59 protein-coding genes and 1 tRNA gene (1 of these 60 only partly in view) are annotated in these 56175 nt (G+C 54.9%); 31 read left to right on the top strand and 29 right to left on the bottom strand.

The window, feature by feature from the left end; genetic code table 11:
- The 3 genes in view from H5P17_RS21955 to H5P17_RS21945 are tightly spaced (at most 3 nt apart) and all read right to left on the bottom strand, a layout consistent with a single transcriptional unit that may run on beyond the window.
- Positions 1 to 955, bottom strand: the 5' portion of a protein-coding gene (locus H5P17_RS21955; protein WP_182825198.1) for a TolC family protein. Its footprint begins 410 nt before the window's first position; only the first 955 of its 1365 coding nucleotides appear in the window; the start codon lies at positions 953 to 955; its stop codon lies beyond the left edge, outside the window.
- Between the two features lie 3 nt (positions 956 to 958).
- A complete protein-coding gene (locus tag H5P17_RS21950; protein WP_182825196.1) occupies positions 959 to 2905 on the bottom strand; it encodes a MacB family efflux pump subunit in 1947 nt (648 codons plus the stop codon).
- A complete protein-coding gene (locus H5P17_RS21945; protein WP_182825194.1) occupies positions 2902 to 4089 on the bottom strand; it encodes an efflux RND transporter periplasmic adaptor subunit in 1188 nt (395 codons plus the stop codon). The genes H5P17_RS21950 and H5P17_RS21945 overlap by 4 nt, the downstream gene beginning before the upstream one ends.
- 252 nt (positions 4090 to 4341) lie before the next feature.
- Here H5P17_RS21945 and H5P17_RS21940 point away from each other — a divergent pair.
- The 4 genes from H5P17_RS21940 (at position 4342) to H5P17_RS26720 (ending at position 5755) form a co-directional block, all read left to right on the top strand.
- Positions 4342 to 4436, top strand: a tRNA-OTHER gene (locus tag H5P17_RS21940).
- A gap of 186 nt (positions 4437 to 4622) precedes the next feature.
- Entirely contained in the window at positions 4623 to 4922 is a 300-nt protein-coding gene (locus H5P17_RS21935) for a hypothetical protein (RefSeq protein WP_020826297.1), read from the top strand.
- A 129-nt stretch (positions 4923 to 5051) separates the two neighbouring features.
- Positions 5052 to 5555 carry a YlaC family protein gene (locus H5P17_RS21930; protein ID WP_044549743.1) on the top strand — a complete coding sequence of 168 codons (504 nt, stop codon included), beginning with the start codon at positions 5052 to 5054 and terminating at the stop codon, positions 5553 to 5555.
- Between the two features lie 68 nt (positions 5556 to 5623).
- On the top strand, positions 5624 to 5755 hold the full coding sequence (locus tag H5P17_RS26720) for a hypothetical protein (protein ID WP_012006291.1): 132 nt from the start codon (positions 5624 to 5626) through the stop codon (positions 5753 to 5755).
- Between the two features lie 237 nt (positions 5756 to 5992).
- Here H5P17_RS26720 and H5P17_RS26715 read toward each other — a convergent pair whose 3' ends face one another.
- The 5 genes from H5P17_RS26715 to mdoC all read right to left on the bottom strand — a co-directional run bounded on the left by H5P17_RS26715 (position 5993) and on the right by mdoC (position 11310).
- Complete coding sequence (locus H5P17_RS26715) at positions 5993 to 6118, bottom strand: hypothetical protein (protein WP_044549744.1); 126 nt, start codon at positions 6116 to 6118, stop codon at positions 5993 to 5995.
- Between the two features lie 274 nt (positions 6119 to 6392).
- Positions 6393 to 8114 (bottom strand): potassium/proton antiporter, encoded by a 1722-nt coding sequence (locus tag H5P17_RS21925; protein WP_044549746.1) that lies wholly within the window; start codon positions 8112 to 8114, stop codon positions 6393 to 6395.
- A gap of 299 nt (positions 8115 to 8413) precedes the next feature.
- The gene (locus H5P17_RS21920; protein ID WP_020826300.1) at positions 8414 to 8641 is read right to left on the bottom strand and encodes a hypothetical protein; all 228 of its coding nucleotides are present in this window, start codon (positions 8639 to 8641) and stop codon (positions 8414 to 8416) included.
- 303 nt (positions 8642 to 8944) lie between these two features.
- Positions 8945 to 9961, bottom strand: coding sequence for an acyltransferase (locus H5P17_RS21915; protein ID WP_182825192.1), 1017 nt, complete (start codon positions 9959 to 9961; stop codon positions 8945 to 8947).
- 218 nt (positions 9962 to 10179) lie between these two features.
- Positions 10180 to 11310 (bottom strand): glucans biosynthesis protein MdoC, encoded by a 1131-nt coding sequence (gene mdoC / locus H5P17_RS21910; protein WP_182825191.1) that lies wholly within the window; start codon positions 11308 to 11310, stop codon positions 10180 to 10182.
- A gap of 258 nt (positions 11311 to 11568) precedes the next feature.
- Here mdoC and H5P17_RS21905 point away from each other — a divergent pair, with 258 nt between their 5' ends.
- The 3 genes from H5P17_RS21905 to H5P17_RS21895 all read left to right on the top strand — a co-directional run bounded on the left by H5P17_RS21905 (position 11569) and on the right by H5P17_RS21895 (position 16099).
- Positions 11569 to 13137 carry a glucan biosynthesis protein G gene (locus H5P17_RS21905; protein ID WP_182825189.1) on the top strand — a complete coding sequence of 523 codons (1569 nt, stop codon included), beginning with the start codon at positions 11569 to 11571 and terminating at the stop codon, positions 13135 to 13137.
- Entirely contained in the window at positions 13130 to 15691 is a 2562-nt protein-coding gene (gene mdoH / locus H5P17_RS21900) for a glucans biosynthesis glucosyltransferase MdoH (RefSeq protein ID WP_182825187.1), read from the top strand. Before H5P17_RS21905 ends, mdoH begins: the two co-directional genes overlap by 8 nt.
- A gap of 162 nt (positions 15692 to 15853) precedes the next feature.
- Positions 15854 to 16099: a YceK/YidQ family lipoprotein gene (locus tag H5P17_RS21895; protein WP_156033798.1), complete on the top strand. Its 246-nt coding sequence runs from the start codon at positions 15854 to 15856 to the stop codon at positions 16097 to 16099.
- A 1-nt stretch (position 16100) separates the two neighbouring features.
- On the opposite strand, the gene H5P17_RS21890 is transcribed toward H5P17_RS21895, so the two are convergent.
- Both H5P17_RS21890 and H5P17_RS21885 read right to left on the bottom strand, forming a co-directional pair.
- Positions 16101 to 16649 carry a GNAT family N-acetyltransferase gene (locus H5P17_RS21890; RefSeq protein ID WP_182825185.1) on the bottom strand — a complete coding sequence of 183 codons (549 nt, stop codon included), beginning with the start codon at positions 16647 to 16649 and terminating at the stop codon, positions 16101 to 16103.
- Between the two features lie 62 nt (positions 16650 to 16711).
- Positions 16712 to 17089, bottom strand: a complete 378-nt coding sequence (locus H5P17_RS21885) for a MysB family protein (RefSeq protein WP_020826306.1) — start codon at positions 17087 to 17089, stop codon at positions 16712 to 16714.
- Between the two features lie 207 nt (positions 17090 to 17296).
- Between H5P17_RS21885 and leuA the strand changes: the two genes are divergently transcribed.
- Positions 17297 to 18967, top strand: a complete 1671-nt coding sequence (gene leuA / locus H5P17_RS21880) for a 2-isopropylmalate synthase (protein WP_182825183.1) — start codon at positions 17297 to 17299, stop codon at positions 18965 to 18967.
- Here leuA and H5P17_RS21875 read toward each other — a convergent pair.
- Entirely contained in the window at positions 18952 to 19713 is a 762-nt protein-coding gene (locus H5P17_RS21875) for a helix-turn-helix transcriptional regulator (RefSeq protein ID WP_182825182.1), read from the bottom strand. The two genes, leuA and H5P17_RS21875, sit on opposite strands and share 16 nt — an antisense overlap.
- 140 nt (positions 19714 to 19853) lie before the next feature.
- Here H5P17_RS21875 and H5P17_RS21870 point away from each other — a divergent pair, with 140 nt between their 5' ends.
- Genes H5P17_RS21870 through H5P17_RS21855 form a run of 4 tightly spaced genes read left to right on the top strand, consistent with a single transcriptional unit; the run spans position 19854 to position 21418 of the window.
- Positions 19854 to 20165 (top strand): helix-turn-helix transcriptional regulator, encoded by a 312-nt coding sequence (locus tag H5P17_RS21870; RefSeq protein WP_182825180.1) that lies wholly within the window; start codon positions 19854 to 19856, stop codon positions 20163 to 20165.
- Positions 20162 to 20596 carry a YeeE/YedE family protein gene (locus tag H5P17_RS21865; protein ID WP_182825178.1) on the top strand — a complete coding sequence of 145 codons (435 nt, stop codon included), beginning with the start codon at positions 20162 to 20164 and terminating at the stop codon, positions 20594 to 20596. The genes H5P17_RS21870 and H5P17_RS21865 overlap by 4 nt, the downstream gene beginning before the upstream one ends.
- A gap of 4 nt (positions 20597 to 20600) precedes the next feature.
- Positions 20601 to 21020, top strand: coding sequence for a YeeE/YedE family protein (locus H5P17_RS21860; RefSeq protein WP_182825176.1), 420 nt, complete (start codon positions 20601 to 20603; stop codon positions 21018 to 21020).
- Positions 21020 to 21418: a VOC family protein gene (locus H5P17_RS21855; RefSeq protein ID WP_182825174.1), complete on the top strand. Its 399-nt coding sequence runs from the start codon at positions 21020 to 21022 to the stop codon at positions 21416 to 21418. Before H5P17_RS21860 ends, H5P17_RS21855 begins: the two co-directional genes overlap by 1 nt.
- A gap of 49 nt (positions 21419 to 21467) precedes the next feature.
- Here the strand turns inward: H5P17_RS21855 and H5P17_RS21850 are convergent, their stop codons facing one another.
- From H5P17_RS21850 to H5P17_RS21830, 5 genes are all read right to left on the bottom strand, one after another.
- Positions 21468 to 23021: a peptide MFS transporter gene (locus tag H5P17_RS21850; RefSeq protein WP_182825172.1), complete on the bottom strand. Its 1554-nt coding sequence runs from the start codon at positions 23019 to 23021 to the stop codon at positions 21468 to 21470.
- Between the two features lie 61 nt (positions 23022 to 23082).
- Positions 23083 to 23283: a hypothetical protein gene (locus H5P17_RS21845; protein ID WP_182825170.1), complete on the bottom strand. Its 201-nt coding sequence runs from the start codon at positions 23281 to 23283 to the stop codon at positions 23083 to 23085.
- A 211-nt stretch (positions 23284 to 23494) separates the two neighbouring features.
- Positions 23495 to 24733, bottom strand: a complete 1239-nt coding sequence (mdtG, locus tag H5P17_RS21840) for a multidrug efflux MFS transporter MdtG (RefSeq protein ID WP_044549765.1) — start codon at positions 24731 to 24733, stop codon at positions 23495 to 23497.
- Positions 24734 to 24932: 199 nt separating this feature from the next.
- Positions 24933 to 25217: a YciI family protein gene (locus H5P17_RS21835; protein WP_182825168.1), complete on the bottom strand. Its 285-nt coding sequence runs from the start codon at positions 25215 to 25217 to the stop codon at positions 24933 to 24935.
- Positions 25218 to 25468: 251 nt separating this feature from the next.
- Positions 25469 to 26389 (bottom strand): Kdo(2)-lipid IV(A) acyltransferase, encoded by a 921-nt coding sequence (locus H5P17_RS21830; RefSeq protein ID WP_044549768.1) that lies wholly within the window; start codon positions 26387 to 26389, stop codon positions 25469 to 25471.
- Between the two features lie 275 nt (positions 26390 to 26664).
- On the opposite strand from H5P17_RS21830, the gene H5P17_RS26710 reads away from it, so the two are divergent.
- The gene (locus H5P17_RS26710; protein ID WP_071827010.1) at positions 26665 to 26826 is read left to right on the top strand and encodes a histidine kinase; all 162 of its coding nucleotides are present in this window, start codon (positions 26665 to 26667) and stop codon (positions 26824 to 26826) included.
- Positions 26827 to 26844: 18 nt separating this feature from the next.
- On the opposite strand, the gene H5P17_RS21825 is transcribed toward H5P17_RS26710, so the two are convergent.
- Positions 26845 to 27942 (bottom strand): NADH:flavin oxidoreductase/NADH oxidase, encoded by a 1098-nt coding sequence (locus tag H5P17_RS21825; protein WP_182825166.1) that lies wholly within the window; start codon positions 27940 to 27942, stop codon positions 26845 to 26847.
- A gap of 207 nt (positions 27943 to 28149) precedes the next feature.
- On the opposite strand from H5P17_RS21825, the gene H5P17_RS21820 reads away from it, so the two are divergent.
- Positions 28150 to 29220, top strand: a complete 1071-nt coding sequence (locus H5P17_RS21820) for a rhodanese-related sulfurtransferase (protein ID WP_044549770.1) — start codon at positions 28150 to 28152, stop codon at positions 29218 to 29220.
- Between the two features lie 39 nt (positions 29221 to 29259).
- Here H5P17_RS21820 and H5P17_RS21815 read toward each other — a convergent pair whose 3' ends face one another.
- Together H5P17_RS21815 and H5P17_RS21810 are read right to left on the bottom strand one after the other, a co-directional pair.
- Positions 29260 to 29838 (bottom strand): YceI family protein, encoded by a 579-nt coding sequence (locus H5P17_RS21815; protein ID WP_020826320.1) that lies wholly within the window; start codon positions 29836 to 29838, stop codon positions 29260 to 29262.
- Between the two features lie 23 nt (positions 29839 to 29861).
- On the bottom strand, positions 29862 to 30416 hold the full coding sequence (locus H5P17_RS21810; protein WP_182825164.1) for a cytochrome b: 555 nt from the start codon (positions 30414 to 30416) through the stop codon (positions 29862 to 29864).
- A 426-nt stretch (positions 30417 to 30842) separates the two neighbouring features.
- Between H5P17_RS21810 and H5P17_RS21805 the strand changes: the two genes are divergently transcribed.
- Complete coding sequence (locus H5P17_RS21805) at positions 30843 to 31895, top strand: AI-2E family transporter (RefSeq protein ID WP_182825162.1); 1053 nt, start codon at positions 30843 to 30845, stop codon at positions 31893 to 31895.
- On the opposite strand, the gene H5P17_RS21800 is transcribed toward H5P17_RS21805, so the two are convergent.
- The 8 genes from H5P17_RS21800 to pyrC all read right to left on the bottom strand — a co-directional run bounded on the left by H5P17_RS21800 (position 31882) and on the right by pyrC (position 37459).
- Complete coding sequence (locus H5P17_RS21800) at positions 31882 to 32859, bottom strand: zinc-dependent alcohol dehydrogenase family protein (RefSeq protein ID WP_182825160.1); 978 nt, start codon at positions 32857 to 32859, stop codon at positions 31882 to 31884. The two genes, H5P17_RS21805 and H5P17_RS21800, sit on opposite strands and share 14 nt — an antisense overlap.
- Positions 32860 to 32863: 4 nt before the next feature.
- A complete protein-coding gene (locus H5P17_RS21795; protein WP_012006315.1) occupies positions 32864 to 32980 on the bottom strand; it encodes a DUF2770 family protein in 117 nt (38 codons plus the stop codon).
- Positions 32981 to 33113: 133 nt separating this feature from the next.
- The gene (locus tag H5P17_RS21790; protein WP_044549783.1) at positions 33114 to 33740 is read right to left on the bottom strand and encodes a LuxR C-terminal-related transcriptional regulator; all 627 of its coding nucleotides are present in this window, start codon (positions 33738 to 33740) and stop codon (positions 33114 to 33116) included.
- A gap of 225 nt (positions 33741 to 33965) precedes the next feature.
- Positions 33966 to 35081 (bottom strand): N-methyl-L-tryptophan oxidase, encoded by a 1116-nt coding sequence (gene solA / locus H5P17_RS21785; protein WP_182825158.1) that lies wholly within the window; start codon positions 35079 to 35081, stop codon positions 33966 to 33968.
- 143 nt (positions 35082 to 35224) lie between these two features.
- On the bottom strand, positions 35225 to 35479 hold the full coding sequence (gene bssS / locus H5P17_RS21780; RefSeq protein ID WP_044549787.1) for a biofilm formation regulator BssS: 255 nt from the start codon (positions 35477 to 35479) through the stop codon (positions 35225 to 35227).
- Between the two features lie 200 nt (positions 35480 to 35679).
- Positions 35680 to 35958: a hypothetical protein gene (locus tag H5P17_RS21775; RefSeq protein WP_044549789.1), complete on the bottom strand. Its 279-nt coding sequence runs from the start codon at positions 35956 to 35958 to the stop codon at positions 35680 to 35682.
- Between the two features lie 134 nt (positions 35959 to 36092).
- The gene (dinI, locus tag H5P17_RS21770; RefSeq protein WP_020826328.1) at positions 36093 to 36332 is read right to left on the bottom strand and encodes a DNA damage-inducible protein I; all 240 of its coding nucleotides are present in this window, start codon (positions 36330 to 36332) and stop codon (positions 36093 to 36095) included.
- An 80-nt stretch (positions 36333 to 36412) separates the two neighbouring features.
- Positions 36413 to 37459, bottom strand: a complete 1047-nt coding sequence (pyrC, locus tag H5P17_RS21765; protein WP_182825156.1) for a dihydroorotase — start codon at positions 37457 to 37459, stop codon at positions 36413 to 36415.
- Positions 37460 to 37685: 226 nt separating this feature from the next.
- Here pyrC and H5P17_RS21760 point away from each other — a divergent pair, with 226 nt between their 5' ends.
- Positions 37686 to 37973, top strand: coding sequence for a putative quinol monooxygenase (locus H5P17_RS21760; RefSeq protein WP_044549792.1), 288 nt, complete (start codon positions 37686 to 37688; stop codon positions 37971 to 37973).
- Between the two features lie 62 nt (positions 37974 to 38035).
- Here the strand turns inward: H5P17_RS21760 and rne are convergent, their stop codons facing one another.
- Positions 38036 to 41455: a ribonuclease E gene (rne, locus tag H5P17_RS21755; RefSeq protein WP_182825154.1), complete on the bottom strand. Its 3420-nt coding sequence runs from the start codon at positions 41453 to 41455 to the stop codon at positions 38036 to 38038.
- Positions 41456 to 42007: 552 nt separating this feature from the next.
- On the opposite strand from rne, the gene rluC reads away from it, so the two are divergent.
- Complete coding sequence (rluC, locus tag H5P17_RS21750; protein WP_182825152.1) at positions 42008 to 42970, top strand: 23S rRNA pseudouridine(955/2504/2580) synthase RluC; 963 nt, start codon at positions 42008 to 42010, stop codon at positions 42968 to 42970.
- A gap of 11 nt (positions 42971 to 42981) precedes the next feature.
- Here the strand turns inward: rluC and H5P17_RS21745 are convergent, their stop codons facing one another.
- A complete protein-coding gene (locus H5P17_RS21745; RefSeq protein WP_156033799.1) occupies positions 42982 to 43563 on the bottom strand; it encodes a nucleoside triphosphate pyrophosphatase in 582 nt (193 codons plus the stop codon).
- Positions 43564 to 43704: 141 nt separating this feature from the next.
- On the opposite strand from H5P17_RS21745, the gene yceD reads away from it, so the two are divergent.
- From yceD to ptsG, 14 genes are all read left to right on the top strand, one after another.
- The gene (gene yceD, locus H5P17_RS21740) at positions 43705 to 44226 is read left to right on the top strand and encodes a 23S rRNA accumulation protein YceD (protein ID WP_020826334.1); all 522 of its coding nucleotides are present in this window, start codon (positions 43705 to 43707) and stop codon (positions 44224 to 44226) included.
- A gap of 16 nt (positions 44227 to 44242) precedes the next feature.
- The gene (gene rpmF / locus H5P17_RS21735; RefSeq protein WP_004943042.1) at positions 44243 to 44410 is read left to right on the top strand and encodes a 50S ribosomal protein L32; all 168 of its coding nucleotides are present in this window, start codon (positions 44243 to 44245) and stop codon (positions 44408 to 44410) included.
- A gap of 11 nt (positions 44411 to 44421) precedes the next feature.
- Complete coding sequence (gene plsX, locus H5P17_RS21730; protein ID WP_071827011.1) at positions 44422 to 45456, top strand: phosphate acyltransferase PlsX; 1035 nt, start codon at positions 44422 to 44424, stop codon at positions 45454 to 45456.
- Between the two features lie 6 nt (positions 45457 to 45462).
- On the top strand, positions 45463 to 46416 hold the full coding sequence (locus tag H5P17_RS21725) for a beta-ketoacyl-ACP synthase III (protein ID WP_044549810.1): 954 nt from the start codon (positions 45463 to 45465) through the stop codon (positions 46414 to 46416).
- Between the two features lie 16 nt (positions 46417 to 46432).
- A complete protein-coding gene (gene fabD / locus H5P17_RS21720) occupies positions 46433 to 47362 on the top strand; it encodes an ACP S-malonyltransferase (RefSeq protein WP_182825150.1) in 930 nt (309 codons plus the stop codon).
- A gap of 11 nt (positions 47363 to 47373) precedes the next feature.
- Positions 47374 to 48108: a 3-oxoacyl-ACP reductase FabG gene (gene fabG, locus H5P17_RS21715; RefSeq protein ID WP_020826338.1), complete on the top strand. Its 735-nt coding sequence runs from the start codon at positions 47374 to 47376 to the stop codon at positions 48106 to 48108.
- Between the two features lie 154 nt (positions 48109 to 48262).
- A complete protein-coding gene (gene acpP, locus H5P17_RS21710) occupies positions 48263 to 48499 on the top strand; it encodes an acyl carrier protein (RefSeq protein WP_004719003.1) in 237 nt (78 codons plus the stop codon).
- Positions 48500 to 48581: 82 nt separating this feature from the next.
- A complete protein-coding gene (gene fabF, locus H5P17_RS21705) occupies positions 48582 to 49823 on the top strand; it encodes a beta-ketoacyl-ACP synthase II (RefSeq protein ID WP_041414447.1) in 1242 nt (413 codons plus the stop codon).
- A 171-nt stretch (positions 49824 to 49994) separates the two neighbouring features.
- Entirely contained in the window at positions 49995 to 50792 is a 798-nt protein-coding gene (pabC, locus tag H5P17_RS21700; RefSeq protein WP_044549822.1) for an aminodeoxychorismate lyase, read from the top strand.
- 13 nt (positions 50793 to 50805) lie between these two features.
- Complete coding sequence (mltG, locus tag H5P17_RS21695; RefSeq protein ID WP_044549824.1) at positions 50806 to 51831, top strand: endolytic transglycosylase MltG; 1026 nt, start codon at positions 50806 to 50808, stop codon at positions 51829 to 51831.
- Complete coding sequence (gene tmk, locus H5P17_RS21690; RefSeq protein ID WP_044549826.1) at positions 51821 to 52456, top strand: dTMP kinase; 636 nt, start codon at positions 51821 to 51823, stop codon at positions 52454 to 52456. Before mltG ends, tmk begins: the two co-directional genes overlap by 11 nt.
- A complete protein-coding gene (gene holB, locus H5P17_RS21685; protein WP_182825148.1) occupies positions 52456 to 53463 on the top strand; it encodes a DNA polymerase III subunit delta' in 1008 nt (335 codons plus the stop codon). Before tmk ends, holB begins: the two co-directional genes overlap by 1 nt.
- A 14-nt stretch (positions 53464 to 53477) precedes the next feature.
- Positions 53478 to 54254 (top strand): metal-dependent hydrolase, encoded by a 777-nt coding sequence (locus tag H5P17_RS21680; RefSeq protein ID WP_044549831.1) that lies wholly within the window; start codon positions 53478 to 53480, stop codon positions 54252 to 54254.
- Positions 54255 to 54592: 338 nt separating this feature from the next.
- Positions 54593 to 56026, top strand: coding sequence for a PTS glucose transporter subunit IIBC (gene ptsG / locus H5P17_RS21675; protein WP_020826345.1), 1434 nt, complete (start codon positions 54593 to 54595; stop codon positions 56024 to 56026).
- Positions 56027 to 56175 lie beyond the last annotated feature (149 nt).

The raw sequence follows: 56175 nt of genomic DNA, 5'->3' as shown, positions 1-56175 counted from the left end.
GCAATGCGGTGCTGCTGGCACCCAATGAGCCCGTCAGGCTGAAGGCCGGGTAGTACTGGGTGCGTTTGATGTCCACGTTAGCCAGAGTTTCACGCAGTCGCCACTCTTTGGCGCTGATATCCGGCCGATGGCTTAGCACGCTGGCCGGAATGCCGGCATTGATTTGCGGCAGTGGGCCGGTCGGCAGGCGATCGGGCTCAACCAAGGTGTTCCCCGGTGGCGCCCCCAGCAGTACCGTCTGTTCGTTCAGTGCCTGCTGACGTTCACGCAGCAGTGCCAGATGGCTGCTTTCCTGATTTATCAGGTTTTGTTCGGCATCAACCACGTCCAATGAAGAGACGCTGCCCGCGCGGTAGCGTGCCTTGACCAGCCCCAGGGTTTGTTGGGAATAGTCGATGCTTTGCTGACTGACGCGGATGCGCTGATTGATAAAGCCGATACGCCAGTAATTCTTGCTGGCGCTGGCGAGCAAAGCCAGACGCGCACTTTGCAAATCCTGTTGCGTGGCCTGGCTGGCCCATTCCGCGGCGTCACGTTGCCGTGCCATTTTGCCCCACAGATCGACTTCATAGCTGACGCCGAGATTGGCGCCGCTGTTTTTGTTCCAGGCTGAGGAGCCTGAAAGGGCGGTATTGGCTCCGCTGCTGAGCGTTGCGTTCACACTTGGCGCGGTGCCGATGTCGGCCCGCTGTGCCGCCAGTTGGGCACGGTAGACGCGCAGCGCGGCGGCGGCCAGATCGTTGTTGGCTGCCATCACCTGCTGCAGCCATAGGTCCAACTGAGGATCGTGGAAATCACGCCAGTTAAAGGGCACTGGCGTGGTGGCTTCGGCGCTTTGCTGCCAGTGGGCCGGATACTGCACCTTTGGGGACTGATACTCGCTTTTCAGCGCATTCCCGCAGCCGGTACTGAGCAAGGCCGCGAGGCATAATGCGAGAGGGGATAAGGTTTTCATAAGTTACTCGCTGGCCAGAGAAATGACCGGATCCATCCGCGCCGCTTTGCGGGCCGGGAGATAACCGAAGATCATGCCAATCAGGGTGGAGCAGCAAAAGGCCACGGCGGCGGCCTGCCAGGAATAGATGGCGGTGAGCATGCCCCCCGCCAGCAGGGTAAACAGCGAGCCGGCAGCGAACGAAAGCAAAATGCCCAATGCGCCACCGATCAGGCAAACCAGCACTGCCTCGATCATAAACTGCTGCATAATATCGCTGCGACGTGCGCCAACGGCCATGCGTACGCCGATTTCGTGCGTGCGTTCGGTCACTGACACCAGCATGATATTCATCACGCCCAGACTGCCAATAATCAGGGAGATCGAGGCGACCATCAGGATCAGCAAGGTCAGCGTCATCGAGGTGTGTTCAATCGATTTTCGGTATTTGTCGAGATTGAACAGCATAAAATCCTTCACGCCATGACGTTGAGTCAGTAACTGTTTAATGGCGGCGACGGCGGCTTCGTTGGAGACGTCCTCTTTCAATCGGACATTAATGCTGCTAAGCGTCGATTTACCCACCATGCGATACATCACCGTGGAATAGGGCATCCATACTTTGATGCGATTGGGGGCCGAGTCCTGGTTACTTTGGACTACGCCGACCACCCGGGCCGGTACCGCTCCGAGGAACACGATCTGGCCCAGAGGCTCAACGCCGAAATCGCCGAATAACGCCTGCCGCGCGTTTTCGTCAATGATCACTTCCTGCAGCGCATTGCGGTCATCCAGGAAGTTTCGACCCTGTATCAGCTTGAGGCCGCTAACGCGCAGGTTATCGCGGCCCACGCCGCTGATTGTCGCATTGGCCGATTTGCTGCGATAGCGAATGCTCTCCGAGGCGCTAACTTCAGGGCTGACGCTGTCGACAAAGCTCTGGCTGGCCAGCGCATCGGCATCCGCCGGCACCAGAGTGCGGATGCTGTCGGTGCTGTCGTCAAAGAAATCGCGCCCGGGATAAATGCTGACGACGTTAGTGCCCAGATCTTTAATGCTTTCCAGCGTGCGCTGTTTGGCGCCTTCGCCCAGGGCGACCACCGTGACCACCGCGGCGATGCCGAAAATGATGCCGGTCATGGTCAGCGCTGTGCGCAAGCGGTGGGCGTTCATCGCTTTCAACGCCATCTGCAGAGACTCTCGGGTGCGGTCGAGCAAGCTTTGCCAATAGCCTTGTGCAACCGGCGCGCTCTTTTTCATTTTCATTACCGGGGGAGGAACCGGCGATTGACGGCCGCTGTCGGCAACGATTTCACCATCCTGCAGTTCGATGATGCGCTGCGCGTGTTGGGCGACTTTCATATCGTGGGTGACGATCACCACCGTATGACCGCGTTGGTTGAGTTCGCTGAGGATCGCCAACACTTCCTGGCCGGATTTGGAGTCCAACGCGCCGGTCGGTTCGTCCGCCAGGATGATTTCACCGCCGTTGATTAACGAACGAGCAATGCTGACGCGTTGCTGCTGGCCACCGGACAGTTGACCGGGCTTGTGGTGTTCACGGCCTTCCAACCCCAGGCGCGCCAACAATTGTGCCGCACGCAGGCGACGTTGGTCGCGTTTGCTGTTGGCGTAAATCGCCGGGATTTCGACGTTGCCCAGCGCGCTGATGTCCGGCATCAGGTGATAGCGCTGGAAGATAAAACCAATGTGTTCGCGGCGCAGTCTGGCCAATTCGTCCGGCGATAGGTGTGCGGCGTTATGGCCGCTGATGAAATAGTCCCCCTGATCCGGCACGTCCAGACAACCGATGATGTTCATCAGCGTTGATTTGCCCGAGCCTGAGGCACCGATAATGGCGACCAACTCCCCGGCGGCAATCTTCAGATTGATGTTTTTCAGTACGGTTAATGGCTCGCTGCTGTTGGTATAGGTGCGGCCAATCCCTTTCAGTTCAATAATGGCGTTCACAGTACCAGGCCTTCTTCGCCTGGCTTGGCGCTTTCCTGCACCAGCACTACGTTTTCACCCGCTTTTAATCCGGACAGGATTTGTATATCGACGTTGTTGGTAATACCGGTTGTCACCTCACGCATTTCCACCCGGTTCTCCCCGGTCAGCACTTGTACCTGCTGTTTTTTGTCCGCGTTTTTATGCACTGCCTGAATCGGAACCAATAGCGTATTTTTTGCCTCACCCAACAGCAATGAAACCTGAGCCGTCATGGCAATGCGCAGCCGGTTTTCCGGATTGGGCACGTCGAGCAGCGCGTTGTAATACACCGAAGCGTTGGCGCTGCCGGAGCCTGAGGCGGAACCGCCGCCGCTGCTGAGGGAGTCGTCTTTCATGACGGACTCAGGCGCCAATTCGACGGTGCGCAGCGTGGCGTCGTACTTTTTGTCCGGTTCGGAGAAAATGGTGAAGTAGGCTTTTTGTCCTTGCGTCACGCGGGTAATGTCGGCTTCGGAAATCTGCGCCTTGATGGTCATCACATCCAGCTGCGCCAGTTTGACGATGGTAGGGGCGCTCTGATTGGCGTTTACCGTTTGGCCTTGCTGGGTAATGACGGCAATCACAATGCCGTCCATCGGTGCCAGGATGCGGGTGTAACTCAGATCGACCTTCTTCTTGTCCACCTCAATTTGCGCCTGAACAATACGTGCATTCAGCGCGATCAGTTCGGCGCGGGTGGCGGCAAGCGTGGCCTCCGCCGTTTCAAAATCTTCGCGCGAGCTGGCTTCATCGTTCAACATGCGTTTCTGGCGTTTAAAGCGGGACTCTGCCTGCTTCAACAGTGCCTGTTTGGCCTGCAAATCCGCTTTGGCCGCGTTCAGCGCCGCTTCGGCGTTACGCAGGTCGTTACGTTGCGGCAGGTCGTCGATGTCGGCAATCGGCTGGCCTTTGGTGACCCGGTCGCCAAGTTTGACCTTCAGGGATTTCACCTGACCGGAAACCTGAGCACCGACGTTGACCCGTTCGAAAGCATCCAGCTTACCGGTGGCCAATACCGCGTTTTCGATATCGCCAAGGCGAACCGGCGCGGTGACATAGGGGGCCTGCGAGGGGCTTTGCAGTGAGATCAGTGTAACGACGGCAGTAATGACCAGCAGGACGCCGGCCAGAGTAAACGCCAAACGGCGCGGAGTGACTTTCATAATGTTATCCGTAACAGCAACGTTGATCCCAGAAGCCGCTATAGTGGCATCCAGCGCTTTAACTAACAATAAACATGCCGCAGACGGCGAGAGAAAAGTGCCGGTGTTTAACTATCGCGGAATGAAAGTAATTGGTGGCTGAGGGAGGAATAGACGAAAAAACAAGATTTCTCTTAAAATTCAGTTGTTCATAGCTACTTGTGTTGAATCCATAGCATCAATATGGATAATAACGCTCCGAAGCAATGGAATGCGCTATTAACTCAGTTGGCAGAGTGGTTGGTTTTATAATGCTTTTTTGGCTACAAAATTGATAGACGCGGGTTCGAGTCCTGCATAGCGCGCCAGCTTCCTTTTCGGACCAGTTATCATAAAGCGCACCCGGGTTGATTTGCACTATCGGCTCCTTGTTGGGATTTTCGGGTGTGCTTTACCCTAACCGGTTCTCTTCTTTTGTTAATCTTCCTCTGTTGCAATCGATCTTTGCTAGACTCTAATCAGGCAGGTTCGCTGCCCGGCAACAGGAGATCGCCATGTCCGAGTCCGATCAACTGCAGGAGTTATTGCAACGTGTGGCGGCGCTCGAAGCCAGAGAGAAGTCGCTGACCGCCGCCTCCAACGCCTATCAGGCAATCATCACCACCATGCTGGGTAACCTGGCTCAACAGGAGCGTGACAAGATTATTGCGATGATCGATCAGGCGCATGAACTTGCTTATGCACGCGCTATTCAGCGCTGTAACGAACCGCAAAAGCAAAAAATCAAACAGGCCGACGATATCGCCCAGCGGATGTTTATGTTTGCCCAAGGCAAAAACTCGCTGCAGCGCTAGCCGCTGAAAGTATAACAGTTACCGATATTAAATTGCATAACTGATCTACCTGGGCAAACTGTACCTGTGTTAGTTTGAGGAATGATTATTGATAGCAATAATGTCCCCCCAAGGCATAAGGTTGTAGCTATGGACGCGATTAAAAGCATCTTGGTAAAAGAAATTGAACGGATCAATCGGCAGGAAGGACGTGACGGCAAGCTGCGCTTCAATAGCGAGTTTGCCCGCGATCACCGTTATCTGTGTCTCGCCATGTTTGCTGGTTATTTTGCCGTGATCGCCGTGATGTATCAGGTTCCTTACATGGGCTTTATCTCGTTTTTGGCATTCACCGCCTTCGTTCTGTTCATGTTCGCCATGCTGCTGATTGAAATCAAACCGGTCTATCGTTTTGAAGATATTGGCGTGCTGGATCTGCGCGTTTGTTATAACGGCGAGTGGTATTTCACCCGAGCGCTGTCGCCGCAGTCGGTGAAGGCACTGCTGGATGAACCGACGATCGGTGCCGCGACGAAAACTCGCATGCAGGAAATCATCGCCAATAAAGGCGAGATCGATTTCTATGACGTCTACGATTTGGCGTACTCAAAGAAGCCGCAGGATGAGCAGCCTCAGGTGGCCGTGCTTAACTGAGGGTTTCCGCTCGCGCGGTTGTCGATTATACTCACGCATTGAAGTCAGATAAGCCTGAGGAATTTACGATGAGTGATGATATTTTCGATTTTGATATCGATGCCGAATTGGCGCAAGCAGAAGAAAAAGCGGCGCAGAAAGTGAAAGAACTCCCCGAAATCCTTGAGGACGAGGCGGACTGCGAAGGCTGTAAAATCTGATTGCCATCGCTTTTAAAGAACCGCTTCGGCGGTTTTTTTATGCCCCGAATTCGGGGGGGAGGGGGGGCTGAAGGCAAAAAAAAGCCCGTTTCAGGCGGGCCAACACTTAATAGGTATCAGGTGCATTTTTATCACCCTTTGCGTTTAGCATACGCGCAATGACCGGTGAGTGATGTCGGCTTTTTGTAACAAAATGGTTGTTGTGGTGTTGTAATGTTACTGCGTCAGATCGGTGGGTTAATCCAGTACAAAGCCCCAAATCAGCAACGCCGCCACGATAATCAGGCAGAGTGCGGAAACGGTAACCAGTATTTTTCCGAGAATGTCTTTGTCTTGCTGCTGTGCCACGTTAACGTTATCCAATTAAGAGTCTATGGACCAAATCGGCGACGCCCAGGTCCAACACTATGACCGTCAGTGCAATCCCCAGCATGGCCGATAGAAATCGAGTTTTACTGTTCAAATCGATACCCATCACCGCAATGCGATGTTCCCAGAGTAAAGGTTAAAACGCCGGAGCTGAATGCCCGGTTCGGGTTATTCCAGAGTTTAAGAACCTTCCCAGACGTATAAGTTCCGTCTGTTTGAAAGGTCCGCTGCGGGCATGGCCGCACAGCAGACCTGTTTTGCGCAGGGATCAGTCAGTCACAATTCTTACGCCGACCTTACTGATTGCATTGCCATCCATTTCGGCGATGGTCCAGGTCAGGCCATCCCATTCGATCTGATCGCCCACCACCGGCTCACCGCCAATCAGTTGAATGACGAATTGGCCGAGCGTTTGCTGTTCATCCACGCCTTCGTGCAGATTCAGGCCATAAACCTGTGAAATATCGCTCAGGCGCGCGTCCGACTGCAGAATAAAATCACCGAAGAAGCGTTCATCCAGCGTAACCACCGGCGCCTGGCTGAACAGCTTGCCCAGCACCGGCAGGTCATGCTCATGACCGATAACGCACAGAATGTCGTCTTCGCGTAGTCGCGTGCTGCCGCTGGGGTGCAACAGTTCTTTTCCTCGGAACAATGCGGCAATGCGCGTACCCGGCGGCATTTTCAGTTCACGCAATGCGGCACCGACGCACCAGTTTTCTGACGAAAGCTGATAAACAAACTGCTCCCACTGGTTTTCCGGATGAACATCCAGCCCCACCCGTGAAATCGGCGCCAGTGCCGGCGGGACGATCACCTTGGCTTTTTTCGCGGCGAACGACAGGGTGGTCCCCTGCAGCAACAGGGAAACCAACACCACAAAGAAAGCCACATTGAAGAACAGCTGGGCATTGGGGAGCCCGGCCATCATTGGGAAGACGGCCAGAATGACCGGTACGGCGCCGCGCAGGCCGACCCAGGAAATAAAGCTGCGTTCGCGCAGGGTAAAACTGCGAAACGGCAGCAAGCCGATAAATACCGACAGTGGACGGGCAAACAGGATCATCCACAGCGACAGCAGCAGGGCAGGGATGGCGATAGGCAGCAGCTCATGCGGGTTCAGCAACAGCCCCAGCACCAGGAACATGCCGATCTGGCTCAGCCAGGCCAGCCCGTCGAAGGTTTGGACAATGCCATGCCGGTTGCGGATCGGGCGATTGCCCAGCATCAGGCCGCACAGGTACACCGCCAGAATGCCGCTGCCGTCCAGTGCGGTGGTGAGGGCAAAAATCAGAATGCCGCCGCTGACGGCCAGCAGCGGATACAGGCCTTCGGCCAGCTTAATGTGGTTGATCAACGTCAACAGCAGCCAACCGCCACCGAGACCAAAGACAATCCCCATCCCGAACTGCTGCAGCAGATGAACAGGGAACATCCAGCTCAGCGTGGTTTCGCCCGCGGAGATCATCGCAATCAGCGTAATGGTAAGGAACACCGCCATGGGGTCGTTGCTGCCGGATTCGATTTCCAGCGTGGCGCTGACGCGCTCATTAAGCCCTTTGCCGCCTAACAGCGAGAAGACGGCTGCGGCGTCGGTAGAACCGATAATGGCGCCAATCAGCATGCCCTGCAGCAGATCGAGGTTGAACAGCCAGGCTGCGGCCAGCCCGGTGAGCCCAGCGGTGATCACCACGCCGATGGTGGCGAGGGAAAGTGCCGGCCATAACGCGACGCGGAATGAGCTGACGCGGGTACGCATGCCGCCGTCCAGCAGGATCACCGCCAGCGCCAGGTTACTGACCAGATAGGCTACCGGATAGTTGCTGAAAACGATCCCACCCGGTCCATCGACCCCCGCCAGCATGCCAATGGCCAGGAAGATCACCAGAATAGGAATACCCAGACGTGATGAAAATGAACTGAGAAGAATACTTGCTCCCACCAACACGGCACCGATGATGAACAAACTGTTAATGGTGCTGGCATCCAAAATGACGTTCTCCTGCAGGCTGGGGGGAAGGGCGTTGCGCGCTAGCGCAGATACTCCCTGATGATAGCCTGTTTTTCAGGTAAAACGCCAAGGCTGATTCAAAACAGTTTGGCATTTATTGTCATTTAAGCGGAGAAGCATGTGGAAGTGGGGGGAAACCGATGAACTTCTTTCTTTTATCTATATTTATCAGCTTGCTGTGGTTACGCTTAGGCAATAAATGGTGGGCGTTGCCGAGCCCGGAGAAGGAAAAACCATTAAACCCCCTCCAGGAGGCTTAATGGTTTGCAGGCGAGGCGTTATAAATGGTCGAGTGACTGCAGGGCCCGTCTGATCAGCTCGGCAGCCAGTTTTCTTTCTGACTCTGAAATACCGTCAAGATTAAGGCTGGAAAGCTCGGCGACCAGAATGCTGCGATCCTTACCGCTGATCGACGAGTCCAGTGCGGAAAGCAACCGGCCAAGAATCTTCAGCAGGGTGGCGTTTTCTGGCACGGCTTCCTGAGCCGAAGTGTCTTTATCAGTCATTAAAAATCCTCTCTGTCGTGACGGAAGGGAGATGCTGCAGGCCTTGTCGCGATGATGACAAAGCCGTCCCTTAGGGTTCATTGAGCCCAATCGCTACCGTAAGGCAGGGATGTGGATTTCCACTTATGCATTGTCGTTATAACAACTAGCGGCAATATGCTCCAGCATAACTTTGCCTTAACTTTCGCCACGGGGGTGAGCAATCTGTGCTCCAGACAGACATTGGTGGCAAGAACTTGATAGCAATTATCACGGTAAAATAGAGGATGAGGGCGTTGGTATCGCCCTCATATATTCAGTTATTCAGAGGGTTTTTTCTTTACGCTGTACGTTATGAAAACGCGGTCGCTCCAGTAGAAAATTGAGATGCATTTTTTGAATAAAGTAATAAGCAACCATCGGGACAATAAGACCAAATAAGGTGCCAGCGAGAACATGTGCTGACCAGTTGTTAACATGTAAAAACTTAGCCAGTACAATACGTAGGCCACTGGCGGCAAGAATGTGCATGAGGTAAATAACCATGCTCAGCTCACCCAATCGCCGTAACCAGGCAATATCTGCCTTTGCCAGCAAAACGGACAGGCTAATGATAAAGATAATTGCCGCTATGGCCAGGATCATGGAGTACAGACCCGTATCGGTATACGTTAGGCCTAAGTAGCCATGAAATACCCATTCAAGCAAAACAAAGACGAGCGCGGCGATAAGACTGGTTGTGATGTTGATTCTTGCAATGGCGGCGGAATAGTGAATTGCCAACGCCCCGAGAAGGAAGAAGACCATGAAACTGGTTATATAACCGAAATGATAGGATTTGCTGAGGCTGTCTTGGCACACATACAATCCTGCACTGACAACAATCAAAATAGGAAGGATGTAGTTGAATTTATTCTTATTATACAATAGTGTGGCGATGAAAAACACCATAAATAAGGCATATAAAAACCAAAATTGTGCCCGAGGGTGTGTAAACAATCCTATCAGATCCTTTAGGCTGGCTGCATTGTTGGTATAGCGCGACAGGACAACTTCGACAGTACCTTGTAGCAATGACCAAATGATATAGGGATACACAATGGTATCAATTTTACTGATAATGAATCGACTTTTGCCCTTTCGGTCTAATGATTGAACAAAAAACAAACCGGATAGAAAAAAGAACAGCGGCATGTGGAAACTGTAAATAACGCTGTCAGTCAGTTGGTAGAATGATTCTGAAAGGTGGATACCAGCACTGTATAAACCGCGGTTTACGTGGCCAAAGACCACCAAAATGATACCAATTCCTTTCGCATAGTCGACCCATGCTTCTCTCATATGAATACCCAGCCCTAAAAAGAACAAAAAATAACTTATAAGTATGCTTAATGAGCGTAACAGGTGATCGTCATTTTGCAATGTGATGAGAGGGTTAGGATGATTATTAGGAAAATACTCATTTTGAAAAGATGGGTAACATATTCAAAAGGTTAGCAAGTTGGCGTTTGCAGGCCTCAGGGCGATGAAGATTCGCTCTGAGAGTACTTCTTGATGGATTATTGCGGTTTACCGGAGAACAGGAAACGGAACAGCGGGATACGTTTGTGCAGTTCATATAACAGGAAGGCGCAAGAGAAGACAAACACCAATCCGGCCAGAAAACCCAGCAGGTTATTGTTGATATGCGGCGTCACAAAAGCGCCATATATCAGGGTCAGCGGATGGTGCACCAGATATATAAACAGCGATGCATTCACCAGATAAGTGATGCGCGGCGAGTGATAGTTCAGCAGATTATGTCCGAATGAGAAAATCACGTTGGCCATCAGGATCCCCAGCAGGGTTTTGATCAGCACTTCCAGCTCAAACATATAGCTGCTGTGGGCCAAAAACTTCTGATTCAGCATATAGGCAATGAACAGCAACAGCGAACCGAGCAGTGCGCCGAGGGACGGCTTGAGGAAAATCTCTTTCAGCCACACGTACTTAAAGGCATAAGCGCCCAGGATGAAGAACGGAAGATAGAACATCGTCTCCATCACCACGAAATTGAACAGGCCGTTGGAAAGTAAACCAGGAGCTGCAATTAGGATAATACGGTGCGCGGCCGAATAGCATAAAGCATAAATAAGAAAGAGCAGTGAGATGTTTCTTAATCCGGTCATTTTATTTATCGGGTAAGGAACAGTATTATTTTTGCGTGCCTTGATTTTTTTGAACAGATAAAAACACAGGGTGGTCAGCAATGACAGGGTTAATAAAAACCACAGGTGAGAAACCAGCTCCCAAACTGTTACATTTATTTTCTGATAGAGCGAAAAATTTTCCCAACCGTTTAATTTGTCCGTGAAGTATTTCAGCATGAAAAACTGCGGCACCGTTATTAAGGGAATTGAGCTCAGCAGGGGGATCGCCACCCGCTCAAGCCTGACCTTCAGCCACTGGTGGCGTTCGTAGCGCTCATAGAGCATGTAAGAGAAGTAGCCGGAAATCACGAAGAACACCTGCATGCGAAAAGCATGGATGAAGTCGTTCAGCACCGTCAGCGAGAAGGAGGGGCTGGCGCTGTTCACCGCCCAGACATGGCTTGAGTAAATCAGAGAAAGATGAAAAGGGATGCCGAGCAACATCAAATAAGCCCGGATTGAATCGAGGAAAAACTCGCGTTGGTTGCTGCCTTTAGTCATAGGTTACCGCTGGTGATTTTATCGAATGGTCATTAACACGCTTAATAAGTCGGCAATGGTTAAATCGAATCTCAAACCCTACTATACCGTTTCACATTTTTCCATAGCGTCTTGTTGCGCGGCTTGCTACGCTGGTGTTTAGTCAGCTGCTTAAACTATGAGCCATAAACATGAACCATCCATTTATCATGTTGTCGGAAAGCTGAATAATCCATTAATATGGATTTAAATGATTTGAGCACACGAATAGGGGGGGATGTGCTAGTTAATATATTATCCAAAAAACCACGCGCCGCGAGCGTACGTTGGTTAGGTGCGACCGTATTGTTCACGCTGTTTACTTCGCAGGCATGGGCTTTTTCTATAGATGATGTGGCCAAGCAGGCGCAGGATCTGGCAGGAAAAGGCTTCGAAGCCCCGAAGAGCAACCTTCCTTCTCAATTCCGCGAGATGAAATTCGCGGACTATCAGCAGATTCAGTTCAATCACGATAAAGCCTACTGGAGCAAACTGAAAACCCCTTTCAAGCTTGAGTTTTATCATCAGGGGATGTACTTCGACACGCCGGTGAAAATCAATGAAGTCACCGCCACCAGCGTAAAACAGATCAAGTACAGCCCGGACTACTTCAACTTCGGTTCGGTAAAACACGACCCGGAGTCGGTAAAAAACCTCGGTTTCGCCGGGTTCAAGGTGATTTATCCGATCAACAGTGCGGATAAAAACGACGAAATTATGAGCCTGCTGGGCGCGAGCTATTTCCGCGTGGTGGGTAAAGGACAGGTGTACGGGCTTTCCGCTCGTGGCCTGGCGATTGATACTGCGCTGCCGTCCGGCGAAGAGTTCCCGCGTTTCCGCGAATTCTGGGTTGAACGTCCGAAGCAGGGCGACAAGCATCTGGTGATTTACGCACTGCTGGATTCACCGCGTGCTACCGGGGCTTACCGTTTTGTGGTTTATCCGGGCCGCGACACCACCGTGGACGTCGAGTCTAAAGTGTTCTTGCGCGACAAAGTCGGCAAACTGGGCATGGCACCGCTGACCAGCATGTACCTGTTCGGGCCGAGCCAACCATCGCCAACCCTGAACTACCGTCCGGCGCTGCATGACTCCAACGGCCTGTCTATCCATGCCGGTAACGGCGAGTGGATCTGGCGTCCGTTGAATAATCCGAAGCACCTGTCCGTCAGCACTTACCAGGTCGAAAACCCGAAAGGTTTCGGTCTGCTGCAGCGCGGCCGTAACTTCAAGGATTACGAAGATCTGGACGATCGCTACGATCTGCGCCCAAGCGCCTGGATCGAGCCGCGTGGCGACTGGGGCAAGGGCAAGGTTGAGCTGGTGGAGATCCCGACGGCGGATGAAACCAATGACAACATCGTTGCCTTCTGGACGCCAGACGTTCTGCCGGATGCCAAAACTCCGCTGGCGCTGAGCTATCGCCTGCATTTCACCCGTGACGAAGACAAACTGCATTCGCAGGACATTGCCTACGTCAGCCAGACCATGCGTTCAACCGGTGACGTGAAGCAGTCCAACCTGATCCGCGAGCCAGACGGCAGCGTGGCATTCCTGGTCGACTTCGTGGGCCCGGTTCTGAAAGGTCTGGACGGCGCTACGCCGGTCGCCTCTCAGGTGAGCATCGGCGATAACGGTGAAATGGTAGAAAACAATGTCCGCTATAATCCAGTGACCAAAGGCTGGCGCCTGACGCTGCGTCTGAAAGTGAAAGACGACAAGAAGCCGGTAGAAATGCGCGCTGCGCTGGTCAATGGTGATAAGACCCTGTCGGAAACCTGGAGCTATCAGCTACCTGCCAATGAATAAGCCTACTCAACTTGCCCAGGATTATCTTGCGGCAATGCCTCTGACCGCTGAGCGGTCAGAGGCGCTTAAACTACAGCCGGGCGCGGATGACGCCCAGGCTTTTGAGGCGCTGCATCGCAAGATGGGCGCTGACGATGCCAACGTCGATACGCTGTCTGCCGATGACGTCACGCTGGCCTCGGTCAAAACACGAATCGAAGACGCCTGGCCGGATGCGGTCAGCGACAAAGATTTCGATACCGACGTGGAAGGGCGCAGCATTCTCAAGGCTACGCCGCCAATCAAACGCACCAGCATGTTCCCGGAAGCCTGGCGCACCAACCCGGTGGCGCGCTTCTGGGATTCTCTGCTGGGGCGTACACCACACAACCGTCACGCCTCCAAAGAGGAGGCCGCGGCGGAAAATCGCTGGCGTGTGGTCGGCTCAATGCGTCGTTATGTGCTGTTGGTGCTGATGTTGGTGCAGACCGGCATCGCCACCTGGTACATGAAAACCATTTTGCCGTACCAGGGCTGGGCGCTGATCGATCCGATGGCCATGCTGGATCAGGATCTGATGCAGTCGGTGCTGCAACTGCTGCCTTATGTGTTGCAAACCGGCATTTTGATCCTGTTCGCGATCCTGTTCTGTTGGGTCTCGGCCGGTTTCTGGACTGCGCTGATGGGCTTCCTGCAGTTGCTGATCGGCAAAGACAAATACAGTATTTCTTCCACCATCAAGGGCGATGAGCCGATCGATCCGACGCACCGTACCGCGTTGATCATGCCAATCTGTAACGAAGACGTCGAACGCGTGTTCGCCGGCCTGCGCGCGACCTATGAGTCCGTCGCGGCCACCGGCCAGCTCGAGCATTTCGATATCTACGTGCTGAGCGACAGCTACGACCCGGATATCTGCATGGCGGAACAGAAGGCCTGGATGGAGCTGTGTCGCGACGTAGATGGCCATGGCCGTATCTTCTACCGTCGCCGTCGTCGTCGCGTTAAACGCAAAAGCGGCAACATCGACGACTTCTGCCGTCGCTGGGGCGGCGAGTACAGCTACATGGTGATCCTGGATGCCGACAGCGTGATGAGCGGTGAGTGTCTCACCGGTCTGGTGCGCCTGATGGAAGCCAACCCGAACGCCGGTATCATTCAGTCTGCGCCGAAAGCCTCGGGCATGGACACGCTGTATGCCCGCGTGCAGCAGTTTGCCACCCGGGTTTACGGGCCGCTGTTTACTGCCGGCCTGCATTTCTGGCAACTGGGCGAATCGCACTATTGGGGCCATAACGCGATTATCCGCGTGAAGCCGTTTATCGAGCACTGTGCGCTGGCACCGCTGCCGGGCGAAGGGTCTTTTGCCGGTTCCATCTTGTCCCATGACTTTGTGGAAGCCGCGCTGATGCGCCGTGCCGGTTGGGGCGTGTGGATTGCTTACGATCTGCCGGGCAGCTATGAAGAACTGCCACCGAACCTGCTGGATGAGTTGAAGCGTGACCGTCGCTGGTGCCACGGTAACCTGATGAACTTCCGCCTGTTCCTGGTCAAGGGCATGCACCCGGTGCACCGTGCGGTGTTCCTGACCGGCGTGATGTCCTACCTGTCGGCGCCGCTGTGGTTTATGTTCCTGGCGCTGTCTACCGCGCTGCAGGTGGTGCATACCCTGATGGAGCCGCAGTACTTCCTGCAGCCGCGTCAGCTGTTCCCGGTGTGGCCACAGTGGCGTCCTGAACTGGCGATAGCGCTGTTCTCTACCACGCTGGTGCTGCTGTTCCTGCCTAAACTGTTGAGCATTGTGCTTATCTGGGCGAAGGGGGCCAAGGAATACGGCGGCGGCGTGCGCCTGTTCCTGTCGATGCTGATGGAAATGCTGTTCTCGGTGCTGCTGGCGCCGGTGCGCATGCTGTTCCACACGGTATTCGTGGTCAGTGCCTTCCTGGGTTGGGAAGTGGTATGGAACTCGCCACAGCGTGACGATGATGATACCCCCTGGGGCGAAGCCTTTAAACGTCATGGCTCACAGATGCTGCTGGGTCTGGTGTGGGCTGGCGGTATGGCCTGGCTGGATCTGCGCTTCCTGTGGTGGTTGTCGCCTATCGTCTTCTCGTTGATCCTGTCGCCGTTCGTTTCGGTCTTGTCGAGCCGTGCGACGCTGGGTATCAAGAGCAAGCGCGCCAAGCTGTTCCTGATCCCGGAAGAGTATTCTCCTCCTCGCGAACTGCTGGCTACGGAAGAATATCTGCAGCTAAACCGTGAACGCGCACTGAGCAATGGCTTTATGCACGCGGTGGTCAATCCGTCGTTCAACGCACTGGCGACGGCGCTGGCTACCGCGCGTCACCACCTGCGCGGTGCCATCGAGCGTAATCGTGAACAGCGAGTGAACGAGGCGTTGGAGCTGGGGCCGGAGAAGCTGGTAAAAGGCAAACGTCTTGAGCTGCTGAGCGATCCTGTCGCGCTGTCGCGTCTGCATCAGCGCGTTTGGTTATTGCCGCAGGGCGCCGCCTGGCGGGAGTTCTACCAGCAATTGCCACACAATGAACGGGCTCATCCGGTGGGTCAGCGTTAAAAGCTGATCGGGTGACTCAAACGGGGAATGCGCAAGGCGTGTTCCCCGTTTTTTTTGGCTTTTAGCTTACGCAATGCTGACAAACTGGCAGGCAAAAACTGTGTTAAAATTCGCGCCGGGCGTTGTGGCCCCTCAAAACAACCCGGGGCAAAAGTCATTTTGGTGAATCTCTCTTCTCTTCTTCGTCTGGTAGTGGTGGTGGCAGGAGTCACGGCGTTAACCGGCTGCGGCAGCATTATCAGTCGCACGGTGCCGGGGGCCGGGCACGGCCATCAATATTATCCGGGCGTTCAGTGGGATCTGCGCGACAGCCCCTGGCGGTATATCACTGTCATTGATGTGCCGCTGTCGATGGTGGTAGATACCTTTATGCTGCCGTTTGACGCCCAGCACGGCCCCTACGAGTAAGTTAATCCCCGGTGGCAAATACCACCAGTTGGTAACCCTGATCGCCACAGCGGAACGGGGCCAGCGCCGTCATCTGCAATCCCTGCACATGAGCCGCCAACGAATGCGGGTTACTGTCGTCGATAAAGAGTGCACCCACGTCGAAGTCCTTGCGGGTACGCGCCTTGACGGCGGCGTAGAGCTGCTTCAGTACGCCTTTGCCACGCCAGGCGCTGTCAAGGCACACCGGACCATACAGAAACACCCGCTGCTCACTCAGTGGCCGTCCATTGAATGATTGGCCGGCCAGCGTGTCCAGCATCGCATCCACCACCGGCGGGTGCGGTTGCGCATTCGTCGGCATCAGGCAGACAAACCCGGCCAGGGCTTCACCTTCAACCGCTACCAAAATGCCCAGCCCCTGGTTAATGCTTGTGAGCTGCGCCTCATTCATGCGTGAGACGATAAACCCCTGGCGCTTTTGGCTGTCGCTCAAGTTTGCCGGGATGTTTTGTGTTTGCAGTTGCAAAATTGCGGGGAAATCTTCGGGACGTGCCTGGCGGATAATCATGCAGCCTCTCAGAAAATCATAGGGTGAAGGGCGGGGGATTGTCTGCTCCCGCCCGTTATCATTCAACGCTCATCCCACTCGTCGGCGGCTGTTTGGCCCTCTTCGGTATCCAACGGTGGATCGAGCTGGAAGTCTCCTTCTTCCCACTCGTGCAGCGTATTTTCTTCAATCCATTCGGCGCTGATTTCGACTTCGTCATAATCTCCGTCGAAAATAGCCTGAGCGGCGGCGCCGCTGCGTAACGTCAGGCACTCGACCGATTCGCCTTCTTGCTCAAAGAATTCGGCCTGCCACATGATATCACCATCCAGCATCACGTATTTTTGCAGATTGAATTGTTGCGGCACCGGCGGTTCGTCGTCGTTACCGCCTTCGGCAGACTCGATAAATTCCTCGCGCGCCGCTTCAACGGCTTCTTCCAGGGTTGCATACAGGCTCATATTTTTCTCCAGTCGGGGAAAGCTTTGCTCAGGGGCTGGGGGCGCTGAAGCGCCATGGCAAACGTCAAAATTAATTGTTGCCGCACTGGCGCAGGATGCAAATTTTTTTGTTGTCCGTTTCGCGACGATGGTTGTCCGTTAAGCGGGAGCAGGGGGGATCGCGGCAGGAAATAATAGGGCATTGCTTATTACCGCCAGGAGAGTGCCATGTTAACCGACCCTTCCATCAAATACCGTCCGTTCCCGCCCGTGACCTTGCCGGATCGCCAGTGGCCCGGTCGCACTTTGCAGCAGGCACCGCGCTGGTGCTCCAGCGATCTGCGTGACGGCAATCAGGCGCTGGCAGAACCTATGGATAACGTCCGCAAGCGCCAGTTTTACCAGATGCTCCTGGCGTGCGGGTTCAAAGAGATTGAGGTGGCGTTTCCTTCCGCCTCGCAAACGGACTTCGATTTTGTCCGCTCGCTGATTGATGAGCAGTTGATCCCGGACGACGTCAGCATTCAGGTGCTGACCCAATCGCGAGACGATTTGATCGACCGTACCTTTGAAGCTTTGCGTGGCGCACCGCGCGCTATCGTGCACCTGTATAACGCTACCGCACCGATGTTCCGGGAAATCGTCTTCAAACAGGACAAGGCGGCGACGGTAGCGCTGGCGGTTAACGGCGCGCTGCGGATTCGGCAGCAGTGCGAGCAGCGGCCGGAAACGGCCTGGACCTTCGAATATTCGCCGGAGACTTTCTGTTTTACCGAGCTCGAGTTTGCGCTGGAAATCTGCGAGGCCGTTGCCGATGTCTGGCAGCCCGGGCCGGGGCGCCCGATGATCATTAACCTGCCGGCCACGGTGGAGGTCAGTACGCCGAACGTCTATGCCGACCAGATTGAGTGGTTCTGCCGCCGTTTCAGTCAGCGTAACCGGGTGACCATCAGCGTGCATCCGCACAACGATCGTGGCACCGGAGTGGCCTGTGCCGAGCTGGCGATGCTGGCCGGTGCCGATCGGGTCGAGGGCTGTCTGTTCGGCAACGGTGAACGTACCGGTAACGTTGATCTGGTGACGCTGGCGCTCAACCTGTATACCCAGGGCGTTGCCCCGGGGCTGGATTTCAGCCAACTGAAGCAGGTGGTGGAGGTGGTTGAGCAGTGCAACCAACTGCCTGTGCATCCCCGTCATCCTTACGCCGGTGAGTTGGTGTTCACCGCCTTTTCCGGCTCTCATCAGGATGCGATCAAAAAAGGCTTTGCCGCCCAACAGCAGAGGCAGGGCGGCCTGTGGCAGGTGCCTTATTTACCGCTCGATCCGGCGGACGTCGGCTGCAGCTATGAGGCGGTGATCCGGGTTAACAGCCAGTCGGGCAAAAGCGGCGCCGCCTGGCTGCTGGAGCAGAACCACGGGCTGTCGTTGCCGCGTGGGCTGCAAATTGATTTCAGCAAGGTGGTGCAGCAGGCGACCGACGGCAGCGGCAAAGAGATGACCACCGCCGAGCTGTGGCGGCTGTTTAGAATCAGCTATGGTTTGGTTGAGCAACCGCGGCTGCAGTTGCTGAGCTATCAGACCGAAAGCCACAGCATCGAGGCTTATAGTTTCAGTGCCAGGGTGTTGTTCGAAGGGCAACAGCAACGGCTGCTGGGGGTAGGGAACGGTTTGTTGTCCAGCGCGGTGGATGCGCTGCGCCAGCGCTTTGGCTTGAATTTGGCGATAGAGGACTACCACGAACACACGTTGGGGCATCAGAGCCAAAGCCGTGCCGTGGCCTATATTCGCTGTACGCTGGCGCACGGTGAGGCGGCTTACGGGGTCGGCATCGACGTCGATTCTGCCAGCGCTTCCCTGCAGGCGTTGTTCAACGTGGCTGCGCGTTATTTGGCGAAATAAGTGCTGGGTGCAACGCCCAGCTGGCGGCGGAACATGGCGCTGAAAGCACTGGGGCTGTCATAGCCCAAGTCCAGCGCCACTTCCAGCACCGAATGTCCGGCGGCCAGGGCATTCAATGCCGCCAGCAAACGGGCGCGGCGCACCCAGTCGCCAAAACGCAGCCCGGTTTCTCGTTGAAAACGTCGTGACAGCGTGCGGCCGCTGACGTTGATGTAGCGGGCCGCCTGCTCCAATTCCCAGGGGTGGGCCAGCGATTGCTGAATATGTCGGCACAGCGTCAACAAAGCATCGCTGCGTGGCTCAGGCAAATTCAGCGGCAAAATAGGCAGTACGCGCAGTTCATCCAGGATCAACTCCATGATCCGCTCTTCACGGCCTCCTGCGGGGTAATCCGCAGGAATGTCCATCGCGCAGATAATCAATTCACGCAGCAACGGTGATATCTGCACCACTTCGCAGCTTGCCGGCAGATCGGCACGCGCCAGCGGATCCACCAGCAGCGCTCTCGCCGCCACTTTACCGGTGATCTGTAGGCTGTGTTCTACCCGAGCGGGCAGCCAGACGCCGCGACCGGGGGGCACCACCCAACTGCCCAGACGAGTATTCACCTGGACTACGCCGCTCAGGCTATGAATCAACTGTGCGCAATCGTGGTAATGCGGCGGCTCGAACTCGCCGTGCTGATAATCTTTGGCGACCGGCACAATCGAGCGGTTCGCGGGCACAGCGTCATGAAAAAGCAGCATTTATTGGGGCATCCCCGGTCCTCGGAAAATCATAATGGCAGCATGCCACGCCGATACCTTTCGCACCAGCCTCTGGTGCGGCGAGGCGTTATAGTCTATAAATAAACAATATATAATTTAGTAAATTGTTTGGGGGGACGATGGATATCGACAGTATGCGGCAGGCGGCAACGCAGGCCGGGGCGTTGCTGCGGACGCTGGGCAATGAAGATCGTTTGCTGCTGCTGTGTCAACTCAGCCAGGGCGAGATGTCGGTGGGGGAGCTGTCACAGGCGCTGGAGATCCGCCAGCCGACGCTTTCGCAACAGCTTGGCGTACTGCGCCAGGAAGGACTGGTGTCAACGCGGCGCGACGGCAAACAAATCTACTATGCCGTTTGCGATCGGAAGGCGCTGGCGCTGCTTAATACTTTATATCAACTCTATTGCCCGGCACGGGAGGAGAGGCCATGACCCTCGACTGGCTGCATTTTACCCCGCTGTCTGCGCTGGTCGGCGGGGGGATTATCGGCAGCGCGGTGGCGCTGTTGTTGCTGTTTAATGGCCGCATCGCCGGCATCAGCGGCATTACCGGTGGCCTGCTGACGCCGCTGGGCAAAGAGAAAGGCTGGCGGCTCGCATTTCTTGTCGGGTTGCTGGTTTCGCCCGGGCTGTATCGTATCGTCAGGCCTTTACCGGACATGCCGGTTAGCGGCAGCAGTTTATGGCTGATCGCCGCCGGGGTATTGGTCGGGCTGGGGACTCGCCTGGGCGGCGGCTGTACCAGCGGCCACGGTGTTTGCGGTGTGGCGAGATTGTCTCCGCGTTCATTGATGGCCACGGCGGTATTTATGCTGTTGGGGTTTATTACGGTATGGGCCGTCCGCCAGTGGGGAGGAATTTAACGTCATGTACCGATCCGTGTTTGCCTTACTGAGTGGCGCCATCTTTGGCCTTGGTCTGATCGTCGCCGGAATGGCTAATCCCGCCAAGGTGCTGGCCTTTCTCGATGTCACCGGCCACTGGGATCCGTCATTGGCCCTGGTGATGGTGGGAGCGATTGCGGTGGCGGCACCGGCGTTCTTTTGGGTTCGCCGCCGACCGCGTACCTTGCTGGGTGAAACAGTACAACTTCCGTCTTCTCGCCGCATCGATCGCCGCTTATTGGCAGGCAGCGCGCTGTTTGGCATCGGGTGGGGAATGGCGGGCATCTGTCCCGGCCCAGCCTGGGTACTGGCCGGCGCGGGCTCGTTAGCCGGCTGGCAGTTCGTTGCGGCAATGCTGGCGGGAATGGCGTTGTATGAAGTTATTCTGTTTTGGAGAAAATAATGCCGATAGCTAACGCGGTGTTGCGCATTGCACGCCCGACCGACAGATTGCAGGAGATTGCGACCCTGTACTGCCAGGGCCTGGGCTTCGAACGGCTGGGTGAGTTCCGCGATCATCAGGGTTTTGACGGCATAATGGTCGGGCACCCGCAGCGGGGTTATCACCTTGAGTTTACCCATCATCGGGGAGTGGCGGTGGGGCAGGCACCGACGCAGGATCACTTGCTGGTGTTTTATTTACCGGATGAACAGGAGTGGGTTACAGGATGCCGGCGCATGCTGACCGCCGGTTTTCGGCGCGTTGCGGCATACAACCCTTATTGGGATGCCCATGGGCAGACGTTCGAAGATCCGGACGGTTACCGGGTGGTGCTGCAACAGCGGGCGTGGGGGGAATAAAAAAGCCAGCGCACCGGGCGCTGGCTGAAAGGGTAAAGCGTAAAGGCTATCAGGCGTTGGTCGCCGATTTCTGCGCGCTTTTACCTTGAGTATTTTCCATCATGCGACGGATAGGGACGATCAACAGGGTCAGCACCGCGGCACAAATCAGCAGCGCAATCGAGCAGCGTGCGAACAGGTTAGGCAGCATTTCCAGTTGGTCGGCCTTAACATGGCCGCCGATCAGGCCGGCAGCCAGGTTACCCAGCGCGCTGGCACAGAACCACAGGCCCATCATCTGACCGCGCATTCTTTCCGGGGCCAACAGGGTCATGGTCGCCAAGCCGATTGGGCTAAGGCAGAGTTCACCCAGCGTCAGCATCAGGATGCTGCCCACCAGCCACATCGGAGACACACCGGCACCGCCGTTGCTCAGAACGTTCTGCGCTGCCAGCATCATCAGGCCAAAGCCTGCCGCGGCGAACAGAATGCCGATAACGAACTTGGTGATGCTGCTCAGGCGTACCTTGTTACGTGCCAGGGCAGGCCATGCCCAGCTAAATACCGGTGCCAGCAGGATAATAAACAGGGCGTTGATTGACTGGAACCAAACCGCCGGGATCTCGAAATCGCCGATCATACGGTTGGTGTAGTCGTTGGCGAACAGGTTGAACGAGGTCGGTTTCTGTTCGAACGCGGACCAGAAGAAGGCGGCCGACACCAGCAGGATAAAGCAGACCAGCAGGCGGGCACGCTCTTTGCGGCTCAGGCCGGCAAACACGAACAGATAAATGAAGTACAGGGTCACCGAGGCGGCAATCACGTAAACCAGCATGCTGGCCACCGCTACCGGGTTAATCACGATGATGCCTTGGGCAATCAGGGTGATAATCACCGCCACGCCGACGGCTAACGCCAGCAGCCAGCGCCCGACACCGTTTTTCTTGGCGACCGGGTTATTCCAGGTGGAGTCCAGGCCGACTTCGCTGTCATAGCGTTTCATCGCCGGAACCGCAAAGACGCGGAAGATCACCAGCGCCACCAACATCCCGATCCCGCCGATGCCGAAACCCCAATGCCAGCCGTGGGAACGGATCAACCAACCGGAGATCAGCGGGGCGATGAACGAGCCCATGTTGATACCCATATAAAACAGTGAGAAGCCACCGTCGCGGCGGTTGTCGCCTTTCTTATACAGCGTACCGACCATCACCGAGATACAGGTTTTGAACAGGCCGGACCCGAGTACGATAAACATCAGGCCGATAAAGAACAGGTTGTTGCCCATGATGGCGGACAGTGCGATCGACAGGTGGCCGATCGCGATCAGAATCGAGCCGTACCACACCGCTTTTTGCTGGCCAAGCCAGTTATCCGCCAACCAGCCGCCCGGCAGGGCAGCCAGGTACATACTGCCGGCGAAAATGCCGACAATCGCCGAGGCGTTTTCACGTGCCAAACCCATACCGCCGTCGTACACCGTGGCGGCCATAAACAGGATCAGTAATGGGCGAATGCCGTAAAACGAGAACCGCTCCCACATTTCGGTAAAGAACAGGGATCCGAGCGGATAAGGATGGCCGAAGAAGGTCCGGCTTTCTTGTTTATTAACAGAGGATTGCATAACGTCTTCCCAATAAAATGCGCCGCAGTGATGCAGCTTATACTGTGGTATGTATGTGTATTTAAGGAAGGTGATCCACCCAATGTGGATTACCCGACAAAACCGTTGCCGCAGCGCCCGTTAACCGTGGAAAGCGCGTTAGCCTTTTTTCACTTGGCCAATGATTTACAACTGGCGTGATATTATTTAACCATTTGATAACTGGATGATGGTTTTGTCTAGTCCCTGTATCCCATTTTTTAGATGAAAAGTCGACAAACATCTCCTTTCCTGGTTTTTATGTTGGTTGGAGCGGGAATGTTATTGACAGGCGATTTATTGCGCTAAAAGTTATTTATTTGTTTAAAAACAAATAATTATACGAGTATTTTTCTTGTGGTGAGCGTGACGAGAGGACGTGAGGGTATCAACACGAAAAGTAGGGTAAACAGGCCGTCGACCCTTTATGAGGGCAGAACTGGTGATAAATGCGGCTATTGCTCTTCTTGCAGGGTGTCTTCCCGCATTCGCCTCGGGCGGCGTTGCAAACACCACCAGGAGTAAATTGCGTTGAACAGCACTACCATCGCGGTCACGCAGAAGACGGCCCGAAAGCCGTAACTGGCGGAAACCGCCGCGCCCATCAGCGGGCCGCTGACGTTGCCTATATCCCGGAATGACTGGTTATAGCTGAAGATCCGGCCTGCCACCTGATTGGTACAGTTATAGATCAGCAACGTTTGCACCGCCGGCAGCAGCGCGCCATCGGCGGCGCCAAGCAGGAAGCGCAACACGCCGAGCTGCCATGGGGATTGCACAAAGGCCATGGGGATCAGCAACAGCACCGACACGATCAGCATAAATACCAGAATGCGTTCCGGACCAATTCGGTCGCCCAGCTTGCCTAACCGCGGCGCGCTCATCAGCGCGGCGACGCCGGGGACTGAAGCGATAAGGCCGCTGACAAAGGCCAGGTTATGGATATTGCCGGCCAAATCGCGCACGTACAGCGTTAGAATCGGCGCGATAGAGCCTGTGGCAATCTGAATAATCATGGTGGTCACAAACAGGCTGAGGATCAGTTTGGGACTTTTCAGCGCCGCGAAAACCTGGCGAGCGTGCAGCATGTCTTTCTTCTGTACCGGGATGAATTGCTCTTTGACGTACAGCAGCGTTAATACAAAGCAGGCCAACAGCACGCCGGCAGTGATGTAGAACACCGGCCGCAAGCCGTACTGGTCGGCCAGTAAACCGCCGATCAACGGGCCAATCAATGCCCCGCTGACGCCGCCGGTGGACAGGGTGCCCAGCGCCCAGCCGCTGCGGTTGCGCGGTACCTGGGTGGCAATCAGGGCATTCGCGTTGGGAATAAAACCGCCGAGCAGGCCTAACACTGCACGCAACGCCAAAAATTGCCAGATATTCTGCGCCATGCCCATTAAAAGCATCACAATCGACATGCCCAGCGCCGATCGCAACAGCATCAGCTTGCGCCCGCGGCGATCGGCCAGACCGCCCCAGAATGGCGAAGCTATAGCCGAAAACAGGAAGGTGATACTGAATACCAGCCCTGACCACATGTTCAGCGCTTCGTGGCCGGTAACGCCAAGGGTTTCCACATAGAGCGGCAGGAAGGGCATGATCAGGCTGAATGCGGCCCCGGTGAGAAAGCACCCCAGCCAGGTGACGAAAAGATTACGTTTCCAGTTGATGGGTTCTGGTGCCGAAGCCATAAATTCCTGCTGCAAAAGGAGGAGCGCTTTGCGCGTGTGCACAGGCAAGGGGGCAAAGCAAAAAAGTTAGCCTGATAAGTATGCGCTTAATTATAGGTGGCATCAATCGATGTGGCAGGGGATATTCTGAAAATGAAATAAAGTTTTAAAAATAGAATATAGACAGTATTCCGCGCTGTGCGCGCGGAAAAAAGCCTGTTTAAAGCCCGGCGAGCAGCTCAAAACCGCTGGTGGTGGTCGAGAGGGTCACGTCGGTGATCTCATAGTGAGCCACTGCATTGAAGGGATCTTGCGCCACGATGGTCTCCAACTGTGAACGATCAATGCCTTTCACCAGGATCACTCCGCCGGTGCGCGGGTTTTTACGACCGGAGGCGATGAAGGTGCCGTCCTGGAAGTATTTTTTCAACCAGGCGATGTGCCCCTCAAGGTGGCTGTCGACTTCTTCTATCGGGCGGTGGTAGGTCAGGCTAACGATGTACATAACGGCTCCAAGATTAACGGTGAGGGCTTTACCATCCCACCGTTGCAGCCGTTTCTCAAGATCTGCGGCATAAAAAACTAACCCGCCAAACGGCGGGTAAGAGAGCAGACAAAGTCCTGTGTGTTTGACCGTTATGTTTTGTGTGCTGGTAAAAACAAAGAATTAGGTCTTCAGCTTTACCCCAAACATCCGAAAACCACGCTTTTCGGGTGTTTGTCATAAAACTAACCCGCCAAACGGCGGGTCAGAAGTCAGTAGAGCGAAGGCTCGCCTTCCGGGCGAGTCTTGAAGCGGCGGTGCAGCCACATGTATTGATCCGGTGCCATCAGGATCTCTTTCTCCACCACTTTGTTCATAAATGCGGCGGCTTCGAGCTCATTATCCAGCGGGAAGTTTTCCACCGCCGGCTGCATAATCAGCTCATACCCTTTAGCGTCCGGCAAGCGGCGTGGGGTAAAGGGAATAATGGCCGGTTTGCCCATTCGCACCAGCACGTAGCTGCCGGTGGTGGTGGCGGCTTTCTCTACGGCGAACAACGGGGCGAACACGCTGCTGCGCGGGCCGTAGTCGTGATCGGGGGCGTACCAGATGATGTCACCTTGTTTCAGCGCCCGGATCATGCCTTTCACGTCTTTTCGGTCCAGCATGGATTTGTTGGAGCGCATGCGGCCCCAGGTTTGCAGCCAGTCCATCAGCTTGTTGTCGTGCGGCCGATAAACGCCGATGCCCGGATTGTGAATGCCAAAGATGCGGGCACCCAGTTCGAGCGTCAGGAAATGCAGACCGATCAACAAAACGCCCTGATGGTTGTCTCGCGCTTTTTGAATGTGCTCCAGCCCGCTGACCTTGAACCACCGTTCGATACGCCAGTTCGGCCAAAACCACGCCATACCGGTTTCAAACAGCCCCATGCCGACAGATTCAAAATTCTGCACCACCAGCGCATCGCGTTCGGCCTGCGGCATATCCGGGAAACACAACACCAGGTTACGTTGGGCAATCGCCACGCGACGCTTGAGAAAGCGCATGGAAAAACGGCCAAGTCGCGTGCCAAGACGATAGATAATCGGGTAAGGCAGCAAGACCAATAAATAGAGCAAACCGATGCCGAACCAGGTAAGCCAGTAACGCGGATGCAGTAAAGAGCGATTAAAAGAGGGAACTTGAGTCATGTGTTCTCAGCTTAGAAGCAGTCATTTAATGATAATAACAGAGTGATAGTATGGCTTACATCCAGAAGAGGTTTGGCCGTCTATCCATTTTCTGCCGTTTATAACCGAGTATTGTGGCACTTTTATCGCGCAACGTGAAAAAACACCGCATTAAAACATAATTTTTAGTGATGGATAGGGGATATTTGGCGATTAATTGGGCTAAAACGCCCTAAAGGCTAAGGTCAGTAAACCTGGAGCGCGTATAATATCGCGCAACTATTTTAGGGGGATGCATGTTGGCTTCATGGTTAAGTGCGGGGTTATTGGTCACTGGGGCACTGTTGGGCAGCTTAGGCGCTCATCTGCAGTTTAATCCGTTGTTGTTGGTAGCGGGCATCGCCCTGTTGGCAGGGATGGTAATTTCCGGTTTTACCGAGTGCCGGGGCAGATGCTGAGCATCCACCCCAGAATCATCAGTCGTTTTTAAACAAGCCCTTCAATACGTGCGGCTCAGAACGCCAGTATTGCGGTGGCGCGCTGACCTTCTCGCCCAGTTTGGCGGCGGCGTGCCATGGCCAACGTGGGTTGTAAAGGATACCGCGCGCCAGTGCCACCATATCCGCCTGCCCGGTGGCGACAATCGCTTCCGCCTGTTCCGGCTCGGTGATTAACCCCACGGCAATGGTTGGCAGCCCGCTTTCCCGCTTGATGGTCTCGGCGAACGGTACCTGGTAATTTGGCCCCACAGGAATTTTCTGCAATGGCGAAAGGCCACCGCTGGAAACATGGATGTAGTCGCAACCCAGCTCCTTCAGCGCTTTTGCCAAAGCTACCGACTGCTGTTCATCCCAGCCCCCTTCGACCCAGTCACTGGCGGAAATACGTACGCCAAGCGCTTTATGAGCCGGAAACACGGCGCGCACCTCATTATAAATTTCCAGCAGCAGGCTCATGCGGTTTTGCAACGAGCCGCCGTACCGATCGTTGCGATGGTTGGACAGCGGTGACAGGAACTGGTGCAACAGGTAGCCGTGCGCACCGTGCAGCTCAATCAGTTCAAAACCCAGTCGGTCGGCGCGTTTTGCAGCAGTAACAAACTGCGCTTTCAATTGCTCTATTTGTTCCAGGCTCATCGCCGCAGGATTGGCGTCAGCCGGTGCGAAGGGGATGTCGGAGGCCGACAGCGTCTGCCAGCCGCCGTCGGCCTTGTTCAACTGGCCCCCACCGGCCCAGGGAACGGCACAGGATGCTTTGCGCCCGGCGTGGCCGAGCTGAATGCCCAGCGGCAGGGTAGCGTGTTTTTTTACCGCCTGTACCACTTCGGCCAGCGCCTGTTCCGTTGCGTCGTCCCACAGCCCAAGATCGCTGGGGGTGATGCGCCCTTCAGGGGCGACCGACGTGGCCTCGACAATCAACAGGCCTGCGCCGGACAATGCCAAATGGCCGAGATGCACAGTATGCCATTCGGTGGCCTTGCCGTTATCGGCGGAGTATTGGCACATCGGTGCGATAACTATACGGTTGGGCAAACTCAGTTTCCCCAGCGTAATCGGGGTAAATAGCTGACTCATGACGTCCTCCTGGTCCGTGGTAAATTGGCGATAAGCCCCCCTAAGGCTTATCGGGATTTGTGAACAGCGTCAAGTTTCCTGCGCCGGGTATCCCCAGCGCGTTAATGCTGTTTTGAGCCCCATTTTCGGGTATTATGTGCGCCGCGCGTGGGCCTGCGGCCGGCGCGCATCCAAATCAGTCACCTCCGAAAGACAGGAAAGTACACCATGCCAGTGTTACATAACCGAATTTCTAACGAGGAACTGAAGGCGCGCATGCTGGCGGAAACCGAGCCGCGCACCACAGTTTCTTTTTATAAATACTTCACCCTCGACGATCCCAAAGCGTTTCGCGACAGCCTCTACGTCCAGTTCGACCAACTGAAGGTGTTTGGCCGCATTTATGTGGCGAAAGAGGGCATCAATGCGCAAATCAGCGTACCGCAGAACAAGTTCGAGGCGTTTAAAGCCGCGTTGTTTGCCTCGCATCCGGCGCTGGATCAGGTGCGTTTGAATATCGCACTGGAAGACGACGGCAAATCCTTCTGGGTGCTGCGCCTGAAAGTGCGCGATCGCATCGTCGCCGATGGCATCGATGATGAAAGCTTCAATCCAGCGAATGTCGGTGAGTATTTACAGGCCGATCGCGTAAACCAGATGATTGACGATCCGGATACGCTGTTTGTCGATATGCGTAACCACTACGAATATGAAGTCGGCCACTTCGAAAACGCCATTGAAGTGCCTTCAGATACTTTCCGCGACCAGTTGCCGATGGCGGTCGAGATGCTGCAAGACAATAAAGACAAAAATATTGTTATGTATTGCACCGGGGGTATCCGCTGTGAAAAAGCCAGCGCTTACATGCTGCATAACGGCTTCAAAAACGTTTATCACGTGGAAGGCGGCATTATCGAGTACGCGCGCAAAGCGAAAGAGCAGGGGCTACCGCTGAAGTTTGTCGGTAAAAACTTTGTGTTCGACGAGCGTATGGGCGAGCGGATTTCTGACGATGTTATCGCGAACTGCCACCAGTGTGGCGCGCCCTGCGATACCCATACCAACTGTAAGAATGACGGCTGTCACCTGCTGTTTATTCAGTGCCCGAGCTGCGCCGCCAAATTTGAAGGTTGCTGCAGCGAGATCTGCCGCGAAGAGCTGAAGCTGCCGCGTGAAGAGCAGCGTGCACGCCGCGCCGGCCGTGAGAATGGCATCAAGATTTTCAATAAGTCGAAAGGGTTATTGCAGACCACGATGCATATTCCGGCACCGGAAGAGGATAAAGGCCCAGCCAACTGAGCCTGAAAAGAAGCGCGGCAGCTTTGCCGCGCTTTTGCATTACTTTGCGCGAACGCCTTCCACGGAAATAATCAGCTCTACGTCCTGAGACGCCGGGCCGAGATCGGTGGTGATGCCGAAGTCTTTCAGCTTGATTTTACCGTTAGCTTCGAAGCCGGCACGGTAACCGCCCCAAGGGTCATTGCCTTGACCGATCAGTTTGGCGTCCAGCGTTACCGGCTTGGTCACGCCGTTCAGCGTCAGGTTACCGACAACCGCATAGCCTTCACCGTTCTTTTTCACTTCGGTAGATTCAAACTTGGCCTGCTTGTTCTTCTCCACGTTCAGGAATTCTGCGCTGCGCAGGTGTTTGTCGCGCTCAGCATGGTTGGTGTCGACGCTGGCGGTATTGATGGTGACGCTAACCTTATCCTTGGACGGATCTTTTTCGTCGAAGGTGAAGCCGCCGTCAAAGTCTTTGAAGGTGCCGTACAGCCAGCTGTAGCCCAGGTGCTGGATGCGGAATTCGATAAAGGCGTGCTGGCCCTGTTTGTCAATTTTGTAGTCGGCAGCCAGCGCGGAACCGGCGCTCAGCAGCAGTGCACCTGCGGTCAAGCCCAGTACGGTTTTCTTCAACATAGCAATCTCCATAAATCCAAAGGTTAATCGGCGCTGCTACCCAGCATCCGTTTCAAAGTAACATCACGATCAACGAAGTGATGTTTAAGCGCAGCCAGAGCGTGCAGTACTGACAGCACCACGACGACCCAGGCTAGGTAAAGGTGGATGGTACCGGCGGTGTCGGCCTGCTCCGCCATGCCTGTGACGGTTGCGGGGATATCGAACCAGCCGAATACGCTGATTGGCTGACCGTCGGCGGTGGAAATCAGGTAGCCGCTGATCAGGATACTGAACAGCACCACATACAGCGCCAGATGGGCCAGAATGGCACTCACACGGGTAAAGCGACCGTAGCTGGCCAGCGGTTTGGGCGGCGGCGAAACAAAACGCCAGATCACCCGGACCACCATGACGATGAACAGCAGCGTACCGATGCTTTTATGAATTTCCGGCGCCTGGTGATACCAGACATCGTAATAACCCAATGTGACCATCCACAGGCCCAGGGCGAACATGCCGTACACCGTCAGCGCAACCAACCAGTGGATCAACACTGAGATATGACCAAAGCGATTGGCGGTATTTTTCCAAAGCATGGTGTTTCCTTACTTTCCACATTTTCTGGCTGCAATAATTAAACTTTAAGAAACATAAAATCAATAATAAATTTAACTATGTTACTTCTTTAAAATATTAATCAGTGAATTTGGCCGAGATAGCGTCAGGTTAATCAGTGAAATCGTTGAAGTGAATACTTTTTCTTGCATATGCATTTTTTGTTATTAATTGAAAAGTAATGATTTTATTTATTATTGTCAGCTTTTGTCATTTTACGTAAATAGCGTGAGTTACCGTGATGAATAAAACGCTAGTCAAGGTTTCCGATTATTTCCAGTCAATGTTCGGCAAAAGGGGATTTTATCCGTGCCACAATACCCCTGCGGCATGACATCAGAGTTTGCTAACATAAGTCATCATCGGATGACCCTCTGGGTCAGCGCAATTAACACAAAGGAAATGTCATGGGTCGAACCCTGTTGACCGATCGAAGCCTGCGTTTGGCCGTTATGCTGGCGATGTTGGTGATTATCCTCGCCGGCGTCAAAGCGGCTGCGGAAGTCGTGGTGCCATTCTTGCTGGCGGTGTTTCTCTCTATGGTATTGAACCCGTTGGTGGCGCAGTTGGAACGCTGGCGGATACCGCGCGTGCTCGGTGTGACTTTACTGGTGGTGCTGGTCGTGGTGGCGTTGATGTTGTTTATCGGCATATTGGGCGCATCGCTGAACGAATTTGCCCGTTCGCTCCCCCAGTACCGCGGTATGATGATGGAAAAACTGGGCGAGTTGCAGCATTACGCCGATCGTCTCAACATCACCATCTCCCCCGAAGCGATGCTGCAGTATGTTGACCCCAGCTCGGCGATGAATTTGATCACCCGCCTGTTAAGCCGTTTCTCGGGCGCCATGACCAATATTTTCCTGCTGCTGATGACCGTGGTATTTATGCTGTTTGAAGTGCAGCTGTTGCCTTACAAACTGCAGCAGGCACTGGATAAACCCAGCGAAGGCATCGCCAATATTCGGCGTGCGTTGGACGGCGTCACTCGTTATCTGGTGATCAAAACGGCGATCAGCCTGGCAACCGGCGTTATCGTCTGGGGATTCTTGGCTGCGGTCGACGTGCGCTTTGCCTTTATTTGGGGGTTACTGGCGTTTTTGCTGAATTATATTCCCAACATCGGCTCGGTGATCGCCGCGGTTCCTCCCCTGATCCAGGCGCTGTTGTTTAACGGCTTCGGTGATGCGCTGGTGGTAGCCGCAGGCTTTATCGCCATCAATCTGGTGATTGGCAACATGCTGGAGCCGCGTGTCATGGGGCGCGGACTTGGGTTATCGACGCTGGTGGTCTTCCTGTCGTTGATCTTCTGGGGCTGGCTGATGGGGCCGGTGGGGATGCTACTGTCGGTGCCGCTGACCATTATTACCCGCATTGCCCTGGAGACCACCGAAGGGGGGCATAAATTGGCGGTTATTCTCGGCGATGGTCAGCCAGGCAAACCGGTTACTCCGGAGTAAAGAAGACTTTCCCCTGAGTTTTGCTGTCGGCGGCGTGTTGCAGCGCCTGTTTATATTGCCGCAACGGATAAATAGCCGCCGGACTTTGCAACACCAACTGGCCGCGTCTTACCAGATGGAACAGCTGTTGGAATGCGGCCTGCCACTGCACCGGCGTTGCCTGAGCGTTCCATTTTCGCAGGTGAAACAAAGAGGTTCGAAGCCTGAGTTGGCGAGCAATATACTGCCAGTCCACCTGCCGGTTGCCGAGCAAGCCCAAGGCGACAAAATCACCGGCCACGCTGACCGAAAGTGCCAGATGCAAGCCGTCTTCACCGCCGACGCAGTCGATAGCGGCACGCGCCGCATGGCCCGTGAGCTGTTGCAGCCGGTATTGTTGCAGTAATTGTCCCTCCACAACCCGCCAGGCACCGGCATTCAACAGCGCCTGGCGATGGGCGGCATTACGTACTACAACCACCAATCTGATACCGCGTAAAACCGCCAACTGACAAAACAGCAGGCTGATCGCCGAACCGCCGCCGTTAATCATCAGGATGTCCCCCTCGTTTAGCGGCAGCCATTGTGTCAGCAAGACCCAACAGGTCAGCGGATTAATGTAGATTTGCGCCGCACTGGCGTCGTCGATGTCGTCCGGTACCCAAATGGTTTTGGCGCTATCGATCGTGACAAAGCTTTGCCAACTGCCATCGCCCATGACTGTCAGCACGCGCCTGTCGGTAGGTTGACCGCGAGGATCAACCGCGCGCCCAACCCCTTCGTAGCCAGGAACCTGAGGCAGGAGAGTACGGTGCGCATACTGGCCATAGATTGGGATCAAATCCGATGGATTTATCGGTGCGTAGCGCATCTGCACTAGCAGTTGATCGGGCTGCAACGCTGGAATGACGGCGTCTTCCAGGGCAATCACCTGTTCCGGCGAACCGAATCGGCTAAAGCGCAAACGGGGAAAAGTCTGCGGCATGGGGTTAAGGCATAAAGAAGAAATAGACGTCCAGCGCCAACAGCACCAGCCACAGGCAGATATACAGCACCAGATGTTCGCGGACGTTGTTGACAATCGCCGACAGTATTTTGTTTAGCATTCTCAGCAGCCAAAAGATAAGGACTGGCAGATTATAGTATTTTTGCAGCCAGCGTTAATACTGCCGAGAAGGCAAAGTCGGGTCTCGGGGGGGATCTTGGTGTGAAAACGGCCTGCTTTGCAGCAGGCTTCGGTTATACCGCCATCAACGAAGGTGACATAGCGCTGGCCGGAACGCTTGGCGGATAAAAATAGCGCAGCACGTTATACAGCGAATAAAATTCGAGCCGATTACGGGCGTTGATTTTCTCTGTGATGTGGCGCTTGTGCACATAAACGGTGTGCGAGCTGATTTGCAGCTTTTTTGCGATACGGTAATTGGGCATTTCCGCCATCCAGTGTTTCATCACCGTCAGCTCCTGCGGGCTGAACAGAGAGTGCTCCACGCTGCAATCCATCAGTGAGACCGGCTTTTCACGCATCATGCGCAGTGTGACGGGTAATGTGGCTTTGTTGAACAGGAAAGCGTGGTCAGCGATGCGCATCGGCGTTTCGCTGTAAGGGTACGGCGTGTCCAGATAAATAAACAGCAGTGCGGATGGGGTGGCCTCGATAAAAGCCTGCAGTTGAGCATCATCCTCACTGTAACGACAGTGTTTGGTCAGGTTGACCAGGATATGGCTTGGGCGGTAGTGATCCAGCAGCGGAGTGGCTTGTTCCAGGCTGTGGCAACATTTTACCTGGCTGAAAACATTGTCCGTAAAATAGTTATCGATACCGACCCGGGTGAAGCAGCATTCGTCCACGACAAGCAGTTTCATGGTGACGTCCTTGTTGAGCGAGAAATTACCAGGGGCATATCAGCTGTAAAATAGAACTTACACCACGGGGGATCAATTCGGAAATCCGGATACTTGCGCCAGAAATTTCCGTTGAAATATTATTCCCAATATATTTCAAATTGATACGCTGAATTCAGCGTGTAACTGCGGGACATAACCGCCTCCAGGCGTGTTGGCGGAGGCGATTATGTCCATGGAGGAGGGTTATTTGAAGCGTTTGAGCGTAAAGGCAGAGATATCTACCGGTAAGGTTTTATCCTCGGCAAACAGGGCGGCAATCTCGCCCAGCACGCTGGCAAACTTGAAACCATGCCCGCTCAGGCCGCTGATGACCATCAAGCGATCGCAGCCCGGCAGGGTATCAATAATGAAGTCTTCATCCGGACTCATATCATAGCTGCATGCTTCACCGTGTAAACATACCCCTACACCCGGCAAAAATTGGCGTAAAAAGTGAAACACCTCGGTTCCGTCACTGGTGAAACTGCCAAAAGGCTTGCGTTGATCCGGTGTTTCCATCGGTTGCCCGCCATCGTGCTTGCCGATTTTCAGCCCGTCGTTATCGGCAGGGAAGCCGTAATAATGGCTGCCGTCCTGGGCTTCGGCGGTGAACGCCGGGAAACGGTTGTTGATGCTGTAGCGGCCATCGGCCTGATGCCAGGAAAATACTTTGCGCAGCGGCGAAATCGGCAATTGCGGCAGCAAAGCTTTGACCCAGGTACCGGTGGTGACCACGGCCTTGCGGCCTTGAAAACGACCTTCGGAGGTGACCACTTCGACCCCCCCCTCGACAGGTTGCACCCCCGTTACCGGGCAATTGAACAGTTGGCTGCAACCGGCTTCTTTGGCAAGTTTGATCAGGCTGGCGACCGCCTTTTCAGAGCGCAGGAACCCGGCGTCAGGTTCAAACACGCCAACGTAACCTTCCGGCGCATTGAATTCCGGCCAGCGTTGGTTAATCTGTTCTGCGCTCAGATTTTGTGTATTAAGACGGAATTTCTTGGCGCTGTTTTGCGCATTGCGGATGAATTCAGACTGCTCCGGTCCCATATTCAGCACGCCGCAGTCCTGAAACAGTTCTTCGCCGGTTTGTTTTATCAACGCATTCCATAAGGCCTGGGCGCGGAGAATGAGCGGGACATATTTTTCGCCTTCGCCATAGGCATGGCGGATGATGCGGGTATCACCGTGGTGGCTGCCGTTACGGTGTGGGGGCATGGCGCTGTCTATCATTAACACTTTCAAGCCGGACCGGGTCGCATAGTAGCCTGCCGCCGCACCTACCGAACCGCTGCCCACAACAATTAAGTCATATTCCACGTGCCGTAACCTCTCTGTTATACGTTTCTTATTTCGTTATGATAAAAGGTTGAGCGCCGCAATGCACCCGTTGCGCTGCCCGTCGGCAAAGAAAAAGGCGCCAGAGAAAATCGCTGGCGCCTTAGATTTTGTGGTGCGGTGAATTAGTGTTTTCTACGATCAAGGTCCTGGTAATCCGTTGCTTCAATCTTGGCGATGCCGGCTTCTAAGATATTGATTAATTGACGTGCGACATCTGTGGTTAGCCAAAGCGTTCTGTCTACTTGGGCGTCTTCGGGCGTCTGGTCTAGTGAAGACAGGTAATGAAGGCGTATCATCATGGCGTCATAAGCGTCGACAGTACTGATATCCCAACCAACAAGCGGGTGCGTCTGAATTACTTCATCATTTCTGTCCATAAAGACCCCTTATTGAGTAGTAACTACCGTGAGTGACTAACGAGGATCAATGCGGCCCATCATCATGTGAGCCATTACAGTATACGCATCTGGTATCACTGGTGGAGCTTTTCCCTGCTTATTTTTTAAAATAAATATTTATATTGGACGATCATTCTGCAGCGTGACTTGCGAATGCGTTCCGGACGGGTATCTCGTCGTCATTCAACTTCAGAAGGGGGGGGGGCGGCGTGCAGCCGTTTTTCCAGTTCGGTGGCCAAATGGGCAAAGTGCTTTTGCGTTTCGGCGTCACGATTTTGATTTTGCGATTCCAGCTTCAGGCTGTGAATCAATAGCTGATTGGCTTTGTCATCCAAACCAAAGGCCAGGTAGGAAAATGCCACTTCAAGCACGCTCAGGCGCCGTTTTTGATCGGCAATCAGCGCCAGTAGTTCGCCAAAGGTCATCGCTTCTTCGGTTTTAACCTTGTCCGGGGCCATGTCAAAGATCTCCTGTTAAAGCATTCAGTACAGACCAGATAAGGCTTTTCTTCCAGCAGAAATTTAAGCGCGGTGCCGGGCCTCAGATACAAAAAAGCCGGAGAGCGACCCCCGGCAAAAACTACCTTGCAGTATTATTCTGCGCTAAACCAATCGTCGGCGCTCTCCCAGGTTTCCTGGAGGATCTCCTCGATCAGGTCTTTATCTGTTTTCAGGCCGCCCAGGACTGAGAGCCCGTTAGAACCGGCATAACGCACCTGAACCACGGCATCTGGAAATTGGCGGTTTACCCGTTTGCCCAACTCGCCGGTCAGCGCTTCAATGGCGCCTGCCGGTAGCGGTTTGGTTTTATCTATAGTGACTTCAACACGCATAATTGCCCCCGAAGCGATTTACTGGATATTTATACAGTTAACCGTGTGCGGGAGCAATAGGCTGCGTTAAAAAAAGAAGATTATGCTTTCACTGACCACTTCAACGTCTCTCCGGCCAGGAAAGGCACCACAGTTTCGCTGCCCATGGCGATCTCTTCCGCCTGAGTGGTTGGTACGCGCTGCAGTTCGATAAAATCGGCATTGACCGGCAAACCATAAAAGCCGGGCCCGTTGAGGGAACAGAAAGCTTCCAGGTGCTCTAGTGCGCCCAGTTCCTCGAACACGCTGGCATAGGCCGGAATAGCGTTAGGCGCATTGAATACGCCAGCGCAGCCGCAGCTCGATTCCTTACGGTGTTTGGCATGAGGGGCGGAGTCGGTACCGAGGAAGAAACGATCCGAACCGCTGGCAACGGCTTTGCGCAGCGCATCCTGGTGAATATTACGCTTGAGGATCGGCAGGCAGAACAGGTGCGGACGAATGCCACCCACCAGCATGTGGTTACGGTTAAACATCAGATGCTGTGGGGTGATTGTCGCGCCAAGGAATCGATTGCCTTCTTGCACGTACTGCGCCGCTTCTTTGGTGGTGATGTGCTCGAAGACAATTTTCAACTCCGGGAACTGGCGACGAATGGGCTCCATAACCTGATCAATAAAGCGAGCCTCGCGATCGAAAATATCGACGGCGGCATCGGTCACTTCACCGTGAATCAGCAGCGGCATGCCGATTTTTTGCATTTGCTCAAACAGCGGATAGATGGCCTTCACATCGCTAACGCCATGGCTGGAATTAGTCGTGGCATTGGCAGGATAGAGCTTGGCCGCAGTGAAAACGCCTTGCTCAAACCCATTAACCAGTTCTGCAGCGGCCAGTGAATTGGTCAGGTAGCAGGTCATCAGCGGGGTAAAGCTGTGCCCCTGAGGGACAGCTGCCAGAATGCGATCGCGATACGCTCGGGCGGCTTCTACGGTAGTAATTGGCGGAGCCAGATTCGGCATCACAATCGCCCGGCCGAACACCTGACTGGTATAGGGCAAAACCGTTTTCAGCATATCGTCGTCACGCAGATGAATATGCCAGTCGTCAGGGCGGCGGATTTTCAGGGCTTGAGGCTGTGCGGTCATGGTACAAGGCTCCGGCGGTTAGATACGGGTCTGAGTAAAAGCGAATAATGGGGGCTTATTCACGCCGGGGTACAAGGATAAGCGGAAAGCGCCCGCGATGCATCTGTTTGTTCACGGCAAGTTGAAATCAATGGGTTATAGGGTGCATAGTGACAGGGATTTTAATGATCCCCGCGCTATCACTGTCGGGTTATCAACATTAATCACATTGGAATGGGAGAATAAAATGGAAGTGCGAGTTATTGCCACCCTGCAGGCTAAACCTGAGTTTGTTTCGGCCGTCAGCGATGCGGTGCATGAGATTATCGATCCAAGCCGTCAGGAACTGGGCAATCTGCAATATGATCTGCACCGCGATCTTGAGAAGCCAGGCACCTTCGTGTTCTTTGAACGCTGGGCAAGCGCAGAGGCGCTGGAAAAACACAATGCCACCGAGCATTTTAAGCAGTTTGTCGCCAGCATTGACGGCAAGCTGGATTTGCTGGATATCAAACAATTGAAGAAAATTGCCTGAGTTTATTTTTGGGCAATAAAAAACCCGCCGGATGGCGGGTTTTTTTATCGAAGCAGATTAACTTATTCGTTAACCGGCTGCGGTTTGGTTGCCGGAGCGGTCGCTTGATTTACCGCCGCATGGCCACCGGCTGAGCCTTTACCTTCGAAGGCGAAGGAAGGGCGCTGCCAATCGCTGTGTTGCTGCTGCTCCGGCACATAGTCCGGTGCAGGGGCCTTGGTCATTGGCGCCGTAGCGATATGCTTGTACAGCGTACCAGCCTGTACCGGTACGGGTTGCTGTTGCACTGCCGGCGCTTGTTTTTCAACAACGGCCGGCGCTACAGTTTCCTGAACCGGAGCAGTTTCAACCACAGGTGCAGCAGGCTCGATGACGGCTTCTGCCTCGGTTGCCGTTTCTTCCACCACCGATACCGGCGCTGCTTCCGCCACTGGAGTTTCTTCAACCTCAGGAGCAGTTTCAACAGCGGGTGCAGCTTCAACGGCTGGGGTTTCTTCGACCACGGCGGCTGCTTCAACCACTGCAGTTTCTTCAACCGCTGGTGTTTCAGCTGCTACCGGAGTGTCTTCAGCCTGAGCAGCGATGATTGGCTCAGCGGTTTCAATAACCGGTTGGGCTTCTTCAACCGCTTCAGCCGCGACTGCAACAGCTTCCGGCTGGTTAACCGGTGCGATGGCCTGTTCAGCAACCGCGGCAACCACTGGAGCGGCCACGCTGACGGCTTCTGGTGCCATGACGTTGTCGGCAGCGATTTCGCTAGCTTCAGCCTGAACTTCAGCCTCTTCAACCAGTTGCGCAGTTTGTATGACAGGGTAACTCACCCAGACCTTGCCTGACGCCATCTCTGGTGAAGCAAAAGCGCCCGCCAGTGGCATTGGCGACTGAGTTGGGTAACGCTCGTCACGGTAACGACGACGACGCTGACCGCTAACGCGCAGGTGGCGCGGAGAACGACGTGAGCGGCGTGGCATGCCGTTTTCGCCATTAGCGCGGTTGTCACCCTGTGCATCGTCTTCAGTCTGCGCTTCAACGGTTTCCGGCAGCAGTTTAACGCTGTCTTCAGCCTGAGCAGGTTTCACGTCCTGAGCTTTCGCTACAGGCGTTTTAGGTGCCAGCAATTCTTCCGCCGCGCGATGCAGTTCTTCTTCCGCGGACAGCACACGAACCTTCTGCGACAGAGGACGACGTTGACGACGTTGCATATTCTGCATCTGACGTTCTTCGTGATCTTCATCGCTGACGGTGTTGGCAGTGGCAGCCTCTGTGCTTTCCAGCGCGGCGACTTCCTGTTGGGCTTGACGTTTTTCTTCCTGACGACGGCGTTGGCGTTCGGCACGCTGTTCACGGCGCTGTTGCTGCTCTTCGCGCTGTGCCTTGGCGGCCTCTTCAGACTGCGGCTCATCGGTAACCGTGGCAGTGGCTTGCTGCGCATTGCGACGGTTGCGGCGCTGCTCGTCACGCACTTCGCGTGTTTCACGGCCTTCGCGGTTATCGCGTGGTTCACGATTTTCACGCGGCTCACGATTATCACGTTCGCGGTTATCACGGCCTTCACCACGCTCTTTGCGCTCGCCGCGTTCTGGACGATCGCTACGTTCACCGCGCTCGCCGCGGTCTTTACGACCGGTACCCTGACGGCGTTGACCACGACGATCCTGGCGACGGTTTTCACCGTTGCTTTCGGTCTTAGGCGCTTCGACGACAGGTTTGGCTTCAACAACCGGTTGTTCTTCACCGGCAAACAGCGCTTTCAGACCACCGAATAGACGGCCCAATAGGCCTGGTTTGGCAGCGGCTGGTGCAGCTTGTTTGGTTACTGGTGCGGCAACAGCGGCCTGAGTAGCCACGGCTTCTTCAGCCGGTGGCGGTGCATCGGCGGCCAGAGAGAACGAGGCCAGAGCCGGCTGTTCCGGGCGTTTGCGCTCCATCGGCACATCTTCCAACGGCTGAGTCATCTCTTCTTCGTGCAGTTTCGGCAACAGGTAGCTCAGGGTCGGTGTTTCTTCGCCCTTACGTACGCGCAGCACAGAGTAGTGCGGGGTTTGCATCTGATCGTTCGGCACGATGATCGCTTTCACGCCACCCTGACGTTTCTCGATCGCGCTCACCGATTCACGTTTTTCGTTCAGCAGGTAAGAAGCCACCTGAACCGGCACGATAGCGTGTACTTCTTTGGTGTTTTCTTTCAGCGCTTCTTCTTCAATCAAACGAAGAATGGACAGCGCCAGAGACTCGTTATCACGGATGGTGCCGGTGCCGTTACAGCGCGGGCAAACGTGATGGCTGGATTCGCCCAGTGACGGGCTGAGGCGCTGACGCGACATCTCAAGCAGACCGAAACGGGAAATGCGGCCGATCTGGATACGCGCACGGTCTTGACGCACGGCATCGCGCAGGCGGTTTTCAACTTCACGCTGGTGGCGAACCGGGGTCATATCGATAAAGTCGATAACGATCAGACCGCCGAGGTCACGCAGGCGCAGCTGGCGAGCGATCTCGTCTGCCGCTTCCAGGTTGGTGTTGAACGCAGTTTCTTCGATATCGCCGCCGCGGGTTGCACGCGCGGAGTTGATGTCGATAGCGGTCAGCGCTTCGGTAGAGTCGATAACGATCGAACCGCCGGAAGGCAGGCGAACTTCACGCTGGAAGGCGGATTCGATTTGAGATTCGATTTGGTAGTGGCTGAACAGAGGGATTTCACCGCTGTACAGTTTGATTTTGCTGCTGAAATCCGGACGGCCCAGGGCAGCGATGTGCTCTTTGGCCAGATCGAGAACTTTTGGATTGTCGATCAGGATTTCGCCGATGTCCGGGCGCAGATAGTCGCGGAATGCACGTACGATGACGTTGCTTTCCTGATGGATCAGGAAGGGCGCTGCGCGGCCTTCAGCGGCTTTTTTAATCGCTTCCCAGTGCTTCAGGCGGAAAGAGAGATCCCACTGCAATGCATCGGCTGATTTGCCAACGCCTGCGGTACGAACAATCAGGCCCATGCCATCCGGGAGTTGCAGAGAAGAAAGCGCTTCTTTCAATTCAGTGCGGTCATCACCTTCGATGCGGCGTGAAATACCACCGGCACGTGGGTTGTTCGGCATCAGAACCAAATAACTGCCGGCCAGGCTGATGAAGGTGGTCAAGGCGGCGCCTTTGTTGCCACGTTCTTCTTTATCAACCTGAACGATCACTTCCTGGCCTTCGCGCAGCACATCTTTGATGTTCGGGCGACCATGGGAGGAGTAGTTACTTGGGAAGTATTCGCGAGCGATTTCTTTAAGAGGGAGGAAACCATGTCGTTCGGCGCCGTAATCTACGAACGCTGCTTCAAGACTTGGTTCTATACGAGTGATTTTGCCTTTGTAAATATTCGCTTTTTTCTGTTCATGACCCGGACTTTCAATATCCAAATCATACAGCCGCTGTCCATCTACGAGGGCAACACGCAACTCTTCCTGCTGAGTTGCGTTAATCAACATTCTTTTCATCTTAACTTACTCGTTATTTTTACATTATCGACAAAGCTGCGGGCAAAATAACCTCATGGCCGGATTAAAACCGAAAACCCCGTGTCTTCTCGCAAAGCCGTCAACCTCACGGTTGTCGCCTGCATAGGGGCGCATTATCTCGGTAAGCCTGTATTTCTTTGTGAAAGACAGCACTTTTACTAGGGGAATAGCCTCTGATTTACGTCGACAGATCTGATTCCATTTGCCGGCCAAGCTGCAACCCGCAGCCCGCTAATTGTTTGATTTCACATTACGTCTTACGCCATTGCTGCGTTTTTGCGCCATCAGACAAATTTTATAATTCCACCGTTTTCCCTGTTTAACGAGAATCAACGTGGAAAGTAAACGCATTATTCCACTGCTGATACTGTTATAGCAAGGTGACTTTTCCTTAACTGCGGAAGAAATCGCAAACGTTCAAACCGGCTTGCTGCCTTATTGTCCGCCAGGGTTTCTCCTGCAGTCAGAGAGACAGTTAAGCACAGAAAAAGAAGTGGCGCTATTTACGCGCTCTATTTAGAATCCCGCTCCATGAAAACGAACATTCCTGCAGTACAATTAATCACGATTTCTGACGACGAAGCCGGTCAGCGAATCGACAACTTTCTGCTTGCTCGCCTGAAAGGCGTGCCGAAGAGCATGATTTACCGCATCGTACGCAAAGGCGAGGTACGGGTTAATAAAGGGCGCATCAAGGCTGAATACAAGCTGGCTGCCGGTGACGTGGTGCGCGTACCGCCAGTCCGCGTTGCCGAGCGTGAAGACGCGCCGGTTTCCGCCAAGCTGGACAAAGTGGCAGCACTGGCCGATTGCATTTTGTATGAAGACGATCATTTGCTGCTGCTGAATAAGCCTTCAGGCACCGCGGTGCACGGTGGCAGCGGCCTGAGCTTTGGCGTGATTGAAGGCCTGCGCGCGCTGCGCCCGGAAGCCCGCTTCCTGGAGCTGGTGCACCGGCTGGATCGCGATACTTCCGGCGTGTTGCTGGTGGCGAAAAAGCGTTCTGCACTGCGTTCGCTGCATGAGCAATTGCGGCTGAAAGGCATGCAGAAAGATTATCTGGCGCTGGTGCGTGGCCAATGGCAGTCGCATTGCAAAGCCGTACAGGCCCCGTTGCTGAAAAACATTCTGCAAAGCGGCGAACGTATCGTGCGCGTCAATAGCGAAGGCAAACCGTCGGAAACCCGCTTCAAGGTAGAGGAGCGTTTTGAGCATGCCACACTGGTCAAGGCCAGCCCGATTACCGGGCGTACCCACCAGATCCGCGTTCACACCTTGCACGCAGGGCACCCGATAGCCTTCGACGACCGCTATGGCGATCGCGAATTCGATCGCCAGTTGGCAGGTACCGGGCTCAAACGCCTGTTCTTGCATGCCGCGGCACTGCGATTCGAACACCCGGGCACCGGCGAAACCCTGCGTATCGAAGCGCCGATGGATCAGGAGTTGCGCCACTGCCTGCAGGTATTGCGCAAACAGGCCAAAGGCCAGTAAGCAAAAGTATTTTATACCAGCGGGTTGATGCCTTCAGCCCGCAGCATCTCCAGCAGGGCTATCAGCGGCAGACCGATCAACGCGTTCGGATCCCGCCCCTCCAATTTATCGAACAACGCAATGCCCAGACCTTCACTTTTAAAACTGCCCGCGCAGTTGAGCGGCTGTTCAAGACGCACATAAGCGCTGATTTCTGCGTCGCTCAGCGCACGGAAATGCACATGAAAAGGCTCGCAAAGCGCCTGCAGATGTTGGCTGCGGCTGTTGTACAGCGCCAGACCGGTATAAAACGTCACCCTTTGGCCGCTGGCCTGGCGCAATTGTGCGCAGGCGTTCTCTTCGGTATGCGGTTTCCCGGTTATTTTACCGTCGATCACGCAGACCTGGTCGGAACCGATAATCAAATGGTCAGGATAGGCGATGGCCAGTGCCTGGGCTTTCGCCGTCGCCAGCCGTAAGACCAGCGCTTCGGCAGTTTCCCCGGCCAGTGGGGTTTCGTCGACCTGCGGCGCGTCACAGGTAAAAGGCAGATGCAGTTTTTCCAACAGCATCTTGCGGTAGGTCGAGGTGGAGGCGAGGAGCAGTCTCTGCATAATTTTTTTCGTAAACCGTAGCGTAAATAGAGAGGGCATTTTAAACTGTCCGCCGCTGAGGAAGCGAATATTGGTGAAAGGTGCCGTTTTACGGCCTTTTTCTTTGACTCTAAGTCGTTACAAAGTTAATATGCGCGCCCTATGCAAAAGGTAAAATTACCCTTGACCATTGATGCGGTACGTACCGCTCAGAAACGCCTGGACTATGTTGGTTCCTATGCGCCTGAGCAGGTTACACGTGTTGCTGCCTCTGTGGTCAGTGTGGACAGTGATGTTGAGGTCTCGTTATCTTTCGATATTGATAACCAGCGCCTCGCGGTGATAACAGGGCATGCGGACGTCCAGGTAATGCTGATGTGCCAACGCTGCGGAGTCCCGTTTGAACACCATGTTCACACAACATATTGTTTTAGCCCGGTCGTCAATGATGAGCAGGCTGAGGCATTACCGGGGGCGTACGAGCCGATCGAAGTCGATGAGTTTGGCGAAGTCGATCTGCTGGCAATGATTGAAGACGAAATTATTCTTTCACTGCCTGTCGTCCCGGTACATGAATCTGAACACTGTGAAGTGTCCGAAGCGGACATGGTCTTTGGCAAACTGCCTCCAGAGGCGGAGAAACCAAACCCATTTGCCGTATTAGCCAGTTTAAAGCGTAAGTAATTAAGGAGTAAGGTCCATGGCCGTACAACAAAATAAACCAACCCGTTCCAAACGTGGCATGCGTCGTTCACACGATGCTCTGACCACCACCACTTTGTCTGTTGATGCGACTTCTGGTGAAACTCATCGTCGTCACCACATCACTGCCGACGGTTTCTACCGCGGTCGCAAGGTTATCGGCTAAGTAGCGGTACCTTGACTCGTCTAACCCTGGCGTTAGATGCAATGGGCGGGGACTTCGGTCCCTGCGTCACAGTGCCTGCTTCATTGCAGGCACTGGCCTCTAATTTACAGCTTCATCTTCTGCTGGTCGGCAATCCCGACACCCTCTCTCCTTTACTTGCCAAAGCCGATCCGGTTCTTCTGGAACGTTTGCAAGTCGTGCCCGCTGAATCTGTGATTGCCGGCGACGCCAAACCCTCACAAGCGATTCGTGCCAGCCGTGGCACTTCCATGCGTATCGCGCTGGAACTGACCAAAAACGGTGATGCGCAGGGCTGTGTCAGCGCGGGCAACACCGGCGCGCTGATGGGGTTGGCGAAGATGCTGATTAAGCCGCTGGACGGTATTGAACGTCCGGCGCTGATGACGGTGATCCCAAATCAGCTGGGCGGTAAAACCGTGGTGCTGGATCTGGGCGCCAATGTCGAATGCGACAGCACCATGCTGGTGCAGTTTGCGGTGATGGGCGCGGTGATGGCCGAAGAGGTGGTGGGGATTGCGCAACCTCGCGTGGCGCTGCTGAATATTGGTGAAGAAGAAACCAAAGGTCTGGATAATATCCGCGAAGCGGCTGCCGTGCTAAAAAATACACCGGCAATCAACTATATTGGTTACCTGGAAGGCAACGATCTTCTCACCGGGAAAACCGATGTGATGGTCTGCGACGGCTTTGTGGGTAACGTCACCCTGAAAACCATGGAAGGGGTGGTAAGAGTATTTTTATCGCTGCTGAAATCATCCGGAGACGGTGGCAAGCAGGCGTGGTGGTTAAAATTGTTGGGCCGTTGGTTGCAAAAACGGGTGGTAAAGCGGTTCGGCCACCTGAACCCCGACCAGTATAATGGCGCATGTCTGTTAGGATTGCGCAGCACCGTAATCAAGAGCCACGGCGCTGCGAACCCGCACGCGTTTGCAGTTGCAATCGAACAGGCTGTGCAGGCGGTGCAGCGGCAAGTCCCTGACAGGATTGCTGCGCGCCTTGAAGCTGTATTACCTAAGAGTGACTGATCGTACATGTATACAAAGATTCTCGGTACGGGGAGTTATTTACCCGTACAAGTGCGCACCAACGCTGACCTTGAAAAAATGGTGGATACCTCTGACGAGTGGATCGTCACGCGTACCGGTATCCGTGAACGCCGTATCGCTGCCGCTGATGAAACCGTGGCGACGATGGGCTTCCATGCTGCTGAAAAAGCGCTGGAAATGGCAGGTGTGGCTAAAGAAGATATCGGGCTGATCGTTGTGGCTACCACCACTTCGAGCCACGCATTCCCAAGTTCTGCCTGCCAGGTGCAGCAGTTGCTGGGGATTAAAGATTGTGCGGCTTTCGATTTGGCGGCTGCCTGTGCCGGTTTCACTTACGCGTTGAGCGTTGCCGATCAGTACGTTAAGAACGGCGCGGTGAAACGTGCCCTGGTGATTGGTGCCGACGTGCTGTCCCGCACGCTGGATCCTGAAGATCGCGGCACCATCATTCTGTTTGGTGATGGCGCGGGCGCAGTGGTGCTGGGCGCTTCTGAAGAGCCGGGCATTCTGTCGACTCACCTGCATGCGGACGGCACCTACGGCGGTCTGCTGACCTTGCCGTTCAAGGATCGTCAGGATCAGGACAAGCCGGCCTATGTCACCATGGCGGGCAATGAAGTCTTCAAGGTTGCGGTTACCGAACTGGCTCACATCGTTGACGAAACGCTGCAGGCCAATAATCTGGACCGCAGCCAGCTGGATTGGCTGGTGCCGCACCAGGCCAATCTGCGCATTATCAGCGCAACGGCGAAAAAACTGGGTATGGGGATGGATAAAGTGGTGGTGACGCTCGATCGTCACGGTAACACCTCTGCCGCCTCGGTCCCCGCAGCGCTCGATGAAGCGGTGCGCGATGGGCGGATCCAACGCGGCCAACTGGTGCTGCTGGAAGCCTTCGGCGGCGGCTTTACCTGGGGCTCGGCGCTGGTTCGTTTCTGATTAACAGGAAGAAAAAATGACGCAATTTGCTTTTGTTTTCCCAGGCCAGGGCTCACAGTCCCTGGGCATGCTGGCCGATTTGGCCGCTCAATATCCGATCGTTGAAGCGACTTTCAGCGAAGCTTCTTCCGTGCTGGGTTACGACCTGTGGCAACTGGTTCAGCAAGGGCCGGCGGAAGAACTGAACAAAACCTGGCAGACGCAACCGGCATTGCTGGCTGCTTCCGTGGCGATTTTCCGCGTCTGGCAGCAGCAGGGCGGCAAAATGCCTGCCCTCATGGCCGGCCACAGCCTGGGTGAATACTCGGCGTTGGTCTGTGCGGGCGTGCTGGATTTCCAAGCGGCAATCCGCCTGGTTGAGCTGCGCGGCAAACTGATGCAGGAAGCGGTGCCGGAAGGCACTGGCGCGATGTCCGCCATCATTGGTCTGGACAACGCGGCTATCGCCAAGGCTTGTGAAGAGTCAGCCCAAGGGCAGGTCGTTTCTCCGGTGAACTTCAATTCCCCGGGCCAGGTGGTGATTGCCGGCAATAAAGAAGCGGTTGAGCGTGCAGGTGCAGCCTGTAAAGCGGCCGGCGCCAAGCGCGCACTGCCGTTGCCGGTGAGCGTGCCTTCGCACTGCGCACTGATGAAGCCGGCTGCAGATAAACTGGCCGTGGCGTTGCAGGACATCACCTTCAGCGCACCGCAGGTACCGGTGGTGAATAACGTCGACGTCCGTGCTGAAAGCGATCCAGAAGCGATCCGCAGCGCGCTGGTGCGTCAGTTGTACAGCCCGGTACGTTGGACCGAGAGCGTTGAGTTTATGGCAGCACAGGGCGTTACGTCGCTGCTAGAGGTTGGTCCGGGCAAGGTTCTGACCGGTCTGACTAAACGTATTGTTGATACCCTGACGGCGGCGGCGGTGAATGACGCTGCCAGCCTGACAGCGGCGCTTGAACAATAAAGAGGAAAACAATGAGCTTCGAAGGTAAAGTTGTTCTGGTCACCGGCGCGAGCCGGGGTATTGGCCGGGCTATTGCAGAAACGTTTGTGGCACGCGGCGCCAAAGTGATCGGCACCGCCACCAGTGAAAGCGGCGCTGAGGCTATCAGCAGCTACCTGGGTGCGAACGGCAAAGGGTTTGCATTGAACGTGGTCGATGCTCAATCTATCGACAGCGTTCTGGCATCTATTCGTGCTGAATTTGGCGAAATCGACATTTTAGTGAATAATGCCGGCATTACGCGTGATAACCTCCTGATGCGTATGAAGGACGACGAGTGGCAGGATATCCTGAACACCAATCTGACTTCCGTATTCCGTCTGTCAAAAGCGGTAATGCGAGCTATGATGAAAAAGCGGTTTGGCCGGATCATCACCATCGGTTCCGTCGTCGGTACCATGGGGAACGCAGGGCAGGCTAATTACGCGGCGGCTAAAGCCGGTCTGATTGGCTTTAGTAAGTCTTTGGCACGTGAAGTTGCTTCGCGTGGCATTACGGTCAACGTCGTGGCACCTGGCTTTATTGAGACGGACATGACACGGGCGTTGACAGATGATCAACGCGCAGGCATTTTGTCATCAGTTCCAGCCAATCGGCTGGGGGATGCTAAAGAAATCGCCAGCGCTGTTGCATTTTTAGCCTCTGATGAGGCTGGCTACATCACCGGTGAAACGTTACATGTCAATGGCGGCATGTACATGATTTAAAAAATGCGAAAACTATTTGCGTTATTTGGGGTAAAAACCGCAAAATAGCGTAAAATCGTGGTTTGACCAGCCGGGATTTAGTTGCATCTTTTTCAACATTTTATACACTACGAAAACCATCGCGAAAGCGAGTTTTGATAGGAAATTTAAGAGTATGAGCACTATCGAAGAACGCGTTAAGAAAATCATTGTTGAGCAGTTGGGTGTTAAACAGGAAGAAGTTTTAAATAACGCTTCTTTCGTTGAAGATCTGGGTGCTGATTCTCTTGACACCGTTGAGCTGGTAATGGCTCTGGAAGAAGAGTTCGACACCGAGATTCCAGACGAAGAAGCTGAGAAAATCACTACTGTTCAGGCAGCTATTGATTTCATCAACGCTAGCCAGCAGTAAGAGAACATATCTAGGCGGTCACTCGACCGCCTAAGTTTTTTCTATCCCTAGTGTCATATTTTTCCCTCCTTGGAGGACAAACGTGTCTAAGCGTCGAGTAGTTGTGACCGGACTGGGCATGTTGTCTCCTGTCGGCAATACGGTAGAGTCCACATGGAACGCTCTTCTTGCCGGTCAGAGTGGCATCAGCCTGATCGACCATTTCGATACCTCTGCCTATGCGACCAAGTTTGCAGGCCTGGTAAAGAATTTTAATTCAGAAGATTTCATCTCCCGCAAAGATGCGCGCAAGATGGATGCCTTCATCCAGTACGGTATCGCAGCCGGCATGCAAGCCATGCAGGACGCACAACTGGATATCACCGAGGCTAACGCCAGCCGCATTGGTGCCGCTATCGGCTCCGGTATTGGCGGCCTGGGTTTGATTGAAGAGAACCACAGTTCATTGGTTAACGGTGGCCCACGGAAAATCAGTCCGTTCTTTGTGCCGTCAACCATTGTTAACATGATTGCAGGCCACCTGACTATCATGTACGGCATGCGTGGCCCGAGCATTTCGATCGCCACCGCCTGTACCTCAGGTGTGCACAACATCGGCCACGCCGCGCGTATCATTGCTTACAATGATGCTGACGTCATGCTGGCCGGTGGGGCAGAAAAAGCCAGTACCCCGTTGGGCGTCGGCGGCTTTGGCGCAGCACGCGCGTTGTCGACCCGCAACGAAGATCCGCAGGCAGCCAGCCGCCCTTGGGACAAGGACCGTGACGGTTTTGTTCTGGGTGACGGTGCCGGCATGATGGTGCTGGAAGAGTACGAACACGCCAAAAAACGCGGTGCCAAGATTTATGCTGAAGTTGTCGGCTTTGGGATGAGCAGCGATGCTTATCACATGACGTCTCCACCGGAAAACGGTGCGGGCGCTGCGCTGGCAATGGAAAATGCGTTGCTCGATGCCGGTGTGACCACGTCACAAATCGGCTATATCAATGCGCACGGCACCTCAACGCCGGCTGGCGACAAAGCCGAAACGCAGGCGGTGAAGTCGGTATTTGGCAGCGATGCGCAGCGCGTGATGGTTAGCTCGACCAAATCGATGACCGGCCACCTGTTAGGTGCGGCAGGCGCGATTGAGTCGATCTTCACCGTACTGGCATTGCGTGACCAGGCCGTTCCGCCAACCATCAACCTGGATAATCCGGATGAAGGTTGCGATCTGGACTTCGTTCCGCACGAAGCACGCCAGGTAAGCGATATGCAGTACACGCTGTGTAACTCCTTCGGTTTCGGTGGCACCAACGGTTCTCTGATCTTCCGCAAGGTGTAATAACCTCTGCTGGCGGACGGTAAAAAAGCCCGGTTTTTTAAACCGGGCTTTTTTTATGGCGCTGCCCGCTGAGGCCCGGCTTGGCGATGCTTTTGTCGAACGGCCAACTGCTGCTAATGGCGTCGGCGCCTGTTATTCTGTAGTGGAAACCAAAGCGCTCAGGGGGAGTCTATGTACTGGATAAACGGGCAGCAACACGATGCGCTGGCGCCGAGCGATCGCGGTTTGCAATTTGGCGACGGCTGTTTCACTACCGCACGAGTGGTTGAGGGCAAAATTGACCTGTTGCCCTGGCATATCGAACGCCTGCAGCAAGCAGCACAACGGTTGATGCTGCCGGCCTGTGACTGGGCGGCTTTGGAATATGAAATGGTACGCGCGGCAGAATCTATCCCGCAGGGCGTGGTCAAAGCGATACTGACGCGCGGCAGCGGTGGGCGAGGTTACAGTCCGAAAGGATGTGAGCATCCCACGCGGATTATTTCTCGCAGCGCCTATCCGCTGCACTATTTGCAATGGCGTGAGCAGGGCATCAGCCTGGCGCTTAGCCCGGTAACGCTGGCTCGTCATCCGCTGCTGGCGGGGCTGAAACACCTGAATCGTTTGGAGCAGGTGTTGATCCGCGCGCATCTTGACCAGACGGCCGCCGACGAGGCGCTGGTGCTTGACACTGCCGGTATGCTGGTGGAATGCTGTGCGGCTAATTTGTTCTGGCGAAAGGGGAAGGCGGTCTTCACGCCGGATCTGAGCCAGGCAGGCGTGGCCGGATTGATGCGTCGCCGGGTAATTGAGCTGCTGGCAGGCAGTAAGTATTCATTGCATTACGTCAGCGAGCCGCTGGAGACGCTGGCCGAGGCCGAGGAATTGCTGGTGAGCAATGCGCTAATGCCATTGCTGCCGGTGAACATGGCACACTCCTGGCACTACTCTTCGCGCCAACTCTATGATTTTTTGCGCCCACATTGTTAACGATGGCTGATTGATGAAGAAAAGAAAGCTGAAGTTCGTTTCTATTATTGTTGTTTTGGTAGCGGGCCTGTTGTTTTGGGCATACCAGAAGGTCGAACGTTTCGCGGACACGCCATTGGCGATCCAGCAGGAAGCCATTTTTAAACTGCCGGCGGGCACTGGAAGGGTGGCACTGGAAGGGCTGCTGGTTCGTGACAAGCTGATCCGCAACGGCATGTGGTTCCCGTGGCTGTTGCGTGTGGAGCCGCAACTGGCGGAGTTTAAGGCCGGTACCTACCGCTTTACGCCTGGCATGACGGTGCGCGAGATGCTCAAACTGCTGGCCAGCGGCAAAGAAGCCCAGTTCAGCGCGCGCTTTATCGAAGGTTCTCGCCTGCGTGACTGGCTGGCGGTGCTGCAACAGTCCCAATACCTCAAACATACGCTGGCGGGCAAAAACGAAACGGAAATTGCCGCGGCATTGGGCCTGCCGGAGGGGACTAACCCTGAAGGACGCCTGTACCCCGATACCTATCTGTACACTGCGGGCATGAGCGACATTGCGTTGTTAAAACGTGCTCATTTGCGAATGACCAAGGCGCTGGAAGATGCCTGGCAAGGTCGCGACACCAGCCTGCCGTACAAAACGCCCGAAGAGCTGCTGACTATGGCCTCGATCATTGAGAAAGAGACCGCCGTGCCGGAAGAGCGCACCAAGGTGGCTTCGGTCTTTATTAACCGCCTGCGCATTGGCATGCGTTTGCAGACCGACCCAACGGTGATTTACGGCATGGGGAATAGCTATAATGGCGACATTACCCGCAAAGATTTGGAGACGCCGACGGCGTACAACACCTATGTTATCAACGGCCTGCCGCCAACGCCGATCGCCATGCCAGGCAAGGCTTCGCTGGCCGCCGCCGCCAATCCGGCGAAAACCCCTTATCTGTACTTTGTTGCCGACGGCAAAGGCGGGCATCAATTTACCACTAACCTGGCCAGCCATAATCAGGCGGTGCGCGCCTATCGCCAGGCGTTGAAGGAAAAGAATGAAAAGTAAATTTGTGGTTATCGAAGGGCTTGAGGGCGCGGGCAAAACTACCGCTCGCGATACCGTGGTCGACGTACTGCGCCAGCACGGCATCAACGATATTGTCTTTACCCGTGAACCCGGTGGCACGCCGTTGGCGGAAAAGCTGCGCGACCTGTTCAAGCGCGGCGTGGACGGTGAGCTACCGACCATCAAAGCCGAGGTGCTGATGCTGTACGCAGCTCGCGTGCAATTGGTGGAAACGGTGATCAAACCGGCGTTGGCGCGCGGTGCCTGGGTGGTTGGCGATCGTCACGATTTGTCTTCGCAGGCCTATCAGGGCGGTGGTCGTGGTGTCGATCAACAACTGATGGCTTCATTGCGTGACACCGTGTTGGGCGATTTCCAACCGGACCTGACGCTTTATCTGGATTTACCGCCGTTAGTGGGGTTGCAACGTGCCCGCGCCCGTGGCGAATTGGATCGCATCGAACAAGAAGCGCTGCCGTTCTTTGAGCGCACCCGCGCGCGCTATCTGGAGCTGGCTGCGCAGGACGAGTCCATCGTCACCGTTGACGCGGCCCAATCGCTGGAGCAGGTGACGGCAGCGATTCGTCACAGCGTCAGCCAATGGCTGCAGCAGGAAGGTGCGTAATGAACTGGTACCCGTGGCTGAATACCCCTTACCGGCAGTTGGTCGGGCAATATGCTGCCGATCGCGGTCATCATGCTTTGCTGCTGCATGCGGCGGCAGGCAATGGCGAAGAGGCGCTGGCCTATGGGCTGAGCCGCTGGCTGATTTGCCAGCGCCGTAACGGTGAGAAAAGCTGCGGCGAATGTCATAGCTGCCGCTTAATGCTGGCGGGCAATCACCCGGATTATCACGTGCTGACGCCAGAAAAGGGCAAAAGCAGTCTGGGCGTGGAGCCCATTCGTCAGGTGATTGAGATCCTTTACTCCCATGCGCAGCAGGGCGGAGCCAAGGTTATCTGGTTGCCGCAGGCGGAGCTGCTGACCGAGGCGGCCGCCAATGCGTTGTTGAAAACATTGGAAGAGCCGCCGGAAAAAACCTATTTCCTGCTGAGCTGCCGTGAGCCTTCACGCCTGTTGGCGACGTTGCGCAGCCGCTGTTTGTACTGGCACCTCGCCAGCCCGGACGAACAGCGCAGCCTACAGTGGTTGAGCCGCCAAACGTCGGGTAATCAGGCCGATCTGCTGACCGCATTGCGTCTGCACGATGGCGCTCCTCTGGCCGCCGAGCAGCTGTTGCAGCCGGAACGTTGGCAACAGCGTAGCGCGCTGTGTACTGCCCTGAGCACCGCTTTGCCGCAGCATGACATGCTGTCCTTGCTGCCGGTGTTGAATCACGAAGACGTCGCCGAGCGGCTACACTGGTTATGCGCATTGCTGGTAGACGCCATGAAGTGGCAGCAGGGGGCGGCGAGTTTTGCCCTCAACCAGGATCAGCAACCTTTGGTGCACCAACTGGCCTGCCGTTTGAGCAGCAATTCGTTGCAGCAAGTCGTGCAGCAATGGCTTAATTGCCGCCATCAGTTGCTCAGCGTGGTCGGCGTTAACCGTGAGCTGCTGCTGACCGAACAGTTACTTGGCTGGGAGCAGATGCTCGGTGCTACCGGCTATTCTCACCCTCATTCGCTGTAAAAGAGTTAAATATTATGTTGTTAGTAGATTCTCATTGCCACCTCGATGGCCTGGATTACCAAACCCTGCACCAAAACGTGGATGACGCGCTGGCCAAAGCCAAGGCGCGCGATGTCGGTTACGTACTGGCGGTCGCTACCACCTTGCCGGGCTATCAGGCCATGACGCAGTTGATTGGCCAACGCGACGACGTGGCTTTCTCCTGCGGTGTGCATCCGCTCAATCTGGAAGGCGGTTACGACTATGCGGAGCTGCGTCGTTTGGCGGCGTCAGAGCAGGTGGTGGCGCTAGGGGAAACCGGGCTGGATTATTTCTATCAGAAAGACAATCTTGAACTGCAGCAAGCGTCGTTCCGTGAGCATATCCGCATCGGTCGCGATCTGAACAAACCGGTGATCGTACATACCCGTGATGCGCGTGAAGACACGCTGGCGATCCTGCGCGAAGAAAATGCCCAGGACTGTGGCGGCGTACTGCACTGCTTCACCGAAGATTGCGCCACGGCCGAAGCCCTGTTGGACTTAGGGTTCTACATTTCCTTTTCCGGCATCCTGACCTTCCGTAACGCCGAGCAGTTGCGTGATGTGGCGCGTTATGTGCCGCTTGACCGCATTCTGGTGGAAACCGACTCGCCGTATCTGGCTCCGGTGCCGCATCGCGGTAAAGAAAACCAACCTGCCTATGTGCGCGATGTGGCTGAATACATGGCGGTATTGAAGGGCGTGAGCCTGGAAACGCTGGCCGAAACCACCACCGCCAACTTTTCACGCTTATTTCACATCGAACTCTGATCTTTGGCCTAGGCTATAGCTGTAGTCATCGAATCTGGAATTTTTTTTAAGCTCGTAATTAATCGCCGAAACGGGTAATGTTCCCACCCGTTTCAGGGCGAGGTGCGGGCGTTTTCTCCTCTTTTTTGACAAAAAATAGGCGATTTAAGAAAAATACCCGGTTTTGTTCATTGAAACGTGACTGCCATCAAACATTGCGCAGCCTATTTATTTTACTCTGCGTAAAAATTCAAGGGGTGCTCAGACACCCTGAATTGCAGGGGTTTTTTCTCCCCCCCTTGCAACGCGAAGAATCGCGGAAAGTAGCAAAGCACTATTACTCAGGAGCACACTCAACTATGTTCAAGAACGCATTTGCAAACCTGCAAAAAGTAGGTAAGTCGCTAATGCTGCCGGTGTCCGTATTGCCTATCGCAGGTATCCTGCTGGGCGTCGGTTCCGCCAACTTTAGCTGGCTACCTGCGGTAGTCTCCCACGTGATGGCGGAAGCCGGCGGTTCCGTTTTCGCCAATATGCCGCTGATCTTCGCCATCGGTGTTGCCCTGGGCTTCACCAATAACGACGGTGTCTCCGCGTTAGCCGCAGTAGTGGCTTACGGCATCATGGTGAAAACCATGGCGGTAGTGGCGCCTTTGGTGCTGCACCTGCCGGCTGAAGAGATCGCGGCCAAACACCTGGCGGATACCGGTGTGCTCGGGGGGATTATCTCCGGCTCCATCGCGGCCTATATGTTTAACCGCTTCTTCCGCATTCAATTGCCGGAATACCTGGGCTTCTTTGCCGGTAAGCGCTTTGTGCCGATCATCTCCGGCCTGGCGGCAATCGTTCTGGGCGTAGTGCTGTCCTTCATCTGGCCTCCTATCGGTACGGCTATCCAGACCTTCTCCCAGTGGGCTGCGTATCAGAACCCGGTAGTGGCATTTGGTATCTACGGCGTGGTTGAACGTGCGCTGGTGCCGTTCGGTCTGCACCACATCTGGAACGTACCTTTCCAAATGCAGATTGGTGAATACACCAACGCGGCGGGCCAGGTGTTCCACGGTGACATCCCACGTTATATGGCGGGTGACCCGACTGCGGGTAAACTGTCCGGTGGCTTCCTGTTCAAAATGTACGGTCTGCCTGCTGCGGCGATTGCCATCTGGCACTCGGCCAAGCCGGAAAACCGCGCAAAAGTCGGCGGTATCATGATCTCCGCTGCGCTGACCTCGTTCCTGACCGGTATCACCGAACCGATCGAGTTCTCCTTCATGTTCGTTGCGCCGATCCTGTACGCAATCCACGCCATTCTGGCTGGCCTGGCGTTCCCGATCTGTATCCTGTTGGGGATGCGTGACGGCACCAGCTTCTCGCACGGTCTGATCGACTTTATCGTGCTGAGTGGTAACAGCAGCAAAATCTGGCTGTTCCCGGTTGTCGGTATCATCTACGGTCTGGTGTACTACACCATCTTCCGCGTGCTGATTGCCAAACTGGATCTGAAAACACCAGGTCGCGAAGACACGGCTTCTGAGCAGGTTGCCCAGGGCGGTTCTGAAATGTCTGCTGCACTGGTTCAGGCTTTCGGCGGTAAAGAGAACATAACCAATCTGGATGCCTGTATCACTCGACTGCGCGTTAGCGTGGCGGACGTGAGCAAGGTTGACCAGGCTGGCTTGAAAAAACTGGGTGCTGCCGGCGTTGTCGTCGCAGGCTCGGGGGTTCAGGCTATCTTTGGTACCAAATCTGACAACCTGAAAACGGATATGGACGAATATATCCGTAACCATTAATTCAGGTCAGGCAGGGGAGTTTTAAGGGAGGCGAAAGCCTAATGCCGATCGTTTAAGGATCGGTTGAACGATCCGGTGGTTGCTGTAAAAAGGGTTCCAGGACATGACTGGAACCCTTTTTTATGCACCTTTCTCAGGCTCTTGGCATT

Source organism: Serratia sp. OS31 (genome assembly GCF_014164835.1).
In the GTDB taxonomy this organism is placed as follows: domain Bacteria; phylum Pseudomonadota; class Gammaproteobacteria; order Enterobacterales; family Enterobacteriaceae; genus Serratia; species Serratia liquefaciens_A.
This window is presented reverse-complemented; position numbering and strand designations above follow the sequence as displayed.

Coding starts and splice junctions, on each gene's coding strand:
- mdtG (WP_044549765.1), bottom strand. CDS start 24,733: ATGGCTTCGGCACCAGAACCCATCAACTGGAAACGTAATCTTTTCGTC.
- H5P17_RS21835 (WP_182825168.1), bottom strand. CDS start 25,217: ATGTACATCGTTAGCCTGACCTACCACCGCCCGATAGAAGAAGTCGAC.
- bssS (WP_044549787.1), bottom strand. CDS start 35,479: ATGGACAGAAATGATGAAGTAATTCAGACGCACCCGCTTGTTGGTTGG.
- holB (WP_182825148.1), top strand. CDS start 52,456: ATGAACTGGTACCCGTGGCTGAATACCCCTTACCGGCAGTTGGTCGGG.
- H5P17_RS21795 (WP_012006315.1), bottom strand. CDS start 32,980: ATGCTAAACAAAATACTGTCGGCGATTGTCAACAACGTCCGCGAACAT.
- H5P17_RS21855 (WP_182825174.1), top strand. CDS start 21,020: ATGCCGATAGCTAACGCGGTGTTGCGCATTGCACGCCCGACCGACAGA.
- H5P17_RS21805 (WP_182825162.1), top strand. CDS start 30,843: ATGGGTCGAACCCTGTTGACCGATCGAAGCCTGCGTTTGGCCGTTATG.
- H5P17_RS21935 (WP_020826297.1), top strand. CDS start 4,623: ATGTCCGAGTCCGATCAACTGCAGGAGTTATTGCAACGTGTGGCGGCG.
- H5P17_RS21845 (WP_182825170.1), bottom strand. CDS start 23,283: ATGTTTGTCGACTTTTCATCTAAAAAATGGGATACAGGGACTAGACAA.
- pabC (WP_044549822.1), top strand. CDS start 49,995: ATGTACTGGATAAACGGGCAGCAACACGATGCGCTGGCGCCGAGCGAT.
- rluC (WP_182825152.1), top strand. CDS start 42,008: ATGAAAACGAACATTCCTGCAGTACAATTAATCACGATTTCTGACGAC.
- H5P17_RS21680 (WP_044549831.1), top strand. CDS start 53,478: ATGTTGTTAGTAGATTCTCATTGCCACCTCGATGGCCTGGATTACCAA.
- H5P17_RS21760 (WP_044549792.1), top strand. CDS start 37,686: ATGGAAGTGCGAGTTATTGCCACCCTGCAGGCTAAACCTGAGTTTGTT.
- H5P17_RS21885 (WP_020826306.1), bottom strand. CDS start 17,089: ATGAGCCTGTATGCAACCCTGGAAGAAGCCGTTGAAGCGGCGCGCGAG.
- H5P17_RS21830 (WP_044549768.1), bottom strand. CDS start 26,389: ATGACTCAAGTTCCCTCTTTTAATCGCTCTTTACTGCATCCGCGTTAC.
- fabD (WP_182825150.1), top strand. CDS start 46,433: ATGACGCAATTTGCTTTTGTTTTCCCAGGCCAGGGCTCACAGTCCCTG.
- H5P17_RS21800 (WP_182825160.1), bottom strand. CDS start 32,859: ATGCCGCAGACTTTTCCCCGTTTGCGCTTTAGCCGATTCGGTTCGCCG.
- rne (WP_182825154.1), bottom strand. CDS start 41,455: ATGAAAAGAATGTTGATTAACGCAACTCAGCAGGAAGAGTTGCGTGTT.
- H5P17_RS21945 (WP_182825194.1), bottom strand. CDS start 4,089: ATGAAAGTCACTCCGCGCCGTTTGGCGTTTACTCTGGCCGGCGTCCTG.
- H5P17_RS21825 (WP_182825166.1), bottom strand. CDS start 27,942: ATGAGTCAGCTATTTACCCCGATTACGCTGGGGAAACTGAGTTTGCCC.
- rpmF (WP_004943042.1), top strand. CDS start 44,243: ATGGCCGTACAACAAAATAAACCAACCCGTTCCAAACGTGGCATGCGT.
- H5P17_RS21870 (WP_182825180.1), top strand. CDS start 19,854: ATGGATATCGACAGTATGCGGCAGGCGGCAACGCAGGCCGGGGCGTTG.
- mdoC (WP_182825191.1), bottom strand. CDS start 11,310: ATGACTAAAGGCAGCAACCAACGCGAGTTTTTCCTCGATTCAATCCGG.
- yceD (WP_020826334.1), top strand. CDS start 43,705: ATGCAAAAGGTAAAATTACCCTTGACCATTGATGCGGTACGTACCGCT.
- H5P17_RS21745 (WP_156033799.1), bottom strand. CDS start 43,563: ATGCAGAGACTGCTCCTCGCCTCCACCTCGACCTACCGCAAGATGCTG.
- mdoH (WP_182825187.1), top strand. CDS start 13,130: ATGAATAAGCCTACTCAACTTGCCCAGGATTATCTTGCGGCAATGCCT.
- dinI (WP_020826328.1), bottom strand. CDS start 36,332: ATGCGTGTTGAAGTCACTATAGATAAAACCAAACCGCTACCGGCAGGC.
- H5P17_RS21890 (WP_182825185.1), bottom strand. CDS start 16,649: ATGATTATCCGCCAGGCACGTCCCGAAGATTTCCCCGCAATTTTGCAA.
- ptsG (WP_020826345.1), top strand. CDS start 54,593: ATGTTCAAGAACGCATTTGCAAACCTGCAAAAAGTAGGTAAGTCGCTA.
- H5P17_RS21725 (WP_044549810.1), top strand. CDS start 45,463: ATGTATACAAAGATTCTCGGTACGGGGAGTTATTTACCCGTACAAGTG.
- leuA (WP_182825183.1), top strand. CDS start 17,297: ATGTTAACCGACCCTTCCATCAAATACCGTCCGTTCCCGCCCGTGACC.
- H5P17_RS21850 (WP_182825172.1), bottom strand. CDS start 23,021: ATGCAATCCTCTGTTAATAAACAAGAAAGCCGGACCTTCTTCGGCCAT.
- H5P17_RS21865 (WP_182825178.1), top strand. CDS start 20,162: ATGACCCTCGACTGGCTGCATTTTACCCCGCTGTCTGCGCTGGTCGGC.
- H5P17_RS21930 (WP_044549743.1), top strand. CDS start 5,052: ATGGACGCGATTAAAAGCATCTTGGTAAAAGAAATTGAACGGATCAAT.
- fabG (WP_020826338.1), top strand. CDS start 47,374: ATGAGCTTCGAAGGTAAAGTTGTTCTGGTCACCGGCGCGAGCCGGGGT.
- H5P17_RS21790 (WP_044549783.1), bottom strand. CDS start 33,740: ATGAAACTGCTTGTCGTGGACGAATGCTGCTTCACCCGGGTCGGTATC.
- pyrC (WP_182825156.1), bottom strand. CDS start 37,459: ATGACCGCACAGCCTCAAGCCCTGAAAATCCGCCGCCCTGACGACTGG.
- H5P17_RS26720 (WP_012006291.1), top strand. CDS start 5,624: ATGAGTGATGATATTTTCGATTTTGATATCGATGCCGAATTGGCGCAA.
- H5P17_RS21815 (WP_020826320.1), bottom strand. CDS start 29,838: ATGTTGAAGAAAACCGTACTGGGCTTGACCGCAGGTGCACTGCTGCTG.
- H5P17_RS21920 (WP_020826300.1), bottom strand. CDS start 8,641: ATGACTGATAAAGACACTTCGGCTCAGGAAGCCGTGCCAGAAAACGCC.
- H5P17_RS21915 (WP_182825192.1), bottom strand. CDS start 9,961: ATGAGAGAAGCATGGGTCGACTATGCGAAAGGAATTGGTATCATTTTG.
- H5P17_RS21875 (WP_182825182.1), bottom strand. CDS start 19,713: ATGCTGCTTTTTCATGACGCTGTGCCCGCGAACCGCTCGATTGTGCCG.
- H5P17_RS26710 (WP_071827010.1), top strand. CDS start 26,665: ATGTTGGCTTCATGGTTAAGTGCGGGGTTATTGGTCACTGGGGCACTG.
- tmk (WP_044549826.1), top strand. CDS start 51,821: ATGAAAAGTAAATTTGTGGTTATCGAAGGGCTTGAGGGCGCGGGCAAA.
- acpP (WP_004719003.1), top strand. CDS start 48,263: ATGAGCACTATCGAAGAACGCGTTAAGAAAATCATTGTTGAGCAGTTG.
- H5P17_RS21820 (WP_044549770.1), top strand. CDS start 28,150: ATGCCAGTGTTACATAACCGAATTTCTAACGAGGAACTGAAGGCGCGC.
- H5P17_RS21775 (WP_044549789.1), bottom strand. CDS start 35,958: ATGGCCCCGGACAAGGTTAAAACCGAAGAAGCGATGACCTTTGGCGAA.
- H5P17_RS21810 (WP_182825164.1), bottom strand. CDS start 30,416: ATGCTTTGGAAAAATACCGCCAATCGCTTTGGTCATATCTCAGTGTTG.
- mltG (WP_044549824.1), top strand. CDS start 50,806: ATGAAGAAAAGAAAGCTGAAGTTCGTTTCTATTATTGTTGTTTTGGTA.
- H5P17_RS21860 (WP_182825176.1), top strand. CDS start 20,601: ATGTACCGATCCGTGTTTGCCTTACTGAGTGGCGCCATCTTTGGCCTT.